This is a genomic window from Streptomyces sp. NPDC088785, from assembly GCF_044750685.1.
Lineage (GTDB): Bacteria > Actinomycetota > Actinomycetes > Streptomycetales > Streptomycetaceae > Streptomyces.
The window spans coordinates 679,650-736,086 of the sequence record NZ_JBIVKH010000002.1; the positions used below are offsets into that span (position 1 = coordinate 679,650).

The window sequence follows — 56,437 nt, forward strand, 5'->3', positions numbered from 1 at the left end:
CCGCCCACCTCGGAGAGCGAGGCCAGCGAGGAGACGTTCAGCTCCTCGGTGATCTGCCCGTGCAGCTCGGGGGAGAGCCGGTCGAACCCGGCGGCGGCCACCAGCGCGCGGGACAGCGGCTGGCGCGTCTTGACGCCCGACTCCGCGCGGGTGGCGCGGCCCAGCTCGACCAGCCGGCGCACCAGCGCCATCTGGCCGGACAGCTCCGGGTCGACGGCCGACAGGTCCGCCTCCGGCCACGACGACAGGTGGACGGACTCCGGGGCGCCCGGGGTGACCGGGACGACCAGGTCCTGCCAGACCCGCTCGGTGATGAACGGCGTCAGCGGCGCCATCAGCTGGGTGACCGTGACGATCACCTCGTGCAGGGTGCGCAGCGCGGCTTTGTCGCCCTGCCAGAAGCGGCGGCGCGAGCGGCGCACGTACCAGTTCGAGAGGTCGTCGACGAACGCCGACAGCACCTTGCCGGCGCGCTGGGTGTCGTACGCCTCCAGGGCCTGGGTGACCTCGTCGGTGAGCCGGTGCAGCTCGGACAGCAGCCAGCGGTCCAGGACGGTGCGGTCGGCCGGGGCCGGGTCCGCCTCGCTGGGCGCCCACTGCGACGTACGGGCGTACAGGGCCTGGAAGGCGACCGTGTTCCAGTACGTCAGGAGCGTCTTGCGGACGACCTCCTGGATCGTGCCGTGGCCGACGCGGCGGGCCGCCCACGGGGAGCCGCCGGCCGCCATGAACCAGCGCACCGCGTCCGCGCCGTGCCGGTCCATCAGCGGGATCGGGTCCAGCGTGTTCCCGAGGTGCTTGGACATCTTGCGGCCGTCCTCGGCGAGGATGTGGCCCAGGCAGACCACGTTCTCGTACGAGGACCGGTCGAAGACCAGGGTGCCGATCGCCATCAGCGTGTAGAACCAGCCGCGGGTCTGGTCGATGGCCTCGGAGATGAACTGCGCCGGGTAGCGGGACTCGAACAGTTCCTTGTTCCGGTACGGGTAGCCCCACTGCGCGAACGGCATCGAGCCCGAGTCGTACCAGGCGTCGATGACCTCCGGCACGCGCGTCGCCGTCGCCCCGCAGCCCTCGTGGGGGCAGGGGAAGGTGACGTCGTCGATGTACGGGCGGTGCGGGTCGAGCCCGGACTGGTCGGTGCCGGTCAGCTCGGACAGCTCCGCGCGCGAGCCGACGCAGGTGAGGTGGTCCTCCGTGCAGCGCCAGATCGGCAGCGGGGTGCCCCAGTAGCGGTTGCGGGAGAGCGCCCAGTCGATGTTGTTGGTCAGCCAGTCGCCGAAGCGGCCGTGCTTGACCGTCTCCGGGAACCAGTTGGTCTTCTCGTTCTCCTGGAGGAGGCGGTCCTTGACGGCCGTGGTGCGGATGTACCAGGAGGGCTGCGCGTAGTAGAGGAGTGCGGTGTGGCAGCGCCAGCAGTGCGGATAGCTGTGCTCGTAGGGCAGGTGCCGGAAGAGCAGACCGCGGTCCTTGAGGTCCTCGGTCAGCGCTTCGTCCGCCTTCTTGAAGAAGACGCCGCCGACGAGGTCCAGCTCGGGGGTGAAGGTGCCGTCGGGCAGCACCGGGTTCACGACCGGCAGGCCGTACGCGCGGCAGACCTTGAGGTCGTCCTCGCCGAAGGCGGGGGACTGGTGGACCAGACCCGTGCCGTCCTCGGTCGTCACGTACTCGGCGTTGACGACGTAGTGCGCCTCGGCCGGGAACTCGACCAGCTCGAACGGGCGCCGGTACGTCCAGCGCTCCATCTCGGCGCCGGTGAAGGACTCCCCGGTCGGCTCCCAGCCCTCGCCGAGCGCCTTCTCGACGAGCGGCTCGGCGACGACCAGCTTCTCGGCGCCGTCGCTCACCACGACGTAGCGGACCTCGGGGTGCGCGGCGACCGCCGTGTTCGACACCAGGGTCCACGGGGTCGTCGTCCAGATCAGCAGCGCGGCCTCGCCGGCCAGCGGGCCGGAGGTGAGGGGGAAGCGGACGTACACCGAGGGGTCGACGACCGTCTCGTAGCCCTGCGCCAGCTCGTGGTCCGACAGGCCGGTGCCGCAGCGCGGGCACCAGGGGGCGACACGGTGGTCCTGGACCAGCAGGCCCTTGCCGAAGATCTCCTTCAGCGACCACCACACCGACTCCACGTACGCGGGGTCCATCGTGCGGTACGCGTCGTCGAGGTCGACCCAGTAGCCCATGCGGGTCGTCAGGTCGGTGAAGGCGTCGGTGTGCCGGGTCACGGACTCGCGGCACCGGGCGTTGAACTCGGCGATGCCGTACGCCTCGATGTCCTTCTTGCCGGTGAAGCCCAGCTCCTTCTCGACGGCCAGCTCCACGGGCAGGCCGTGGCAGTCCCAGCCGGCCTTGCGCGCCACGTGGTAGCCGCGCATGGTGCGGAAGCGGGGGAAGACGTCCTTGAAGACGCGGGCCTCGATGTGGTGGGCACCCGGCATGCCGTTCGCCGTGGGCGGGCCCTCGTAGAACACCCATTCGGGGCGGCCCTCGGACTGCTCCAGGCTCTTGGCGAAGATCTTCTGCTCGTCCCAGAAGTCGAGCACGGCGTGCTCGAGGGCGGGCAGGTCGACCTGGGCGGGCACCTGGCGGTACTGCGTCATCAGTCTTCCTCCGGCGGATCTGCCTTCTTCCGTCGGAGGGACGAGAGCTTCCACGCCGTGTGCGGCGCGCTCCCGCGGTACCACCCTCCTTGGCTCCCCGACGCCCTGTCGCGCCTCGGTGAGCCCCCTCATTGGGGTCGCGATGCCGGGTCTACTCGCCGCGCCCCTGGGCGTGCGGCTTTCTTCCGGCGGCTCCGGGGTGATCTTCGCGTCGCGCTCGCCCCCGGGCTTCCACCGACCCCGGGTCGCTCCTGGCTGCGTACGCCGCTACTCGTCCCCATCCATGCTTCTCGCTCCGCCCAGTGTACGGCGCCCGGGACGCGGCGGCCGACCGGTTTTCGCGGGGTCGGCGGCCGGCCGCGATGCGTGCGCCCGGTGACCCGAATGGCGATACGCGCGTAAGCCGGTCCCGGCCGGCCGGGGGCGGGTGCGGCGCGGGCCGCGGGCGGGCGGATTACCAGGCGGGGAGCTGGGCACAACGCTTTCATGTTCGTCGCGCGGCGGTCCCCGGACCGGCGCGGAGGGGGTGGGTGGGAGCGGGTGTCCCGTTGCCGCGGGCCTGGAGTCGATTTATCGTCCCAGCACGATTCGCGTGCAAGATCACAATATGTGAAGGGGCCGCGGCCATGGTGGCGAAAAAGACCGCCGTTCAGCAGTCGACGTCCGACAGACCGACGGGCGCGGGTGCCTCCGGCGGAGCGGCCCGTGCCACTGCCTCCGGTGAGGCAGGGGACGACGTCGGGAAGGACGTGGGGGGCGGGCGGAGCGCGCCCGCGAAGGGGACGGTGGGCGCCACGAAGACGGGCGCCGCGAAGACGAGCACCAGTACGAAGCCGAGCACGACGAAGACGGGCGCCACGAAGGCCGGTACGCGGGCGGCCGAGACCGGCGCGGCCAGGAAGAGCGCGCCCAAGAAGAGCGCGAGGGCCGCCGCGCCGGCGAAGAAGGCCGCACCCGCGAAGAAGGCCGCGAAGCGCACCGCGGGCGCGGCGAAGGACGCGGACACGGGGTCCGGGCCCGCCGAGGGGGCCGCGGCCGCGCACCGTACGAGCAGCACGACCGGGACCGCCGACGGTCCCGCGGGCACGGAGGCGTCCGGGACCGCCGAGCGGGCCACCGGGCGCGGGAGCGCGGCGAAGAAGGCGGTCGCCCCGGCGGCCGAGGGCGCGGCGCAGGCCGCGAAGACGACGGGAGCCACGACGGTGGTTGCGAAGAAGACGCAGGGGACGGCCACGGCGGCGAAGAACCCCGAGGCGGTGCCCAAGGCGCGGGAGGCCGCCGCCGGGCCCGGCGGGCTGGCCGTCCGGCCCGGCGAGGAGCCGTGGACCCCGGGCGAGGTCGAGGAGGCGCGCGCCGAGCTCCAGAGCGAGGTGCTGCGGCTCGGCAGCGAGATCGCCGCCGCCGAGAAGGGCCTCGCCGGCCTGATGCGCGACTCCGGGGACGGCGCGGGCGACGACGACGCCGACACGGGCACGAAGAACATCACGCGTGAGCACGAGATGGCGCTGGCGGCCAACGCGCGCGAGATGCTGCTCCAGACCGAGCGGGCGCTGGAGCGGCTCGCCGCGGGCACCTACGGCCTCTGCGAGAACTGCGGGAACCCGATCGGCAAGGCGCGGATGCAGGCCTTCCCGCGGGCGACCCTGTGCGTGGAGTGCAAGCAGAAGCAGGAGCGGCGCTCCTGAGCGACCGCGTCGCCGGGCGCCGCGGCACACCGCCGCGGCGCCGCCGGGCCGCGGCCGTACCGACCTCGTGCGGCCGCACACGTGTGCCGTACCCTCGTCCCCAGTCAGGTACTAGGTTGAGGGACTCACGTGGCAGAAGCGGAGCGCGTCATCGGTACGCCGGATTCCTCTGAGACGGGGGCGGTGGAGCCCGAGCCGGTCGCCGCCGCCGAGCGGCCCAAGGGCAGGCGGCGGCTCGTCGTGCTGCTCGCCGTGGCCGCGCTCGCGTACGCCCTCGACCTCGTGAGCAAGCTCATCGTGGTCGCGAAGCTGGAGCACCGGGACTCGATCCGGGTCCTCGGCGACTGGCTGCAACTGGAAGTGATCCGCAACCCGGGCGCCGCCTGGGGCATGGGCGAGGCCTTCACGATCGTCTTCACCGTGATCGCGGCGGCCGTCATCGTCGTCATCGTGCGGCTCGCGAAGAAGCTCTACAGCACGCCCTGGGCGATCGCCCTCGGCCTGCTGCTCGGCGGGGCCCTCGGCAACCTCACGGACCGGATCTTCCGGGCGCCCGGGATCTTCGAGGGCGCCGTCGTCGACTTCATCGCGCCGAAGCACTACCCGGTGTTCAACCTGGCCGACTCGGCGATCGTGTGCGGCGGCATCCTGATCGTCCTGCTGTCCTTCCGCGGGATCGACCCGGACGGCACCGTCCACAAGGACTGAGCGGCCCCGCGGCCGGGGGCTGCGGTTCGGGCGGGCCGGTGCGCTCCTGCATACTCGACGGGTGAGCACGATTCCCGAGATCCGAACCCTGCCCGTGCCCGACGGCCTGGAGGGCGAGCGCGTCGACGCCGCCATCTCCCGCATGTTCGGCTTCTCCCGCACCAAGGCCGCCGAGCTCGCCGCCTCCGGGAAGGTGACGGTGGACGGCTCGGTCGTCGGCAAGTCCGAGCGGGTGCACGGCGGGGCCTGGCTGGAAGTGGAGATGCCGCAGGCTCCCGCTCCGGTGCAGATCGTCGCCGAGCCCGTCGAGGGCATGGAGATCGTGCACGACGACGACGACATCGTCGTCATCGTGAAGCCGGTCGGCGTCGCCGCCCACCCCAGCCCCGGCTGGACCGGCACCACCGTGATCGGCGGCCTGGCCGCCGCCGGATACCGGATCTCGACGTCGGGCGCCGCCGAGCGCCAGGGCATCGTGCACCGCCTCGACGTCGGCACCTCCGGCCTGATGGTCGTCGCCAAGTCGGAGCGGGCGTACACGTCGCTGAAGCGCCAGTTCAAGGAGCGCGTCCCGGACAAGCGCTACCACGCGCTGGTCCAGGGCCACCCGGACCCGATGAGCGGGACGATCGACGCCCCCATCGGCCGGCACCCGAACCACGACTACAAGTGGGCCGTGACCGCCGAGGGCAAGCCGTCCGTCACGCACTACGACCTCATCGAGGCCTTCCGCTCCGCCTCCCTGCTGGACATCAAGCTGGAGACGGGCCGCACCCACCAGATCCGCGTGCACATGTCCGCGCACCGGCACCCCTGCGTCGGCGACCTGACCTACGGCGCGGACCCCACGCTCGCCAAGCGGCTCGGCCTCACCCGGCAGTGGCTGCACGCCGTGCGCCTCGGCTTCGAGCACCCGTCCGACGGACAGTGGGTCGAATTCTCCAGCGAGTACCCCGACGACCTCCAGACCGCGCTGGACCGGGTCCGGGCGGAGAGCGCGTGAGCGCCGGATACGCGGTCCGGGTCGCCGAGGCCGACGCGGACCGTGCCGCCTGCTTCGCCGTCCGCCGGGACGTCTTCGTCGCCGAGCAGGGCGTGCCGCAGGAGCTGGAGTACGACGCGTACGACGCCGACGCGGTGCACGTGCTGGCCGTCCGCGAGGACGGGACCCCGCTCGGCACCGGCCGCCTGCTGACCGGCGCCGCCGCCGCGGTGAAGAACGGCGGGGCCGAGGACGTCGGCGCCCTCGGCCGGCTCGCCGTGGCCAAGGCGGCGCGCGGTCTCGGCGTGGGCGCGGCCCTGGTCGGCGCCATCGAGGACGCCGCCCGGGACCGCGGTCTCTCGGCGGTCGACCTGCACGCCCAGACCCACGCGCTGGGGTTCTACGAGCGGCTCGGGTACGAGGTGTACGGGCCGGAGTTCCCGGACGCCGGGATCCCGCACCGGGCGATGCGCAAGGCGATCCGCTGAGCGGGGCCTAGCCCGGGCCCGCGCCGCCCGAATCGGGGCGCTGCGCACCCCTGGCGAACCGATTTGCCCCGGATCGCGTGGCACCCTGGACGCGGACCACGCAAGATCGTCGAGCCAGGTCGGAGCCTCATCCGTGGATCAATTGGCCCTGCTGTTCGTGCTGCTGCTCGGGGCCGTCCTGAGCGTGCCGCTCGGCGACCGGCTCAAGCTGCCCGCGCCCATCCTGATGACCCTGCTCGGCATCGTCCTCGCCCTGATCCGGGCCGTCCCGAACGTCGACATCGACCCCGACCTGATCCTGCCGCTCGTGCTGCCGCCGCTGCTCTACGCGGCCGTGCACCGCACGTCCTGGCGGCAGTTCGCGGCCAACAAGCGGCCCATCTTCCTGCTCGCCGTCGCGCTCGTCTTCGTCACGACGGCCGCGGTCGCCTTCGTCGCGAACGCCGTCGTACCCGGGATCTCGCTCGCCGCCGCCGTCGCGCTCGGCGCGCTGGTGGCGCCGCCCGACCCGGTCGCCGCGACCGCCGTCGCCGGCCAGCTCGGGCTGCCCCGGCGGATGGTGTCGATCCTGGAGGGGGAGGGGCTCTTCAACGACGTGACGGCGATCGTGCTCTACCACGTGGCCATCGCCGCCGCCGTCAGCGGCACGTTCTCGCTGCCGCGCGCCGCCTTCGACCTGGTGCTGTCCGCCGTCGTCGCCATCGTCATCGGCTTCGCGCTCGGCTGGGCGGCCAACAAGCTCATGGCCTACCTCGGCGACGCCACCCTCCAGATCGGCCTGACCCTCCTCATCCCGTACGCCTCCTACGTCCTCGCCGAGGAGCTGAAGGGCTCGGGCGTGCTCGCCGTCCTGACCACGGCGATCTTCCTCGCCGAGCACGCCTTCGACGCCGACGACGTGCTCACCCGGCTCACCGGCCGCGCCTTCTGGGACGTCGTCGACACCCTCGTCACCGGCGTCGCCTTCGGGCTCATCGGCCTGGAGGTGCACAACGTCGTCAGGACCGCGCAGGGCCGCTGGGGCGAGATGCTGGGCTGGTCGGCGGCGGTCGTCGCCGTCGTCATCGTCGTACGGCTGCTGTGGCTCGCGCCGATGACCTGGGTGACCAAACGGATGCACGCGCGCCGCGACTACGACGAGGACATCCCCGTGACCTGGCGGGAGACCGTCGTCATGTGGTGGTCGGGGATGCGCGGGGTGGCGTCGGTGGCGCTGGCCCTCGCCATCCCGCTGACCATGGACGACGGATCGCCCTTCCCCGAGCGCGACGAGATCGTCTTCATCGCCTTCGGCGTCATCATGGCCACCCTCGTCCTCCAGGGGCTCAGCCTGCCCTGGCTGGTCAAGATGCTGAACGTGCGCGCCGACACCGAGGCCGAGCAGGAGTACGAGAAGGAGCTGGCCCTGCGCGCCGCGAAGGCCGCGAAGCGGCGCTACAAGGAGATCGAGGAGGTAGAGGAGCTGCCCGCCGAGGTGCAGGAGCAGATGCTGCGCCGGGCCTACGACATCGGGCTGCGCATCAACCCCGAGATGGGTGCCGAGGAGCGGCGCGAGACGCAGGCCAAGCGGTATACGAGGATCAAGCGGGTGCGGCGGATCCAGGCCGAGATGATGTCGGCGGCCCGGCACGAGGTGCTGTCGGCGCGCAGCGAGCCCGGCGCCAACCCGGAGGTCGTCGACCGGGTGCTGCGGCAGCTCGACGTGCGGAGTCTGCGCTAGGGCCCGTCCGGGGGCCCGTCCTCACCCGCGCCCGGTGCGCGGGGCCTTGCCGTTGCGGGCCAGGACGTGCCCCGAGAAAGCCTCCATGGCCTCGTCGGGGGCGAGCAGCGCCGTCGCCGTGTTGACCCGCGGCAGCGCGTACGGGTGCTTGTCGGTCAGCCAGCGCAGCAGCTGCTCGCGGACCGTGACCCGCACCGTCCAGATGTCGTCGGCGTCCTTGGCGGTGACCAGGGCGCGGACCTGCATCGTGGAGGGCGTGGTGTCGGTGACGGCCAGCCCCCAGTCGCGGCCGTCCCAGGCGGCGCACTCGCCGAGGATGTCGCGCAGCTTCTCGCGCATCTCGCGCATCGGCGCGCTGTGGTCGAGGTGGAAGAAGACCGTGCCGGTCATCTGCGCGCCCCCGCGCGACCAGTTCTCGAACGGCTTCGACGTGAAATACGACACGGGCATCGTGATCCGGCGCTCGTCCCAGGTGCGGACGGCGAGGAAGGTGAGGGTGATCTCCTCGACCGTGCCCCACTCGCCGTCGACCACGACCGTGTCCCCTATGCGCACCATGTCGCCGAAGGCGATCTGCAACCCGGCGAAGAGGTTGCCGAGGGTGGACTGGGCGGCCACACCGGCGACGATGCCGAGGATGCCGGCCGAGGCCAGCAGCGAGGCGCCCGCGGCGCGGAACGCGGGGAAGGTCAGCAGCATCGCCGCGATCGCCACGACGCCGACGATCGCCGTGACGACGCGCTGGATCAGGGCGACCTGGGTGCGCACCCGGCGGACCCGGGCGGGATCGCGGTGGGCGGCGGCGTAACGGGCGTAGGACGATTCGATGATCACCGCGGCGACCCGGATGATCAGCCAGGCGGTCGCGCCGATGAGCACCAGGTTGAGGGCCTGGCCGACCCCGGCCGAGTGTTCCTTGGCGAGTTTGGCCTGGTCGTACGAGCCGCGCAGCAGGGCCGCGCAGAGCACGAACTGCAAGGGCAGGCGGCAGCGCCGCAGCAGGCCCCACAGCGGGGTGTCGTGATGCCGCCGGTCGGCCCGGCGCAGCAGCCGGTCCACAGCCCACCCGACAAGGAGGGTGATGAGGACCGAGCCACCGATCACGATCAGTGGACGCAGTACGTTCTCCATCTCCATGCCTTGGACCGTAACCGAGATCCGCCACCACTAACCTGTGGCGCTCCTGGCACCATGGACGCATGGACATCATGCTCTTCCACTCGACGTTCGGTCCGCGGCCCGCCGTGCGGGCCGCGGCCGACCGGCTGCGCGCCGCCGGCCACGAGGTGTGGACCCCCGATCTGTTCGAGGGCCGCACCTTCGAGACCGTCGAAGAGGGCAGGGACTACAAGGACGGGATCGGCAAGGACGAACTGCTGAAGCGGGCCGTGCTCGCCGCCGCGCCCTACTCGGACCGCGGCCTGGTCTACGCGGGCTTCTCGCTGGGCGCCTCCGTCGCGCAGACGCTCGCCCTGGGCGACGAGAGGGCGCGCGGGCTGCTGCTCCTGCACGGCACCTCCGACATCGCCGAGAGCGCGTCCGTGGACGGGCTGCCGGTGCAGTTGCACGTCGCCGAGCCCGATCCCTTCGAGACGGACGACTGGCTGACCGCCTGGTACCTCCAGATGGGACGCACGGGCGCCGACGTCGAGGTCTACCGCTACGCCGGGGCCGGCCACCTCTACACCGACCCCGACCTGCCGGACTACGACGAGGAGGCCGCCGAGGCCACCTGGCGGGTGGCGCTCGGCTTCCTCGACTCCCTCTGACCGGGACCCACTCCGCCCGGCCGCCGCGGGTCACTTCACCGGGGCGTCCGCGCGCTCGACCTTCTGGGTCCCGGTGCGGGTGCGGTAGGAGCGGGCCCAGGCCGACGTGGCGTTCTGGTCGGTCCGGTCCGAGACCACGTGGTAGTCCATCTGCGCCCGCTCGGCGGTGACGTCCAGCACGCCGTAGCCGTGCGCGTCCATGTCCACCCACTTCACGTGCCGGTTGGCCGCCTTGACGGCGGTCTCGGCCACGGTGGAGACGGTGCCGGGAGCGACGTGCAGGGTGTCGTCGAGGTTGTCCGAGGTCACCGACGTGACCACGAACTCCGTCGCCGCGGACGGCGAGAGCGGATAGGTGCCCGCCGTCACCGGCACGTCGTTGGCCCACGCCATGTGGATGTCGCCGGTCAGGAAGACGGTGTCCTCGATGCCGCGCTCGCGCAGGTGGGAGATCAGCTCCTTGCGGTCGTGCGTGTAGCCGTCCCACTGGTCGACGTTGACGGCCAGGCCCTCCTCGGGCAGGCCGAGCAACTCGGCGAGCGGGCCGAGGAGATGGGCCGGGAGCGCGCCGAAGGCGACCGGCGAGATCATCACCGAGGTGCCGACCAGCTTCCACTGGGCGTCGGAGGCGGCGAGCCCGGACTTCAGCCAGTCGAGCTGGGCGCGGCCGGTGATCGTGCGGTCGGCGGCGTCCACCGCGCCGTCGCCGATGCCCGCCTGCCGGGAGCGGAACGAGCGCAGGTCCAGCAGGTGCAGATCGGCGAGGGCGCCGAACCGCAGCCGCCGGTAGACGGTGCCCGCGATCGACGGGCGCACCGGCATCCACTCGAAGTAGGCCTGCTTGGCGGCGTCCCGGCGGGCCGCCCAGGCGCCCTCGGTGTCGGGGGAGTGGTTCTCGGCGCCGCCCGACCAGGCGTCGTTGGCGAACTCGTGGTCGTCCCAGATGGCCACCAGCGGATGGGCCGCGTGCATCGCCCGGACGTCGTCGTCGGTCTTGTGGGCGCCGTGCCGGATCCGGTAGTCGGCGAGCGTGACGATCTCGTGGGCGGGCTGGTGCGGCCGCACGGTGTACGCCGCCGCCGGGTACTCGCCGGTCCGGTACTCGTACAGGTAGTCGCCGAGGTGGAGCACCGCGTCCAGGTCGGCGCGGGCGGCCAGGTGACGGTAGGCGGAGAACCAGCCGGCCTCCCAGTTGGCGCAGGAGACGACGCCGAAGCGCAGCTCCTCGCGCGCGTCGGCGGCGGGCGCGGTGCGGGTCCGCCCGACCGGTGAGTACGTGTCACCCACGAAGAAGCGGAACCAGTAGGCGCGCGCCGGGCGCAGGCCCCTGACATCCGCCTTCACGGTGTGGTCGGACGCGGCGCCGGCGGTCGTGGTACCGCGGCCCACCACCGTGCTGAACGCCCGGTCCTCGGCGATCTCCCAGCCCACCGCGGTGTCGGGCCCGCGGCCGGAGCCGGGCACCGCCTCGGCGGTCGGCGTCACCCGGGTCCACAGCAGGACCCCGTCGGGGAGCGGGTCGCCCGAGGCGACTCCGTGCAGGAAGGCGGGCCCCTCGGCGGCCCGGGCGGCGGGCACCGCGAGCAGCGGGGCGGCGAGGACGGCGCCGGCCGCCGCGGCCTTGACCACCGTACGGCGGCGCGGCGCTGAGGCTTCTGTCTGAGGTCGACTGGTCACGGAACAGCACACTACTGACCGGTACGCGCCAAGGGCGGGCGAACTCCCAAGAGTTCGCCCGCCCTTCAGCGGTGCGTAGGGCGGGACCGGTCGGTCAGCCCGCGAGCGCCTTGTCGATCGCCGTGTTGAACTCGGCCACCGTCATGGGCGCGTTCTGGCCGTCGGAGCCGACGAGCTTCTTGCCGTCCATGACCAGGGACGGGGTGCCGGAGACGTCGTCCTTGTTCGAGTCGAACGTCTTGGACATCTTCATGGCCCAGTTGTCGTACGTGCCGTTCCTGACGTCCTTCTGGAAGGCCTTGTCGCCCTTGAGGGCGTCCACCGAGTTCGCGACCTTGATCAGGTAGTCGTCGCTCTTGAACTCGTCCTTGGTCTCTTCCGGGTGGTACTTCTTCGAGTACAGGGCCGTCTTGTAGTCGAGGAAGGCGTCCTGGCTGACGTTCAGGGCGGCGCCGAGCGCGCTCAGTGCGTTCTTCGAGCCCTCGCCGTTGGAGCCGATCTTGCCGCTGCCGTCGCCGTCGATGAAGGTGGCGCCGATGTACTGGATCTTGAACTTGCCGTCCTCGACGTCCTTGTGGACGGTCGAGCCGACGGTCTGCTCGAAGGCCGCGCAGACCGGGCAGCGCGAGTCCTCGTAGAGCTTCAGGGTTTTCTTCGCGCTGTCCTTGCCGATCACCACGGTGGTGCCGTCGGTGCCGGTGGTGTGCGCGGGCGCCACGACGCCGGAGCTCTTCGCGTCGAGGGCCTTCTCCCAGTGGGAGGGCTTCATGGCCTGGACGGCGAAGTAGCCGACGCCGCCGGCTATCGCGAGGACACCCACGATCGAGCCGATGACGATGCCCTGCCGCTTCGCCTTCGCCTTCTTCGCCTGCTTCTCGCGCTCGACGCGCAGTCGCTCGCGGGCCGCCGTCTTCGCCTGCTGGGTGTTGCGCTTGCTCATGGTCCGTACTCCGTTGCCTGATGAAAGATGCGGGGGACTGTCGTGCCGGGGTCCGGGCTCTCGCGGGGGCGAGGGCTCAGCGGGCCGCGCACGGCGGTCCGCGCCGTCCCACGGAGTGCACCCAGAGCCGGGTGCGGGCGGCCGGCACGGCGGCGGCCGGGCGGGGTCCGGCGACCGGCGCCGGAGCCCGTCGGGCGGTGACCGCGGCCCAGGCGACAATCAGCGGGCGGAACGCGAACGCGGCCAGCGCGCGCAGCAGCTGGGCCAGCGCCTGCTCGCCGCGGCGCAGCCACAGGGCCGCGAGCAGCCCGACCGTGACGTGCGCCCCGAGCAGCAGCCAGGAGGCCGCCGGATCGGCGGCGTGCGCGAACAGGCCGGCCGTCCGGTCGGCGCCGCCGCCCGTCATCCGGGTCAGCGGCGTGCCCACGTTCCCCGCGCACAGCAGGTCGAAGCCGAACGAGCGCAGGGGACCGGCGACCGGGCCGCCCGCCGCGCCGTAACAGACGTGCTGGCCGGTGGTGAAGACGGTGTCCGCGGCCAGTTCCAGCGGCACCAGGAGCGCCGCGATCCGGCCGAAGCCGCGCTCCCGTCCGGCGAGCGCGTACGCGATCACGAAGACGGCGGCGGCGATCGCGCCGACCGTCGGCAGCGGCAGCGGGGCCCGGGACAGCAGGACGTGCGACGCGGCGGACAGCGTCACGGCCACGGCCGTGAAGAGCGCCGCGCGCACGGCTCTGAGCTGGGTCCCGGATATGTCGTCCATCGCCCAGGAGTGTGCCACGGCCGACGGTAAACGATGCCTAAAGGGTGGCTGTGTGTCAGAGGCCGGGGATCCGGCCGTTGCGGAACAGGTCCACGAAGATCTGGTGGTCCTTGCGCGCGCGGGCGCCGTAGACGTGCGCGAAGTCGACCAGGAGGTCCGCGAAACCGACCTCGTCGGCGGCGATCGCCGCGTCGATCGCGCGCTCCGTGGAGAACGGCACCAGCGACTCGCCGGACTGGTCGTCGGCCGCGCCGTGCATCGTCGCCGTGGCCCGGCCGAGGTCGCCGACGACCGCGTCGACCTCCTCCGGGTCGTCGATGTCCGACCAGTCCAGGTCCACCGCGTAGGGGGAGATCTCGGCGACCAGCTGACCCGCGCCGTTCAGCTCCGTCCAGCCCAGCCACGGGTCCGCGTGGGCCTGGAGCGCGCGCTGCGAGATGACCGTGCGGTGGCCCTCGTGCTGGAAGTAGTCGCGGATCGCCGGGTCGGTGATGTGGCGCGAGACGGCCGGCGTCTGGGCCTGTTTCACGTAGATCACCACATCGTTCTCCAGGGCGTCGCTGTTGCCCTCCAGAAGGATGTTGTACGACGGCAGGCCCGCCGAGCCGATGCCGATGCCGCGCCGGCCCACCACGTCCTTCACCCGGTACGAGTCGGGGCGGGTCAGCGACGACTCCGGCAGCGTCTCCAGATAGCCGTCGAAGCCGGCCAGCACCTTGTAGCGCGTCGCCGCGTCCAGCTCGATGGAGCCGCCGTCCGGGGCGAAGCGGCGCTCGAAGTCCCGGATCTCCGTCATGGAGTCGAGCAGCCCGAAGCGGGTGCGCGCGCGGGCGTGGCGCAGCGCGCCGAGCAGCGGGCCGTCCGCCGTGTCCAGGGTGAAGGGCGGCACCTCGTCGTTCTTCGCGCCGGTGGCCAGCGAGTGGACCCGCTCGCGGTAGGCCGCCGCGTACGTGCGCACCAGGGCCGTGATCTGCTCGTCGCTGAACGCCTTGGCGTACCCGATCAGGGCCACCGAGGCGGCGAAGCGCTTCAGGTCCCAGGTGAAGGGGCCCACGTACGCCTCGTCGAAGTCGTTCACATTGAAGACCAGCCGGCCGTTCGCGTCCATGTACGTGCCGAAGTTCTCCGCGTGCAGGTCGCCGTGGATCCACACCCGGCTGGTGCGGTCGTCCAGGTACGGTCCGCCGTGCTGCTCGCGCTCCAGGTCCTGGTAGAACAGGCAGGCCGTCCCGCGGTAGAACGCGAAGGCCGAGGCGGCCATCTTGCGGAACTTGACCCGGAAGGCCGCGGGGTCCGCGGCGAGCAGCTCGCCGAACGCGGTGTCGAAGACGGCGAGGATCTGCTCGCCGCGCTCTTCAGCGGTGGGCTGCTGGTCCGACATCGCGGGGTGCCTCCTGGTGCAGATGGTGCGTGAGCTGTGCGACACGCAGGGCAGGTGTTCCGACCTGTCCAACGCATGACCGTACTCCGGAGTGCCCGTCGGTTGTCAGCGGTCGGTCGTAGACTTCCAAGCTGTCCCCTCCCCATCGCCCCGTCGCCCCGTCGCCCCGTCGCCCCGTCGCCGCCCGTCGCCACCCGTTCGCCCATGGAGGCCCCCACCGTGTCGAAGCCGCCCTTCACGCACCTGCACGTCCACACCCAGTACTCCCTGCTGGACGGTGCCGCGCGGCTGAAGGACATGTTCAAGGCGTGCAACGAGATGGGCATGACCCACATCGCCATGTCCGACCACGGCAACCTGCACGGGGCGTACGACTTCTTCCACTCCGCGCAGAGCGCCGGGGTCACGCCGATCATCGGCATCGAGGCGTACGTCGCCCCGGAGTCGCGGCGCAACAAGCGGAAGATCAAGTGGGGCCAGCCGCACCAGAAGCGCGACGACATCTCCGGTTCGGGCGGTTACACGCACAAGACGATCTGGGCGGCGAACAAGACGGGCCTGCACAACCTGTTCAAGCTGTCCTCCGACGCGTACGCCGAGGGCTGGCTCCAGAAGTGGCCGCGCATGGACAAGGAGACGATCTCCCAGTGGAGCGAGGGCCTGATCGCCTCCACCGGCTGCCCCTCCGGTGAGCTCCAGACCCGGCTGCGCCTCGGCCAGTTCGACGAGGCCCTGAAGGCCGCCTCCGAGTATCAGGACATCTTCGGCAAGGACCGGTACTTCCTGGAGCTGATGGACCACGGCATCGAGATCGAGCGCCGGGTCCGCGACGGCCTGCTGGAGATCGGCAAGAAGCTCGGCATCCCGCCCCTGGTGACGAACGACTCGCACTACACGTACGCGCACGAGGCCACGGCCCACGACGCGCTGCTGTGCATCCAGACCGGCAAGAACCTCTCGGACCCGGACCGCTTCCGGTTCGACGGCACGGGCTACTACCTGAAGTCGACCGACGAGATGTACGCCGTCGACTCCTCGGACGCCTGGCAGGAGGGCTGCCGCAACACCCTCCTGGTGGCCGAGCAGATCGACACCACCGGCATGTTCGACAAGCGCGACCTCATGCCGAGGTTCGACATCCCGGAGGAGGGCTACACCAACACCACCTGGTTCAAGGAGGAAGTGCGGCGCGGCATGAACCGCCGCTACCCGGACGGTGTCCCCGACGACCGGCAGAAGCAGGCCGAGTATGAGATGGACATCATCATCCAGATGGGGTTCCCGGGGTACTTCCTCGTCGTCGCCGACTTCATCATGTGGGCCAAGAACAACGGCATCGCGGTGGGCCCCGGCCGCGGCTCCGCGGCCGGCTCGATCGTCGCCTACGCCATGGGCATCACCGACCTCGACCCGATCACGCACGGCCTGATCTTCGAGCGGTTCCTCAACCCCGAGCGCGTCTCCATGCCCGACGTCGACATCGACTTCGACGAGCGCAGGCGCGTCGAGGTGATCAGGTACGTGACCGAGAAGTACGGCGCCGACAAGGTCGCCATGATCGGCACCTACGGCAAGATCAAGGCCAAGAACGCGATCAAGGACTCCGCGCGCGTGCTCGGCTACCCGTACGCGATGGGCGACCGCCTCACCAAGGCCATGCCCGCCGACGTCCTCGGCAAGGGCATCGACCTCGACGGCATCACCAACCCCACGCACCCGCGCTACAGCGAGGCGGGCGAGATCCGCGGGATGTACGAGAACGAGCCGGACGTCAAGAAGGTCATCGACACCGCCAAGGGCGTCGAGGGCCTGGTCCGGCAGATGGGCGTGCACGCCGCCGGCGTCATCATGTCCAGCGAGCCGATCGTCGACCACGCCCCGCTGTGGACCCGGCACACCGACGGCGTGACCATCACGCAGTGGGACTACCCGCAGTGCGAGTCGCTCGGCCTGATCAAGATGGACTTCCTGGGCCTCAGGAACCTGACGATCATGGACGACGCCGTCAAGATGGTGCGGTCCAACAAGGGCATCGACCTGGAGATGCTGTCGCTGCCGCTGGACGACCCGAAGACCTTCGAACTGCTCTGCCGCGGTGACACGCTCGGCGTCTTCCAGTTCGACGGCGGCCCCATGCGCTCGCTGCTGCGCCAGATGCAGCCCGACAACTTCGAGGACATCTCCGCCGTCTCGGCCCTGTACCGGCCGGGCCCGATGGGCATGAACTCGCACACGAACTACGCCGAGCGCAAGAACGGCCGGCAGGACATCACGCCGATCCACCCGGAGCTCGAAGAGCCCCTGAAGGAGACGCTGGGCCTCACCTACGGCCTCATCGTGTACCAGGAGCAGGTGCAGAAGGCCGCCCAGATCGTCGCCGGGTACTCGCTCGGCGAGGCCGACATCCTGCGCCGCGTGATGGGCAAGAAGAAGCCCGAGGAACTGGCGAAGAACTTCACCATCTTCCAGGAGGGTGCCCGCAAGAACGGCTTCTCCGACGCCGCGATCCAGGCCCTGTGGGACGTCCTGGTGCCGTTCGCCGGGTACGCGTTCAACAAGGCGCACTCCTCCGCGTACGGCCTGGTCACCTACTGGACCGCGTACCTGAAGGCGAACTACCCGGCCGAGTACATGGCCGCGCTGCTCACCTCGGTGAAGGACGACAAGGACAAGTCGGCCGTCTACCTCAACGAGTGCCGGCGCATGAAGATCAAGGTGCTCCCGCCGGACGTCAACGAGTCGGTGCACAACTTCGCCGCCCAGGGCGACGACGTGATCCTCTTCGGCCTGGAGGCCGTCCGCAACGTCGGCACGAACGTGGTGGAGTCGATCATCCGCTCGCGCAAGGCGAAGGGGAAGTACAGCTCGTTCCCCGACTACCTCGACAAGGTCGAGGCCGCGGCGTGCAACAAGCGGACGACCGAGTCCCTCATCAAGGCGGGCGCCTTCGACCCGATGGGGCACACCCGCAAGGGCCTGACCGCGCAGTACGAGCCGATGATCGACAACGTGGTGGCGGTCAAGAGGAAAGAGGCGGAGGGGCAGTTCGACCTCTTCGGCGGCGGCGAGGACGAGAGCGACGCCCCGGGCTTCGGGCTCGACGTCGAGTTCTCCACCGACGAGTGGGACAAGACGTACCTGCTCGCCCAGGAGCGCGAGATGCTCGGCCTGTACGTCTCCGACCACCCGCTGTTCGGCCTGGAGCACGTGCTGTCCGACAAGGCGGACGCGGGCATCGGCCAGCTCACCGGCGGCGACTTCGGCGACGGCGCGGTCGTCACGGTCGGCGGCATCATCTCCGGCCTCCAGCGCAAGATGACCAAGCAGGGCAACGCCTGGGCGATCGCGACCGTCGAGGACCTCGCCGGTTCCATCGAATGCATGTTCTTCCCCGCGACGTACCAGCTGGTCTCCACCCAGCTCGTCGAGGACGCCGTGGTCTTCGTCAAGGGCCGGCTCGACAAGCGCGAGGACGTGCCGCGGCTGGTCGCCATGGAGATGCAGGTCCCCGACCTGTCGAACGCGGGGACGAACGCACCGGTGATCCTCACCATCCCCGCCCTGAAGGTCACCCCGCCGATGGTCAGCCGCCTCGGCGAGATCCTGTCCAACCACCGGGGCGACAGCGAGGTCCGGATCAAGCTCCAGGGCCCCCGCAAGACCACGGTCCTCCGGCTCGACCGGCACCGGGTCAAGCCGGACCCGGCGCTCTACGGCGACCTGAAGGTGCTGCTCGGCCCGTCCTGCCTGGCGGGCTGACCAGGACCGGACCGCCGGCGCGACACGGCGCGAGGGCCGCACCCGGACGTCCGGGTGCGGCCCTCGTCGTACCGCGGCGGCCGTGCCGCCCGCGTCAGTTGTGCCCGAAGCGGCGCTCGCGGTGCTTGCGGGCCACATCCCCCGGTGTGGCCTGGATGGCCGACTTCGCCTCGGCCTCCATGGCGGACGACCGGGCCTGCTGGTCCTGGGCCTCTGCCGACTTCTCCTGCTGATTACGGTTCTGCTTGCGGTTCTTGGCCATGGTGATTGCCTCCTGCGGGGGATCTCGGGGCCAGGGCCGGTTTCAGATTCACACGGGGGGAACAAGACCGCATTTCGGGCCATCACCGTAGGTAAGAGGCACTTCCGACGCTCCGGGACGTCCCCTTCCCCGCTTCCGCCACGCCGAAGATCGAGTTCGGGCCGTTAAGCCCCGCGCCGTCGGGCAGACTCGAAGGAAACCCGAAGCGAACGCACGGGCGTGTCGGCGAAAGAGGGTGGACCGCGTGGACCGTTGCATCGTCCTGGTGGACGCCGGGTATCTGCTGGGAGCTGCCGCGAGTCTCCTCGCGGGCGAGCCGTCCCGGTCCCGGATCCATGTCGACCACGCCGCCCTCATCCAGGGGCTGCGCGAGCGCGCCGAGGCGGAGACCGAGCGCCAGCTGCTGCGCATCTACTGGTTCGACGGCGCCCCCGACCGGGTCCCGCAGCCCGAGCACCGCAGGCTGCGCGTGATGCCCCGGGTGACCGTCCGGCTCGGCGCCCTGACCCGCAGCGACGGACGCTGGGCGCAGAAGGGCGTCGACGCCGCGATGCACGCCGAGCTGACCGAACTGGCGCGCAACCGGGCCTGCTCCGACGTCGTCCTCGTCACCGGCGACGGCGACCTGCTGCCGGGCATGATGGCCGCCAAGGAGCACGGCGTCGCCGTCCACCTGTGGGCCGTCCAGGCCGCCGACGGCGACTACAACCAGTCCGAGGACCTGGTCGCCGAGGCCGACGAGCGGCGGGTGCTCGACCGGACCTGGATCACCAAGGCCGTCCGCGCCAAGGAGCTCAGCGGCGCGTGCGCCCCGCCGCCCGCCCCGCGCCCCGAGATCGCCGCGATCCTCTCCGCGCCGCTGCCCGAGTCCGCGCCCGCCGCCCCCGGCCGGGACACCGACGCGCCGCCCGCCCCGCACCCCCCGGCCGAGCGCGCCGAGCGGCCCGGGAGCGACCACGAGGACCGCTCCGGCACCGGCCGGGGCGTCCCCACCCCCAAGGACCTGGCCGCCCTGCGCGCACCCGGCCCCCAGCCCTCGCAGCCCCCGCAGCCCCCGGCCAACGCGACACTGCGCTGGTCCTCCGACAAGGGCTGGGTCGAGCGACCCGGCGGGGGCGGCGAACCCCCCGAGTCCGCGTCGCTGCCCACCCTGGCCCAGCTCACCTCGGCCGAGCAGCGCTGGGCCGACCGCGAGGAGGACATCACCACCGTCGGCGGCGACCCGTACGAGGTGGGACAGGTGTTCGCCCGGCGCTGGATGGGCCGGCTCGGCGACCAGACGCAGCTCCAGAAGCTGTCGACCATGTATCCCCGGGTGCCGCACCGCATCGACGGGGAGCTGCTGCGGTACGCGGCCCGGTTCGGGCTGCTGGCCCACAAGGACGACCAGATCGACGAACACGACCGGTACGCGATCCGGGCCGGGTTCTGGCGGGAGGTCGACGTGCGGACCGGCGCGGAGCACGCCACCGCGGGGGACTGACCGCCGGGCGCGCCGTGCCGTCGCCGGTGCGGTCGCCGAGCCGCGTCCGCGGGCGCGTCGTGCCTGGTCGCGCCGCTCGCCGCGCCCTCGCGGGGCGCCATTTGTCCCACCCGGGCGCAAACCTGGGCCCTCGACCCCGTACTCTCGTTCCTCGTGAGTACGCGCACCGGTGAGCCCGCCCTGGAGCATGACAGGGGTGCCGTCGTGTGCTCGGTGCGGGGGCTGCGGAAGACCTATCCGCCCTCGCGCGGGCGGCGCGGCGTGCCCGCGACGCCGGAGGTGCGGGCCACCGACGAGGTCCGGCTCGACATCGCGCGCGGCGAGATCTTCGGCCTGCTCGGGCCGAACGGCGCCGGGAAATCCACCCTCGTCCGGCAGCTGACCGGACTCATGCGGCCCGACGCCGGGAGCGTGGAGATCCTCGGGCACGACATCGTGCGCCACCCGGAGCGGGCCTCGCGGATCCTCGCCTACCTGGGCCAGGAGTCGACCGCGCTCGACGAGCTGACCGTCTCCCTCGCCGCCGAGACCACCGGGCGGCTGCGCGGGCTCAGCCTCAAGGACGCCCGGGCCGCCCGGGACGACGTCCTCGACGAACTGGGCATCGGCGCGATCGCCGCCCGCCCGCTCAAGAAGCTGTCCGGCGGACAGCGCCGGCTCGCCTGCTTCGCCGCCGTCCTCGTCGGCGAGCGCCCGCTGCTCGTGCTCGACGAGCCGACCACCGGCATGGACCCCGTGGCCCGGCGGGCCGTCTGGGCGGCCGTGGACCGCCGGCGTGCCGAGCGCGGCACCACCGTGCTGCTCGTCACCCACAACGTCATCGAGGCCGAGACCGTCCTCGACCGGGTCGCCGTGATGGACCAGGGCCGCGTCATCGCCTGCGACACCCCGGCCGGGCTCAAGGAGCGCGTCGCGGGCGAGGTGCGGGTCGAACTCGTGTGGCGCCAGGAGGCGCCCGTCGAGCTGCCCGAGGTCGCGCGGCTGCGCGAGCACGCCGTCGAGTCCGGGCGGCGCTGGTCGCTGCGGCTCGCGCCCGACGAGGCCCGCCGCGCCGTCGCCGCCGTCACCGGCGGCCCGGCCTTCGACCATCTCGACGACTTCACGCTCGCCACCCCGAGCCTGGAGGACGTGTACTTGGCGCTCGGCGGCAGCCGCAGCGGTGTGAAGGGCCTGGTGAAGGCGTGAGTGTCGTATCAGCCGACGCGGTGCGGGCCGTGGGGCCGGCCGTGACCGCGGGCCCCGGCCGCGGCGAGGAGGGGCTCGCGCCGCGGGCCCGCTTCCTGCCGTCGCTCGCCGCCGTCTACCGCGCCCAGCTCTCCCGGGCCCGGGTGGCCCGGATCCCGCTGCTCTTCGTGGCGACCTTCCAGTCCATCGGCATCATGATCCTGATGCGCGGCGTCGTCGACCAGGGCGGCCGCGAGGCGCAGGCCGTCGTCGCCGGGTCCGCGGTGCTGGTCGTGGCGTTCGTCGCGCTGAACCTGCTGGCCCAGTACTTCGGACAGCTGCGCGCGGCCGGCGGGCTCGACCACTACGCGACGCTGCCCGTGCCGCCCGCCTCCGTGGTCCTCGGCGCGGCGGGCGCGTACGCGTCGTTCACCGTGCCCGGCACCGTGGTCACCGCGGTCGTCGGCTGCGCGATGTTCGACCTGCCGCTCGCCCACCTGTGGGTGCTCGCCGCCGTGATCCCGCTCGCCGGGGCCGCCCTCGCCGGGCTCGGCGCCGCGCTCGGCCTGCTCGCGCCCCGGCCGGAACTGGCCACCCTGCTCGGCCAGTTGGGCATGTCCGCGGCGCTGCTGCTCGGCGTGCTGCCCGCCGCCCGGATGCCCGAAGCGGTGCGCTACGCCCGCGATCTGCTGCCCTCGACGTACGGTGTCGAGGCCTTCGCCCGCACCTTCGGCGAGCACCCGGACTGGCCGGCCGTCCTGCTGGATCTGGGTGTCTGCGCCGCCGTCGGCGTCGCCTCGCTGGCCGTGGCGACCTGGGCGTACCGTCGGGCGGCCGTCCGGTGACGCGCCCGGTGGACACGCCTGGCACGATGGCAGGGTGACCGCACCGCTGACACCGCCACCGCATCAACCCCCGGAGAACAACGGGCACGGGAACCCGTGGCAGGCCCCGGACCCGATGGCCGGCCACGTGCCGCCGCCCGCGCCCTACCCGGGACGCGAGGAGGGGCCCGGCCTGAAGGCCGAGCTGCGCGAGGCCGCCGCCGTCTTCGTGGGTGTCGCCCTGTTCGGGCTCCTGCTCGGTGCGCTCTGGCTGTGGCTCGCGCCGCGCGTCCCGCTCGTCTCCGACAGCACGGCCGTCTACCTCAAGGACAGCGAGGGGGAGCAGGCCATCGGGATCGACGGCACGTTCGCGCTGCTCGGCCTCGCGTTCGGCGCCGTGACCGCGCTCCTCGTCTTCCTGTGGCGGCGCCGCGGCGGTATCGGGATCGTCGTGGCGCTCGCGCTGGGCGCCCTGCTCGGCGGGGTCGTCGCCTGGCGGTTCGGGATCTGGCTCGGGCCGACGCGGGACGTCGCCGCCCACGCCAAGGAGCTCGGCAAGGGGGTCGTGTTCGACGCGCCCCTCGAACTGAAGGCCAAGGGCGCGCTGCTGGCGTGGCCGCTGGCCGCGATGGTCGTCCACCTCGCGCTCACCGGCCTGTTCGGCCCCCGGGACCCCGACCCGTACGCGGAGTACTACACGGCCCCGAGCCCCCACGCGCCGCAGGGCCCCCAGGAGCCTCAGACCCCCCAGGCGCCGCAGGGGCAGGACCCGGCCCGGTAGAGCGGGCCGGGGGTCGTCCGGGAGCGTGCCGGACCGGGGAGGGCCGCGTCGACGGCGCCCCCTCCCCGGCCGTGCCGGCGCCGGGCGTCAGGCGGGCCTGCGCCCGTGATTGGCCCTGCGCTTCTTGATCCGCCACTTGCGCTTGCGCGTCCTCTTCGACATGTCCTTGGTGCTTAGCCGAAGCCGGGCGGTCCGTCGAGGGGTCAGGCACGCCCGACCGGTGCCAGCACCGCGTCGGTGAGCGCCGCGAGATCCGCGGCCGCCAGCTCGACCTCCAGGCCGCGACGGCCCGCCGAGACACAGATGGTCGCGTGCCGCGCCGCCGACGCGTCGATGACCGTCGGCAGCTTCTTGCGCTGCCCGAGCGGCGAGATGCCGCCGCGGACGTACCCGGTGGTGCGCTCGGCGAGGGCCGGGTCCGCCATCGCGGCGCGCTTGCCGCCGACCGCCGCCGCGAGCGCCTTCAGGTCGAGCTGGCCCGCCACCGGGACGACGGCGACCGTGAGCCGCCCGTCGACGTCCGCGACGAGCGTCTTGAAGACCCGGTCGGGGGAGACGCCCATCGCCTCGGCCGCCTCCTCGCCGTAACTGGCGTGGGCCGGGTCGTGCTCGTAGGAGTGGACCGTGAAGGCGGTGCCCGCGGCCGTCAGCGCGACCGTCGCCGGGGTGCCGCCGGACTGCTGCTGCTTCTTGGGCTTCTTCGCCAACGTGCCGTGTCCTTCAGGTCAGTTGAGGCTGGTGGCCTGCCGGGTGAGGTCCGTCGCGGGCAGCGACGGCAGATGCCGGATGATCGCCGTCTCGGTGCGCAGCAGCCGCAGCTCCTCGCGCAGCCGGGACGCCACGTCACCGGCCTCCAGGAGCCGCTGCCGCGTCGGTACGTCCAGCACCGCCGCCGCGGCGACCAGGTACGACACCACCGACGGCTCGTCCGGCAGCTCGGCGCCCGTCGTCAGGGACCGCTCGCGGGCGCCCGCGAGCCGCTTCTGGTACGAGCGGAACGCGCGCAGCACCCCCTCGGCCAGCGCCCCCGCCTCGTCGCCGTCGTCGTCGGGCAGCACCTTCACCTCGGCGGTGAGGTACGGGCCGGAGGCGTCCACCGACAGCAGTTCGACGCGCTGGGTGCCGGTCGCGAGGACCTCGAAGCTGCCGTCGGCGCGCTCGCGGATCGTCGCCGCGTCCGCGATGCAGCCCACGGTGTGGAAGGAGGCGATCGGGTCGTCGCCGAAGCCCGCGGCCGGGCCGGCGCCCGCCTCCTTCGTGGTGAGGTCGTCCGGCATGCCGGCGGCGCTCGGCGCGACCTCGTGGCCGTCGCGGATCGCCACGACCACGAAGTTGCGCGGTTCGTCGGAGACGGCCGGGTCGGCCTCGGGGTCGTCGGGGTCGGCGGGCCCGGAAGGAGAATCCTTCAGCAGGTCGCGCATCAGGGCGCGGTAACGCTCCTCGAAGATGTTCAACGGGAGGACGAGCCCGGGGAACAGCACCGAGTTGAGCGGGAAGAGCGGAAGCCGGACGGTGGTCACGACGGTCAAGAGTAATGGTCGGCGGAGGTCCGCGGTCCGCGGAGCAGCGGGAGCGCCGCGGCGACCTCCAGCCGGACGCCGTCGCGCAGGTGCAGGAACTCGCCCAGCGGGTCGTCGGAGAGCCGGTCCCAGGGGAACGACGTCGCGTACGGGCCGATGAGCCGCAACTGGTCCAGGGCGTCGGGCCAGCGCTCCAGGCGGATCAGGACGCAGGCCAGCAGATTGCGCACCTCGGCGGGCCAGGGGTCCGCGGCGTCGTAGGTGGCCGACAGGCCGACGGCGAGATCGGCCGCCGCGTCCAGGCGGGCGCGCGGGATGCCGCGCGGGGTCCGGTCGGTGAGGTAGGCGAGGGCGGCGCGGGCCGGGAGGGCCTGGAGCAGGGAGCCGGGCAGCGCGTCCTCGGCGGCGCGCTCGGCGAAGTCGAAGCACTCGGCGTGCGAGCCGTACCAGGCGGCGGACAGGTACTGGAGCGCCGAGACGTGGCAGCCGTAGTGGTGCGTGGCGCGGCGCACCGCCTGGGCCCACAGCTCCTCGAAGACGGTGTGCGGGGCGTTGGTGCCGCGGGCGTGGTCCAGGGCGAGGCGCCAGGGGACCGGGTCGCGGCGGTCGGCGTCGGCCGCGGCCAGGATCAGCGGGGTGACGTCGCGCAGCAGTTCGGCGCGGGCGGGGGAGTCGAAGGCGCGGCCGGCCGCGACCTCCGCCTTCACCAGGAGCAGGTCGGGGTCGTGCGGGTCCGCCGACTGCCAGGCCGCGAACCATTCGGGGCGGGCGGCGGCGAAGGCGGCGAGGCGCTGGACGTACCGGTCGCGGTTCTCCCACTCGGCGGCCTCGCGCGTGTGGGCGAGGAGGGCGGCGGCCGGGCCGTGCTCGGCGTGGCCCGCCGCGGCCAGGGCGGTGGCCAGGCGGTCGTCGGGGGCGTCCAGGAGGACGTCGTCGTCCGGGGGGAGGCCCTCGGCCAGGGGGCCGGTGTGACGGATCATGCGGGCCGTGCGGACGAGGGCGCGGAACAGGGGCACGTCCGGGTCCTCCTTCGCGGGGCGGGTGGTGGTCGCCCTGGGATGACGGGCTCCGGGGGGTGTTGGTTGCTTGTGGACCGGTAACGGTTCGGGGCGGCGCGAGGGTGCTCTGAACGGGTGTACGGGCGCGGGGGCCACCGGGGTGTCGTACGGGCCGCCGGGCCGGTGGTGCGGTCGCGGCGGGGTTCAGTTTCTGCGGAGGAGGCGGGTGGCGCCCGCCGCCACCGTCGTGGCCAGGACCCAGCCGAGCATGATCAGCATCGCCGCCAGCCACTGCCAGCCGCCCCGGAGCTGCCAGCTGCCCGCCTGGCCGAGGTCGATCACCGGGAGCAGCAGGTCGAGCGCGAAGAGGGCCGGATCCCAGTGCGGGCCCTCCCCCTTGTGCAGGGGCGGATGGTCGGCGTGGCTGAAGGCGACCGCGCTGACCGCCCACAGCACGGCCATCCAGACGGCGGCCCGGCCCGGCCGGTATCCGTAGGCCACCGTCCAGTCCTGTATGTAGCCCCACACCTTGGCGGCCACCGGCAGCGTCTCCCGGCGGCGCCGCTGCTTGGCCAGCAGCACCTCGCGGGCGTCGGCGTCCTCCCCGCTGTTGCGCAGGATGGCGGCCAGCTGCTCGTACGGCTCGGGCCGGTACTCGGGGGTGGCGTCGGAGAGCCAGCACAGCCGGCGGTGGAGCGGGAAGGCGCCGATCGGGATCAGGTTCTCGTACGTGAGCCCGCTGACCCGGAACTGCCCCGCCACCGGCCAGCTCGTCGACTTGTCGACCAGATTGACGACCTTCGCGCCGCTCAGCACGACGAGACCGCGCTCCGGCCGCTCCCCGGTGAAGCGCAGCTCGGGCGTCTGGACCCGGCGCAGCGACACCTCCTGGTCGTGCTGGAGCGTGAAGCGGGCCGCCTCCAGGTCGACGGCGTCGCCGAAGCGCCCGTCGTCGAGCCGGACCCCGCCCACGCACTCGAACCGCTGCACCCGCGTCCCCCGCGCCGGGGTGCCGCCGGACTGGAGCGGATTGCCCAGCCCGGCCGGGGTCAGGTACAGGGTGCGCTCGACCGTCAGCTGCGGGGCGTTCAGCGCGCGCCGCCCGTGCGTGTTGCTCAGCCGGCTGCCGCGCAGCGACAGCGAGACGCCCACGGTCGCGCCGCGCAGGGACAGCTCGCCGTGCGTCTCCAGCAGCTCCGCCTGGAGGTCCTGCCCGACCGACATCCCGTCGGCGGCGATGGACTTGCCGGTCCGGTCGCGGAAGACCACCGCCTGGTTCAGCAGCAGGTCCGTGCCGATGTGGGCGTCGGTGAGCCGGACGCCGGTGTGGAACCGGGAGCGCGGCAGGTGCAGATCGCCCTCGGTGCGCACCCGGGCCGCCTCCAGGCGCGGCACCGAGCAGTTCACCAGCCGGAGCGTCGTGAAGTGCGCCTCCGGGAGCCGCACCTCCTTCTCGAAGCGGCAGTCCTTCAGCTCCACGTACGGCACGACCGTGCCGCCCGCGAGATCGAGCGCGTCCGTGATCTGCACGCCCTGGAGCTTCAGCGACGACACCCGGCCGTCCAGGGCGGGCGGCCCGTCCAGCAGCAGCCACGCCACGATCCGCGCGCGCACGCTGCGCCCGGGGCCCCAGGGGTGCCCGCCGTGCGGATCGTCCACGTCCCCGCGCCCGGCGCGCAGGTCGTAGACGCTGCCGTTGCGGAACGCCTGCCACATGCCGACCTCCGCCGCGGTCAGCCCGTCCGGCACATCGCCCTGGCCGCCGGCCGTCGTCCCGTCGAGCACGACCGTCCCGCCTCCCCGTGGGCCCTCACGCTCCGTCGCGGCGCGCCGTCCCGTGCGCTCCGCGCGCCCCGCGGGCATCTGCTACCCGCGGGTTGACTACGACCGGTCATGCCCGCTGGGTGACCGCTTGAACGCCGGAGGTGAAGGTCATCCTCCGGTGCCGGAACATCGGCCGAAACCGGACGTGTATCAGTCACTGATACGGGCCGCCGACGGCGTGGGCGCGTCTGAGAGAATTGATCCGTGATCTCTCGAATCGATCTGCGCGGCGCCGCCCTCCCCGAGGGCCAGGCCCTGCGCTCGCTGCTGCCCCGAGCCGACTTCGACGTCTCGGCCGCCCTGGAGAAGGTGCGTCCGATCTGCGAGGACGTGCATCATCGCGGCGACGCGGCGCTGATCGAGTACGGGGAGAAGTTCGACGGAGTGACGCTGGAGTCGGTGCGGGTGCCGGCCGAGGCCCTGGCCACGGCGCTCGCCGAGCTCGACCCGGCCGTCCGCGCGGCCCTGGAGGAGTCCATCCGCCGGGCCCGCATCGTCCACCGCGAGCAGCGCCGTACCGGCCACACCACGCAGGTCGTGCCCGGCGGCTCGGTCACCGAGAAGTGGGTGCCGGTCGAGCGCGTCGGCCTGTACGCGCCCGGCGGCCGGTCCGTCTACCCGTCGTCCGTGATCATGAACGCGGTGCCGGCGCAGGAGGCCGGGGTCGCGTCGATCGCGCTCGCCTCCCCGCCGCAGAAGGAGTTCGGCGGCCTGCCGCACCCGACGATCCTGGCGGCCTGCGCGCTGCTCGGCGTCGACGAGGTGTACGCGGCGGGCGGTGCCACGGCCGTCGCGATGTTCGCCTACGGCACCGAGTCCTGCCCGCCCGCGACCATGGTGACCGGCCCGGGCAACATCTGGGTCGCCGCCGCCAAGCGCTACTTCACCGGCCGCATCGGCATCGACGCCGAGGCCGGACCGACCGAGATCGCCGTCCTCGCCGACGCCACGGCCGACCCGGCGCACGTCGCCTCCGACCTGATCAGCCAGGCCGAGCACGACCCGCTGGCCGCCGCCGTGCTCGTCACGGACAGCGAGGAGCTGGCCGCCGCCGTCGAGCGCGAGCTGGCGCCGCAGGTCGCCGCGACCAAGCACGTCGAGGACCGCATCCTGCCCGCCCTCAAGGGCGAGCAGTCCGCCATCGTCCTCGTCGACTCGCTCGACGACGGCCTCGCGGTCGTCGACGCGTACGGCGCCGAGCACCTGGAGATCCAGACGGCGGACGCCGCCGCCCGCGCCCAGCGCGTGAAGAACGCGGGCGCGGTCTTCGTCGGCCCGTGGGCGCCGGTCTCCCTCGGCGACTACGCGGCGGGCTCGAACCACGTGCTGCCGACGGGCGGCTGCGCCTGCCACTCCTCCGGCCTGTCCGTCCAGTCCTTCCTGCGCGGCATCCACATCGTCGACTACACGAAGGACGCCCTCGCCGACGTCGCCCACACCGTGGTGACGCTGGCCGAGGCCGAGGACCTGCCCGCGCACGGCGCCGCCGTCAAGGCCCGCTTCGGGTGGAAGGTGCCGACGGCCAAGTGACGCACATCGACGACCTCCCCGTCCGCGACGAACTGCGCGGCAAGTCCCCCTACGGCGCGCCCCAGCTCGACGTCGCCGTCCGGCTGAACACGAACGAGAACCCGTACCCGCTGCCCGAGCCGCTCGTCGCGCGGATCGCCGAGCGGGTCGCGGACGCGGCGCGCGGCCTCAACCGCTACCCGGACCGGGACGCGGTCGAGCTGCGCACCGAGCTCGCCCGGTACCTCACGCGCACCACCGGCCACCCGGTCACCTTCGAGCAGGTGTGGGCGGCCAACGGCTCGAACGAGGTGCTCCAGCAGCTCCTCCAGGCGTTCGGCGGCCCCGGCCGCACCGCGCTCGGCTTCGAGCCCTCGTACTCGATGCACCCGCTGCTGGCCCGCGGCACCAACACCGGCTGGGTCAGCGCCCCGCGCAAGGACGACTTCTCGCTCGACGTGCCCGGCGCCGTCGAGGCGATCCGCGTCCACCGCCCCAGCGTCATCTTCATCACCAGCCCCAACAACCCCACCGGCAACGCCGTGGCCCGCGAGGACGTCCTCGCGCTGTACGAGGCCGCCGGGCGGGACGCCATGGTGATCGTCGACGAGGCGTACACCGAGTTCAGCCACGGCTCCTCGCTGCTCGACCTGATCGAGGGCCGCCCGAACCTCGTCGTCTCGCGCACCATGTCGAAGGCGTTCGGCGCCGCGGGCCTGCGCCTGGGCTACCTCGCCGCCGACCCGGCCGTGGTCGACGCGGTCCAGCTGGTCCGCCTGCCCTACCACCTGTCGGCCGTGAACCAGGCGACGGCCCTCGCCGCCCTGGAGTACACCGACACCCTGCTCCAGTACGTCGAGCAGCTGAAGGCCGAACGCGACCGCGTGGTCGCGGAGCTGACGGGACTCGGCTTCGACGTCACCGTCGCCGACGCCAACTTCGTCCAGTTCGGCGTCTTCGAGGACCCGCACGCCGTCTGGCGAGCCATCCTCGACCGCGGCGTCCTGATCCGTGACAACGGAGTACCGGGACGGCTGCGCATGTCGGTCGGCACCCCCGAAGAGAACGACGCGTTCCTGGACGCGGCCCGTGAAGTCAAGAAGGCCCCAATGAACAGGCAGGAGCGTCGCGCATGAGCCGCGTAGGGCGCGTAGAGCGCAGCACCAAGGAGACGTCCGTCCTCGTCGAGATCGACCTCGACGGCAGCGGCAAGGTCGACGTGTCGACCGGGGTCGGCTTCTACGACCACATGCTCGACCAGCTCGGCCGCCACGGCCTCTTCGACCTCACGGTCAAGACCGAGGGCGACCTGCACATCGACTCGCACCACACCATCGAGGACACCGCCCTCGCCCTCGGCGCCGCCTTCAAGCAGGCCCTCGGCGACAAGGTCGGCATCTACCGCTTCGGCAACTGCACCGTCCCGCTGGACGAGTCGCTCGCCCAGGTCACCGTCGACCTCTCCGGCCGCCCCTACCTCGTGCACACCGAGCCCGAGAAGATGGCGCCGATGATCGGCGAGTACGACACGACGATGACCCGGCACATCCTGGAGTCGTTCGTCGCGCAGGCGCAGATCGCCCTGCACGTCCACGTGCCGTACGGGCGCAACGCGCACCACATCGTGGAGTGCCAGTTCAAGGCCCTCGCCCGGGCGCTGCGCTACGCCTCCGAGCGTGACCCCCGCGCGGCCGGCATCCTTCCGTCCACGAAGGGTGCCCTCTAGCCATGAACGGCCTCGCGACCGTCCTCATCCTCGTCGGCCTCTTCCTGATCGGCGGCGTCATCTCGTTCGCCAAGCAGGGCATGGGCAAGAGCCTCATCACGCTGCTGTCCCTCAGCGCCGCCCTGTGCCTGGTCGCGGGCGTGCTGCGGCTCGACTACTGGAACTGACGGCCATGACAGACAAGAAAGTGGTCGTCTTCGACTACGGCTTCGGGAACGTGCGCTCCGCCGAGCGCGCCCTGGCCCGCGCGGGCGCCGACGTCGAGATCACCCGCGACTTCGACACCGCGATGAACGCCGAGGGGCTGCTCGTCCCCGGCGTGGGCGCCTTCGCCGCCTGCATGGCCGGCCTGAAGGAGGCGCGCGGCGACTGGATCGTCGGGCGCCGGCTGTCCGGCGGGCGGCCCGTCATGGGCATCTGCGTCGGCATGCAGATCCTGTTCGCCCGCGGCATCGAGCACGGCGTCGAGACCGAGGGCCTCGACGAGTGGCCCGGCGTCGTCGAACCGCTCAAGGCCGACGTCGTCCCGCACATGGGCTGGAACACCGTCGACGCCCCCGGGGACAGCGAGCTGTTCGCGGGCGTCGGCGACGACGAGCGCTTCTACTTCGTGCACTCCTACGCCGTCCAGCAGTGGGAGCTGGAGGTGCGCAACCCCCATATCCGTGCCCCCAGGGTGACCTGGTCGGCCCACGGCGGGCCCTTCGTGGCCGCCGTCGAGAACGGCGCGCTGTGGGCGACGCAGTTCCACCCCGAGAAGTCCGGCGACGCCGGAGCCCAGCTGCTGAAGAACTGGATCGGAAACCTCTAAGCCATGGCCTCTTCCCTGCACCCCGTGCTCGAACTCCTCCCCGCGGTCGACGTCCGTGACGGCCAGGCGGTCCGCCTCGTCCATGGTGAATCCGGCTCCGAGACCTCCTACGGCTCCCCGCTGGAGGCCGCCCTCGCCTGGCAGTCCTCCGGCGCCGAGTGGCTGCACCTGGTCGACCTCGACGCCGCGTTCGGCACGGGCGACAACCGCGCCCTGATCCGCGAGGTCACCGCGGCCATGGACATCAAGGTGGAGCTGTCCGGCGGCATCCGCGACGACGACACGCTGGCCGCCGCCCTCGCCACCGGCTGCACCCGCGTCAACCTCGGCACCGCCGCCCTGGAGACCCCCGAGTGGGTCGCCAAGGTCATCGCCGAGCACGGCGACCGGATCGCGGTCGGTCTCGACGTGCGCGGCACCACGCTGCGCGGCCGCGGCTGGACCCGGGACGGCGGCGACCTCTACGAGACGCTGGCACGCCTCGACTCCGAGGGCTGCGCGCGCTACGTCGTCACCGACATCGCCAAGGACGGCACGCTCCAGGGCCCGAACCTGGAGCTGCTGAAGAACGTGTGCGCGGTCACGGACCGCCCCGTCGTCGCGTCCGGCGGGGTGTCGTCCCTGGACGACCTGCGCGCCATCGCCGAGCTGGTGCCGCTCGGCGTCGAGGGATCCATCGTCGGCAAGGCGCTGTACGCCGAGGCGTTCACGCTGGAAGAAGCACTGGAGGCGGTCTCCGCATGAGCGACGTCATCCGCCGCACCCAGTCCGGGGCCCCCTGGGAGGAGGCGTTCGGGTACGCCCGTACCGTCGAACTGCCCAACGGGCTCGTCCTGGTCGCCGGCTGCACCTCCGTCGTCAACGGCGTCATCGCCGAGGGCGGCCCGTACGAGCAGACGAAGAACGCCTTCAACGTGGCGATCGAGGCGCTGGCCGAGCTGGGACTCGGCCGCGACGACATCGTGCGCACCCGCATGTACCTGACGCACGCGCGGGACGTGGACGAGGTCGGCCGGGCCCACAAGGAGCTGTTCGACACCGTCCGCCCCGTCGCGTCGATGCTGATCATCGCCGGCTTCGTCGACCCGTCGCTGGTCGTGGAGGTCGAGGTCGAGGCGTTCCGCCCGCAGCCGGGAGCCGCGCGGTGAGCCTCGCGGTACGTGTCATCCCCTGCCTCGACGTGGACGACGGCCGGGTCGTCAAGGGCGTCAACTTCCAGAACCTGCGCGACGCGGGCGACCCCGTCGAGATGGCGAAGGTCTACGACGCCGAGGGCGCCGACGAGCTGACGTTCCTGGACATCACCGCCTCCTCCGGCAACCGCGGGACCACCTACGACGTGGTGCGCCGCACCGCCGAGCAGGTGTTCATCCCGCTCACCGTGGGCGGCGGCGTGCGCACCGCCGAGGACGTCGACAAGCTGCTGCGCGCCGGAGCCGACAAGGTGGGCGTCAACACGGCCGCCATCGCCCGGCCGGAGCTGATCCGCGAGATCGCCGAGCGGTTCGGGCGGCAGGTCCTGGTCCTCTCCGTGGACGCGCGGCGCACCGCGTCCGGGTCCTTCGAGGTGACGACGCACGGCGGGCGCCGGTCCGCCGGGATCGACGCCGTCGAGTGGGCGCACCGGGCCGCCGAGCTGGGGGCCGGGGAGATCCTGCTCAACTCGATGGACGCCGACGGCACCAAGGACGGCTACGACCTGGAGATGATCGCGGCCGTCCGGGCCCACGTGAGCGTGCCGGTGATCGCGTCCGGCGGCGCCGGACGCGTCGAGCACTTCGCGCCGGCCGTCGGGGCGGGCGCCGACGCCGTCCTCGCGGCGTCCGTCTTCCACTTCGGGGACCTGCGCATCGGCGAGGTCAAGTCCGGTCTGCGGGAGGCCGGCCACCCCGTCCGCTGACCCGCTCCGGCCGCTTTCGGCCACGGCACGGCGCATCCGGCGCAACCCGCTCACCCGGGAGCCGGAACCGGCGATTTCGCCGATGCGGGGAAGCGGGCGTTCCGGGGACCTTGGGTGCTGTCCATGACAGTGGCGGCGCCTCGGGACGACGGCGCCGCCTCCCCGAGAGGAACACGTCGTGCACAAGCTCCGAAACCGCGTCATCCGCACGGGCCTGGCCGCACTGCTCGCGCTCGGCGGCCTCGCCACCACCCAGGCGGTGACCGCGCAGGCCGCCGCGAACCCGTACGAGCGCGGGCCCGCCCCCACCGTGTCCAGCATCGAGGCCGCCCGCGGCTCGTACGCGGTCTCCCAGACCTCCGTCTCCGCCCTGAGCGTCAGCGGCTTCGGCGGCGGCACCATCTACTACCCGACGTCGACGGCCGACGGCACCTTCGGGGCCGTCGCCATCTCGCCCGGCTACACCGCCTACCAGTCGTCGATCGCCTGGCTCGGCCCGCGCCTGGCCTCGCAGGGCTTCGTCGTGTTCACCATCGACACCAACACCACGCTCGACCAGCCCGACAGCCGCGGCCGCCAGCTCCTCGCCGCGCTCGACTACCTGACCGGGTCCAGCGCGGTCCGCGGCCGCATCGACACCACCCGGCTCGGCGTCATGGGCCACTCCATGGGCGGCGGCGGCACCCTGGAGGCCGCCAAGAGCAGGCCCTCGCTCCAGGCCGCGATCCCGCTGACCGGCTGGAACCTCGACAAGACCTGGCCCGAGGTCAAGACCCCCACCCTCGTGGTGGGCGCCGACGGCGACACCATCGCGCCGGTGGCCACGCACTCCGAGCCGTTCTACACCAGCCTGCCCGGCTCGCTCGACAAGGCGTACCTGGAGCTGCGGGGCGCCACCCACTTCACCCCGAACTCCTCCAACACCACGATCGCCAAATACTCCATCTCGTGGCTGAAGCGCTTCATCGACAACGACACCCGGTACGAGCAGTTCCTGTGCCCGCTGCCGAGCGCGAGCCTCGCGATCGCGGAATACCGGGGCACCTGCCCGCACACGTCCTGACGTTCCGCGCGGGTTGTGCGGGGACACAGTGTCCCTCCGTGCCGGCTGGGCCCAGGTCCAGCCGGCACCACCCGCGGCACGGTCACCGCCTAGCGTGGTCCGGATGACCGGCATGACCGTGCTGCTGCTGACCGCCGCCGCCTGCGAGGCCGACCCCGAGGGGCCCGGCGCCGACGCGGGCCTCGTGCTGCGGGCCGCGGCGGCGGCCGGGCTCGGCGCGCCGTCCCTGGACGCCGCCGGGCGCGCGGGCCTGACCCGCGACACCGACGGACGACTGCGGCTGCCCGACCCGCGCGCCCGGTACACGGCGCAGCCGCCCGCCCGGCGCAGGGCGGCGCACCGGCTGCTGGCCGAGGCCGCCGCGGGGGAGCGGCACCGGCTCGCGGCCCTGCTGCACCGGGCGCTCGCGGCGCCGTACCCGGACGACGGGCTCGGCGCCGCGCTCGCCGCCGCGGCGGACGAGCCGGGCCCGCCCGCGGGGGAGCGGGCCACGGCACTCGCCCTCGCCGCCGGGCTCGCCCGGGACCCGGCGGAGCGGGCCGCCCGGCTGGTCGCGGCGGCCGACCGCTACCGGCGCGCGGGCCGCCCCGCGCGGGCCCGCGCGCTGCTCGACCGGGCCGCCGGATCGGCCGTCCCCGGCCCGGTGCGCGGCCGGGCCGCGCTGGTCCACGGGCTGCTCGCGCTGCGCGACGGACCCGTGGCCGACGCTCGCGCGTCGCTGCTGCTGGCCGCGGGGCAGAGCGCCCCGGGACCGGCCGTCGCCGCCCGGCTCGCGGCGGCGGAGGCGGCCTGGGCGCTCGGCGACGCCGACGGCTACCGGGAGATCGTCGGCGTCCAGGGCGTCCCGCAGGCGGCCGGCGCCGTCCTCGACTACCGGCTCGGCATGTCCGCCTCGCTCGGCGAGCGGTTCCTGGCCGGCCGGGCCGCCCTGGCCCGCGTCGTCGACCAGGCGGCGCGCGCCGAGGAGGGCGAGCCGGAGGCGCTGCTGCGGGCCGGCGCCGCCGCCCTCGTCGCCGGACAGGTCGAGGCCGCCTGCCGGATCGGCGGCAGGGCCCTCGCCGCGGCCCGCGCCCGGGACGCGGTGCCCGAGGTGCCCCGGGCCCTGGAACTCCTCGCGTACGGCGAACTGCGCTCGGGGCGGCACGCCCGCGCCCGCGCCCACGCCGAGGAGGGGCTGCGCACCGCCCGCGCCGGCGGCCAGCGCAACCTCGTGGCGGGCCAGCACGCCGTCCTCGCCCTGGTCGCCTCCCTGGACTGCGCCGCCGCCACCGTCGCCCAGCACGCCGCGGCCGCCCAGCACATCGCCGACCGGCACGGCCTCGTGCAGACGGCGACGCTCGCCCAATGGGCCCTGTCCCGCGCCGATCTGGCCCGCGGCCGGGCCGCGCAGGCGGCGGCCCGGCTCGGCCCGCTGACCGGGCCGGGGCCCCGGAGCGGCCACTTCGCGGTGCGGATGCTCGCCGTGCCCTGCTTCGTGGAGGCGGCGACCGCGGCCGGCGGGCCCGCCGGGGCGCGGGCGGCCGTCGCGGAGTTCGCCGGGTGGACCGAGCGCGGCCACGACCCGCAGGCCCCGGCCCAGCTCGCCCGCTGCCGGGCGCTCCTCGACCCCTGCGACGACGCGTTCGCCGAGGCGCTGGCCCGCCACGACCGGATGGGCGGCGGCGACTTCGAACGGGCCCGCACCGCCGCCCTGTACGGCAAGTGGCTGCGCCGCACCCGGCGCCCGGCCCGCGCCCGGGTGCTGCTGCGCGACGCCCTGGTCGCCTTCGAGCGGTGCGGCGCGGCGGTCTGGGCCGCACAGACGGCGGCCGAACTGCGGGCCACCGGCGAGGCGCCCGGGTACGACCGGCCCCGCTCCGCGCTGGCCGGGCTGACCCCGCAGCAACTGCGCATCGCGCACTGCGTCGCCGAGGGCGACACCAACCGGGAGGTCGCCCGCCGGCTCTCGGTGAGCCCGCGCACCGTCGACCACCACCTGCGCAACGTCTTCGCCCGGCTCGGCGTGCGCTCCCGCGTCGAGCTGGCCCGGCTCGTGCACCGCGCGGAACGGCCCGCCGCCGCCTCCTGACCGGCCCCCGCCGCCGGGCGTCCCGCCCCGGGCGCCACATCCCCGTACCGCATCGTTTCCTCCCGGGGGCTGGAGACCGACTGGACGGTATGCCATTCTGCGGGCCCGGGGCGGAGCGGCCGCGCCCCGGCGCGAGCCGAACCGTGGAGGACCGATGCCCGCGCACCTCGTACGCCCCAAGCCCGTCACCACGCCCGCCGCGGTGGGAGTGCTGCGTCGCGCGGCGCTCCCGCTGCTGGACCGGCTCCCCGCGCTCACCGACCGGCTGGTGGCGGAGATGGGGGAGCGGGAGCCGGCCTACCGCGTCGCGCTCGAGACCGATCCCGGCCAGGTGCGCCGGGAGGTGCAGCGCTCGCTGCGGCACAGCGTCGGCTCGCTCCTCGACCCCGTCCGCTCGCGCGCCGCCGCCCGGGCCTGCTCCGCCCGGATCGGCGCCGAACGGGCCGCGGACGGCCTGCCGTTGGACGCCGTGCTGCACGCCTTCCGGCTCGGCGGCGCCCTGATCTGGCAGGCCCTCGTCGACGAGGTCTCCGCGCAGCGGCCCGAGGACGCCCACCTGCTGGTCCATCTCGCCGCCGACGTACGGAACTTCGTCGACGACCACTGCACCTGTGTGGCCGACGCCTACCGGCAGGCCGAGCGCGAGCTGGCCTGGCGCCGCGACAACCGGCGCCGCCTGGTGGCCGCCGCGCTCCTCGACGGCGCCACCCGGATCGCCGATCTGCCGCTGGCCGCCGCCGAGTTGGGCCTGGCCGAGCGGGGGCGGTACGCGGTCGTGCTCGTCGCGGGCGGGCCGGGCGCGCCGCCCGTGCCCGGTGAGCCGCGGGCCGTGTGGCACCCGGGCCCCGACGGGCGGCGCGGCATCGTCCCCCTCGCGGAGCCGACCAGCGCCCCCCTCGCCGCCGCCTGCCGGGCGCTGACCGACCGCACGCCGGGGCTGCGGATCGGGGTCAGCCCCGCCGTCGACGGGCTCGCCGCGGTGGGCGCCGCCCGGCGCCTGGCCGAGACCGCCCTGCGCATCTGCCCCCGCACCGGCGGCACCGTGCTCCTCGACGACGAACTGCCCGCCGCCCTCGTCGCCGCCGCCCCCGGCCTCGGCCGCCTCCTCGCGGACCGGGTGCTCGGCCCGCTGCTCGCCCTGCCGCCCGCCGACCGCGACCTGCTGCTCGACACCCTGACCGTCTGGCTGGACTGCGACGGGTCCGCGCAGCGGGCCGCGAACCGCCTGTACTGCCACCGCAACACGGTGCTCAACCGGCTGCGCCGCTGCGAGCAGCTGACCGGGCGCGGCCTGGCCCGCCCGGCCGACCTCGTGGAGCTCGGACTGGCCCTGAGCGCGTACCGGCTGCGCCGGGACTGAACGACACGGAAGACCTACTGCGCAATTCCCGTTGCGCAATTTCTGTTGTGCAATTTCTGTTGTGCAATTTTTCTTTCGTATCTAGGGTCGCCGTATGACCGAGTCACGCCGCATCGCGGACCTCGCCACCCTCAAGGCCTTCGGACACCCGCTGCGCATGCGGCTCTACGGCGCCCTGCGGATGCGCGGGACCGCCACCGCCTCGCAGCTCGCCGACGGCCTCGACGACGGCACGGCCGTCTCCCTGGTCAGCTACCACCTGCGCAAGCTCGCCGAGCACGGGCTCATCGAGGAGGCCGAGCGCGGCGCGGGCGGCGACGCGCGGGAGCGCTGGTGGCAGGCGGCGCAGGAGGCGCTGCGCATCGACAGCAAGGACTTCCGGGACACCCCCGAGGGCGCCGCCGCCCACACCGCCGTGTCCCGCGTCCTGTACGACCAGCGCCGCGACCACTACCTGCGCTTCCTCGACCAGCGCGCGGGCTGGAGCGCCGAGTGGCAGGACGCGCACGACAGCTCCGACTTCCTGGCCCGGCTGACCCCCGGCGAACTCAGGGAGCTCACCGCCGAGCTGCACGCCGTCGTCGCCCGCTACGAGAAGCACGGCCGGACCGCGGACCCCGAGGGCCGCGAGACCGTCTCCGTCCACCTGTACGCCTTCCCGACGAGGGGCTGACCGCGATGGTCCTCGACCCGCTCACCGCCCGGCGCCGCTACAGCGCGGTGTCGTTCGTGTTCTGGCTGCCCATCGGCCTCTGCGTCCCCGTCCAGGTGCTGCTGCTGACCGAGCGCGGTGTGTCCCTGTCCGCCCTCGCGGCCCTCTTCGCCGTGCACTCCCTGACGGCCGCCGCCCTCGAACTGCCCACCGGGGGACTCTCCGACGTCCTCGGCCGCCGCGCCGTCCTCGCCGCGTCCGGCGTGCTCACCGCCGCCGCCCTCGCCCTGACCGCGCTCGGCACCACCGTCTGGCCGCTCGCCCTGGCCATGGTGCTCAAGGGCGCCGCCCGCGCCCTCAACAGCGGACCCGCCGAAGCCTGGTACGTCGACACCGTGCACGCCGCCGAGGGCCCCGACGCCGCACTGCGCCCCGGCCTCGCCCGCGGCGGCGCCGCCGCGGCCGCCGCCCTCGCCCTCGGCACCCTGGCCGGCGGCCTCGGCCCCTGGCTGCTCGACCGCGACGGCCGCCTCGAAGCGGCCACCGGCCTGCCCGCGCTCGCCGTGCCCCTGCTGATCGGCGCCCTCATCAGCGCCTTCTACGTCGGCTACGTCCTGCTCGCCCTGCCCGAGCCGCCGCGCCCGCCCGCCACCCTGCGCGGCGTCCTCGCCGGCATACCCGGCGCCGTCGCCTCCGGCGTCCGGCACGCGGCGCGGGACGCCCTGGTGCGCCGCGTCGTGCTGACCACCGCCGCCGTCGGCAGCGCGCTCGGCGTCGTCGAACTGCTCACCCCCGGCCGCGCCGCCGCCCTCACCGGCAGCGCCGGCGGCGGCGCCGTGCTCTACGCGGTGCTCGCCTGCGCCGGATTCTGCGGCACCGCGCTCGGCAACCGCCTCGCCCCGACGGCCGCCCGCCTCACCGGCAGCGGCGAACGGGCCGTCCTCGCCGGGGAGTTCACCGCCGTCCTCGGCGTCGCGCTGCTCTGCGTCACCGCCGCCACCGACCTCCTGGCGCCCGCCGCGCTCGGCTACCTGCTGGTCTACGTGGGCATCGGCGCGGCGAGCCCCAGCGCCAACGAGTTCCTGCACCGCCGCACCGACAGCGCGGGACGCGCCACGGCCCTTTCGGTGCAGTCGCTCGCCCTGCAACTCGCCGGAGCCTGCGCGGGCGTGGTCGCCAGCGCCCTGCCCGCCGGGGCGGCGGCCTGGCTGCCCGGACTGCTCGGCCTGACGGCGGGCGCCCTCCTGTGGACCCGCCGGGCCCCGGCCGCCCGGGAGCCCGGAGCCGGGCCCCGGCCCGCTACAGCCCCAGCGCCTTCGTCTCGGTGAGCCGCTCCACCGCCGCCTTGTCCCCCTCCAGCTGCACGTCCGCCGCCTCCTGCCGGCCGAACGCGAACATCAGCAGCTCGGCCGGCTCACCGGTGACCGTGACCACCGGAGTGCCCTTGTGGGCCACCGCCGTCTGCCCGTCGGGCCGGCGCAGCACGAGCCCGACCGGCGCCTTGCGGCCCATCATCCGGGCCATCCGCTCCAGCCGGGACCACAGCGCCTCCGCGAAGACCGGGTCCAGGTCCCGCGGCGACCAGTCGGGCTGCGCCCGGCGCACGTCCTCGGAGTGCACATAGAACTCCACCGCGTTCGACGCCTCGTCCACCTGCTTCAGGGAGAACGGCGAGAAACGCGGCGGACCGGTCCTGATCAGCTGGATCAGCTCTTCGTAGGGCTTCCCGGCGAACTCCGCCTGGACCCGGTCCAGGCGCGCCGCGAGTTGTTTGACGAGGATCCCGCCCGCCGCGTCGGGGCGCCGCTCGCGCACCACGACGTGCGCCGCGAGATCACGGGCGGTCCAGCCCTCGCACAGGGTGGGCGCCTCAGGGCCTGCCGCCTCCAGCAGGTCCGCGAGTAGAAGCCGTTCACGCTTGGCATGGGTCGACATGGCCGCCAGCCTACGACCGCCCACCCCGTCCGGACAGTGGACGCCGACAGAAGCCGCACAAGTGGCGCGGCACAATGGCACGTATGACCCGCCAGCCACAGCCGAGCCCCCTCGACCCGGCCATCGCCGCCCGCCTCAAGCGCAGCGCCGACGGCCTGGTCCCCGCCATCGCCCAGCAGTACGACACCGGCGAGGTGCTGATGCTCGGCTGGATGGACGACGAGGCGCTGCACCGCACCCTCACCACCGGCCGCTGCACGTACTGGTCGCGCAGCCGCCAGGAGTACTGGGTCAAGGGCGACACCTCCGGCCACGTCCAGCGCGTGAAGTCCGTCGCCCTCGACTGCGACGCCGACACCGTGCTCGTCAAGGTCGACCAGACCGGCGCCGCCTGCCACACCGGGACCCGTACCTGCTTCGACACCGACGTCCTCCCCGTCACCCAGTAAGGTCGGCGGCCATGGATCTCGAGACCTTCCGCAGCCTGGCGGCCGACCGCCGAGTGATCCCCGTCAGCCGCAAGCTCCTCGCGGACGGCGACACCCCGGTCGGCCTGTACCGCAAGCTCGCCGCCGAACGCCCCGGCACCTTCCTCCTGGAGTCCGCGGAGAACGGCCGGTCGTGGTCCCGGTACTCGTTCGTCGGCGTCCGCTCCGCCGGCACCCTCACCGAGCGCGACGGACAGGCCCACTGGCTGGGCACCCCGCCCGTCGGCGTCCCCGTCGACGGCGACCCGCTCGCCGCCCTGCGCGCCACCGTCGAGACCCTGCACACCCCGCGCTACGACGGCCTGCCCCCGTTCACCGGCGGCATGGTCGGCTACCTCGGCTACGACATCGTGCGGCGCCTGGAGAAGCTCGGCGGCGGCGAGCGCGACGACCTGCGGCTGCCCGAGCTGACCATGCTGCTCACCAGCGACCTCGCCGTCCTCGACCACTGGGACGGCTCCGTCCTGCTCATCGCCAACGCGATCAACCACAACGACCTCGACACCGGCGTCGACGAGGCGTACGCCGACGCCGTCGCCCGCCTCGACGCCATGGAGGCCGACCTCGGCAAGCCCGCCGACACCGCCCCGGCCGCCCTGCCGCCGTCCGAGCTGCCGGAGTTCACCGCCCTGTGGGGCGGCACGCAGTACCAGGAAGCCGTCGAGGACATCAAGGAGCGCATCCGCGCGGGCGAGGCCTTCCAGGTCGTCCCCTCCCAGCGCTTCGAGACGCCGTGCCGCGCCAGCGCGCTGGACGTGTACCGGGTGCTGCGGGCGACCAACCCGTCCCCGTACATGTACCTGTTCCGGTTCCCCTGCGGGGACGGCGAGGCGTTCGACGTCGTCGGCTCCTCGCCCGAGGCCCTGGTCAAGGTCGAGGACGGCCGCGCCATGGTCCACCCCATCGCCGGCACCCGCCCGCGCGGCGCGACCCCGCAGGCCGACCAGGCCTACGCCGACGAGCTCATCGCCGACCCCAAGGAGCGCGCCGAGCACCTGATGCTCGTCGACCTCGGCCGCAACGACCTGGGCCGGGTCTGCGAACCCGGCTCCGTCGAGGTCGTCGACTTCATGTCCATCGAGCGGTACTCGCACGTCATGCACATCGTGTCCACGGTGACCGGCACCGTCGCCCCGGGCCGGACCGCCTTCGACGTGCTCACCGCCTGCTTCCCGGCCGGCACCCTCTCCGGCGCCCCCAAGCCCCGCGCGATGCAGATCATCGACGAGCTGGAGCCCTCCCGGCGCGGCCTGTACGGCGGCTGCGTCGGCTACCTGGACTTCGCCGGGGACTCCGACACCGCCATCGCCATCCGCACCGCGCTGCTGCGCGACGGCACCGCCTACGTGCAGGCGGGCGCCGGCGTCGTCGCCGACTCCGACCCCGTCGCCGAGGACACCGAGTGCCGCAACAAGGCCGCCGCCGTCCTGCGCGCGGTCCACACGGCCAACCGCCTCGGTGCGCACACAGTGTGACGTGACGCACGCCTCCCGCCGGGAACCCCCCTCCTCCTGTACAGAGGGGCGATAGTGGAGTACGTGACTGCCGTACCGCACCCCCGTACCGAAGCCGCCGAGTCCGGCCCCGCCGCCAAGCGCGGCCGGCGCAGCCTCGCCGTCGCGCTGCTCTTCGGGGCCCTCGGCGCCGCGGTCGCGCTGCTCGCCTCCCGCCAGGAATGGTGCTCGGGCGTCGCGGCCGTCGCCGGCGGCGACCTGAAGCTCTCCGCGAAGGGCAGCGACGTCACCGGCGTCCCGGCCGCCCTGGCCGTCGTGGGCCTCGCCGCCCTCGTCGCCGTGTTCGCCGTGCGCCGCGCGGGCCGCTTCCTGGTCGCGTCGCTGCTCGCCCTGTCCGGGGCCGGCGCCGTCGCCGCCGCCGTGCTCGGCGCCGACGACAGCTCCGCCCTCGACGACAAGGCGGCCCAGGCCTCCGGCGACGCCGCGACCACCATCGACGCGCTCACCCACACCGCCTGGCCCTACGTCGCGGCGGGCGGCGGCGCCCTCATCCTGATCGCCGGGATCCTCGCCGTGGTCTACGGCGCGGCCTGGCCCTCGATGGGCGGCCGCTACGAGCGTTCGGGCGCCCCCCGGCCCCGCGCGCAGAAGGCCCTCGACCCGGACCGCCCCGAGGACCTGTGGAAGGCCCTGGACCGCGGCGAGGACCCGACGGGCGCCTGACGCCCGTCCACCAACCCCCCGTGCCGGGGCGGCGCGACGGTACGGGACAATGAGCGCAAGCAGCCTGAGCAACGCGCTGGTCAGCTGAGAGAATTACGCAACGAGGAGCAAGCCATGGCGGACAGCAGCCACGGACACACCCCGGCCGCCTGGACCGGTGTCATCATCGCCTTCATCGGTTTCATCGTCGCGGGCGCCTTCATGGTGATCGGCAGCGTCATCGGCTTCTGGGTCGGCATGGCCCTGCTGGTCCTGGCCGCCGTCGCGGGCGGCGCGATGCACCTCGCCGGGCTCGGCAAGCCGCGCCGCGCCGAGCTGAAGATGAGCCCGTCCGGCGCGGAGGCCTGAGCCCCGCACCCCGCGAAGAGGCGGCCGGCGACCTCGGTCGCCGGCCGCCTCTTCGTGTCGCCGACGGGCGGAGGGCATGCCTCCGGGGCAGAATTCACGCGTGACCGTCGACACGACCGACACCGCGCCCGCGACCGCCCACGACCGGCCCGGCCCGCTGCGCCGCACCGCGGTACCGCTGGGCCTGCTCGGCGGCGTCGCGGCGGCCTTCGCCTACGTCGGCACCGTCGACCCCAACCAGCCGGGCCACTACCCGGCCTGCCCGCTCCTCCAGGTCTTCGGGATCTACTGCCCCGGGTGCGGCGGGCTGCGCAGCGCCCACGCCTTCGTGCACGGCGACCTCACGGCGGCACTCGGCGCCAACGCCCTCGCGGTCGCCGGCTACGTCCTGTTCGCCGTGGGCTGGACCGTGTGGACCGTGCGGGCCGCCCGGGGCCTGCGGGGCGCGCCCCGCGGCCTGCGGCCCGGCCGGGCGCACCTGTGGGCGCTCGGCGCGGTGGTGCTCGTCTTCACGGTTGTCCGGAACCTGCCCCTCGGTGGCTTCCTGCATCCTTGATCATCGGTATCTGTCCAGGTAGTGGGACCATCGTCAACCGGATGCGGAGCCTCGGCCCGGCTCCGGATACCATTTCAGTGACCAACAGACTGCCCAGTGAACTGTCAGAAGGGAGTCCGCTCGCGTGAGTGTGCTCGACGAGATCATCGACGGAGTCCGTGCCGACCTCGCGGAAAGGCAGGCGCGCGTCAGCCTCGACGAGCTCAAGGAGCGCGTGGCGACGGCTCCGGCGGCCAAGGACGGGGTCGCGGCCCTGCGCGGCGACGGCGTCAAGGTCATCTGTGAGGTCAAGCGGTCCAGCCCCTCCAAGGGCGCCCTCGCCGCGATCGCCGACCCGGCCGGCCTCGCCGCCGACTACGAGGCGGGCGGCGCGGCCGTCATCTCCGTCCTGACCGAGCAGCGCCGCTTCGGCGGCTCGCTGGCCGACCTGGAGGCGGTCCGCGCCAAGGTCGACATCCCGGTCCTGCGCAAGGACTTCATCGTCACGTCGTACCAGCTGTGGGAGGCCCGGGCGTACGGCGCCGACCTCGCCCTGCTGATCGTGGCCGCCCTGGAGCAGCCCGCGCTGGAGTCCCTCATCGAGCGCGCCGGGTCCATCGGCCTAACCGCGCTCGTCGAGGCGCACGACGAGGACGAGGTGGAGCGGGCGGTGGACGCCGGGGCCAAGGTCATCGGCATCAACACCCGCAACCTGAAGGACCTCACCGTCGACCGCGGCACCTTCGAGCGCGTCGCGCCGGACATCCCGGACCACATCGTCAAGGTCGCCGAGTCCGGGGTGCGCGGCCCCCACGACCTCATCGCGTACGCCAACGCGGGCGCGGACGCGGTCCTGGTCGGCGAGTCCCTCGTCACCGGCCGCGACCCGCGGGCCGCCGTCGCCGACCTGGTCGCCGCGGGCGCCCACCCGGCCCTGCGGCACGGGCGGTAGGATCCCCCCATGTCCATCGCCGCCCGCCTCGCTCCCGGCTGCCGCCCCCGCGGCTGCCGGGCTCCCGCGCGGCGGGTGCGCGGACGGCGCGTGCGCTACCACATCGGTGCGGAGCCGGGCCAGATCAACGGCATGCGATGGCGAGCGCCCCACTAGGGGCGCGGGGAACGGCACGAGCGGACACGAACAGCCCGCGGTCGACGTGACACCCATGCCCCCACGGCGTTGAGTCATCACCCGAACCCACCGTGAGGTAGACGCATGCCCAGCGAGTTCTTCATTCCCGACCCGGACGGCCAGATCCCCAGCGCGGAGGGGTACTTCGGCGCGTTCGGCGGCAAGTACATCCCGGAGGCGCTGGTCGCCGCCGTCGACGAGGTCGCCGTCGAGTACGACAAGGCCAAGAACGACCCCGAGTTCGCCCGCGAGCTCGACGACCTGCTCGTGCACTACACGGGCCGTCCCAGCGCCCTGACCGAGGTGCCCCGCTTCGCCGAACACGCGGGCGGCGCCCGGGTGTTCCTCAAGCGCGAGGACCTCAACCACACCGGCTCGCACAAGATCAACAACGTGCTCGGCCAGGCCCTGCTCACCAAGCGCATGGGCAAGACCCGCGTGATCGCCGAGACCGGCGCCGGCCAGCACGGCGTCGCCACGGCCACCGCCTGCGCGCTCCTCGGCCTCGACTGCAAGATCTACATGGGCGAGGTCGACACCCGGCGCCAGGCCCTGAACGTGGCCCGGATGCGGATGCTGGGCGCCGAGGTCGAGGCCGTCACCTCCGGCAGCCGCACCCTCAAGGACGCCATCAACGAGGCGTTCCGCGACTGGGTCGCCAACGTCGACGAGACGCACTACCTCTTCGGCACCGTCGCCGGGCCGCACCCCTTCCCGGCGATGGTCCGCGACTTCCACCGCGTCATCGGCGTCGAGGCCCGCCGGCAGATCCTGGAGCGCGCGGGCCGGCTGCCCGACGCCGCGATCGCCTGCGTCGGCGGCGGCTCCAACGCCATCGGCCTGTTCCACGCCTTCATCCCGGACGCCGGGGTCCGCCTCATCGGCTGCGAGCCCGCGGGCCACGGCGTCGAGACCGGCGAGCACGCGGCGACCCTGACCGCGGGCGGCCCCGGCATCCTGCACGGGTCGCGCAGCTACGTCCTCCAGGACGACGAGGGCCAGATCACCGAGCCGTACTCGATCTCGGCGGGCCTGGACTACCCGGGCATCGGCCCCGAGCACGCCTACCTGAAGGACTCCGGCCGCGGCGAGTACCGCGCGGTCACCGACGACCAGGCGATGCAGGCGCTGCGGCTGCTGTCGCGCACCGAGGGCATCATCCCGGCCATCGAGTCGGCGCACGCCCTCGCCGGCGCCCTCGACGTCGGCCGGGAGCTCGGCGAGGACGGCCTCCTCGTCATTAACCTGTCCGGGCGCGGCGACAAGGACATGGACACCGCCGCCCGCTACTTCGGCCTGTACGACAGCGCCGCCGAGGGGGAGTCCAAGTGAGCGGGAACCTTCAGCTGCTGTCCGACACCCTCGCCGGTGCCCGGGCCGAGGGCCGCGCCGCCCTCATCGCCTACCTCCCGGCCGGCTTCCCGTCGGTCGACGGCGGCATCGAAGCGGTCAAGGCCGCTTTCGACGGCGGCGCCGACGTGGTCGAGGTGGGCCTGCCGCACTCCGACCCGGTGCTCGACGGCCCGGTCATCCAGACCGCCGACGACATCGCGCTGCGCGGCGGCCTGAAGATCAAGGACGTCATGCGCACCGTGCGCGAGGCGTTCGAGGCCACCGGCAAGCCGGTGCTCGTCATGACGTACTGGAACCCCATCTACATCTACGGCGTCGAGCGGTTCACCGCCGAGCTGGCCGAGGCCGGCGGCGCGGGCTGCATCCTGCCCGACCTGCCGGTGCAGGAGTCCGCCGAATGGCGGCAGCACGCCGAGAAGCAGGGTCTCGGCACCGTCTTCGTCGTGGCGCCCAGCAGCCAGGACGAGCGGCTGGCCACCATCACGGCGGCCGGTTCCGGCTTCGTCTACGCGGCCTCCCTGATGGGGGTCACCGGCACCCGCGAGTCGGTCGGCAACCAGGCCAAGGACCTCGTCGAGCGCACCCGCTCCACCACCGAACTGCCGGTCTGCGTCGGCCTCGGCGTCTCCGACGCGGTGCAGGCCCGCGAGGTCGCCGGGTTCGCGGACGGGGTCATCGTCGGCTCGGCGTTCGTGAAGCGGATGCTGGACGCCCCCGACGAGAAGGCCGGCCTGGAGGGCGTCCGCGCCCTGGCCGCCGAGCTCGCCGACGGCGTCCGAGGCGCCCGGTAACACGGAGTCACGTACCCCTTACGGGTGGAATACGGCACGGGGAGGCACGTTGGTGCCTCCCCGTCTCGTTGGCGCGGGTGTGAGTGAGAAGAACCGAGAGGGAAAGCGCGCCGCCCGCGAGCGACTGGCCGCGGAGCGAGAGAAGCAGAAGACCGCGGAGAAGCGGCGCCGGACGTTGATCGTGGGCGCGACCGTCGTCTGCGTCCTGGGCCTGGCCGCCGTGATCGGCGTGGTCGCCGCCAATTCGGGGGGCGACGACGACGGCGGGGACACCGCGTCGGGCCCGGTGAGCGCGCCGCAGGGGGCGGCCGGCACGGACCGGCTGGCGATCCCCGTCGGCAAGGAAGCCGCCAAATCCACCCTCACCATCTGGGAGGACTTCCGCTGCCCGGCCTGCAAGTCCTTCGAGGACACGTACCGCACGACCCTCCACGAGCTGACCGACGCCGGGAAGCTGAAGGTCGAGTACCACCTGGTCACCCTCATCGACTCGAACATGGGCGGCAGCGGCTCCCTGCGCGCGGGCAACGCGGCGGGCTGCGCCCAGGACGCCGGACGGTTCCGCGACTACCACGACGTGCTGTACGAGAACCAGCCGGAGGAGACCGACGACGCGTTCTCCAAGAACGGCAGGCTGATCGAGCTCGCGGGCAAGGTCGACGGCCTGACCTCGGACACCTTCACGTCGTGTGTGAACGACGGCAGGCACGACAGCTGGATCCAGAAGTCCTACAAGAAGTTCCAGGACGACAAGCTCTCGGGCACCCCGACGGTGATCCTGAACGGCAAGACCCTGGACCTGAACACGCTGAGTCCGGACAAGCTGAAGCAGCAGGTCGAAGCCGCCGACCAGTAGTCCGTTATGGAGCCGTAGCCGGGCTGCCGGACGCGGTCACGGCCCGGCACGGTAGCGTCGAGCCTGCCATGGAACTTGCCTTCATCCCCAGTCCGTCGCGCGGGGTCGTCCACCTCGGACCGATCCCGCTCCGCGGCTACGCGTTCTGCATCATCATCGGTGTCTTCCTGGCCGTCTGGCTCGGGAACAGGCGCTGGATCGCCCGCGGCGGGCGGGCCGGCACGGTCGCCGACATCGCGGTCTGGGCGGTGCCGTTCGGTCTGGTCGGCGGGCGCCTCTACCACGTGATCACGGACTACGAGCTGTACTTCAGCGACGGCCGTGACTGGGTGGACGCCTTCAAGATCTGGCAGGGCGGCCTCGGGATCTGGGGCGCCATCGCGCTCGGCGCGGTCGGCGCCTGGATCGGCTGCCGCCGCCGCGGCATCCCGCTCCCGGCGTGGGCCGACGCCCTCGCCCCCGGCATCGCGCTGGCCCAGGCGGCGGGGCGCTGGGGCAACTGGTTCAACCAGGAGCTGTACGGCAAGCCGACCGACCTGCCGTGGGCGCTGAAGATCACCTCGGACACCGACGGCCGGGTCCCGGGCACGTACCACCCGACGTTCCTGTACGAGTCGTTGTGGTGCATCGGCGTCGCGCTGCTCGTCATCTGGGCCGACCGCCGGTTCCGGCTCGGGCACGGGCGGGCGTTCGCGCTGTACGTCGCGTCGTACTGCGTGGGGCGGTTCTGGATCGAGTGGATGCGCGTGGACGACGCGCACCACATTCTGGGGCTGCGGCTCAACGACTGGACCGCAATGATCATCTTCCTGCTCGCCGTGGCGTACATGGTGGTGTCGGCGAAGAAGCGGCCCGGGCGGGAAGAGGTCGTCGAGCCGGGTGCGCAGGACGCGGCCCTGGACCAGGACACGGCGGACCACCAGGACAAGGTGGACCTGGACAAGAGCGACCTGGACAAGGACGACCCGAACAAGGACGACCTCGACAAGGGTGACCTCGGCAAGGGCGACCCCGAGCCGGAGCCCGGCTCCGCATCCGGCTCCGACACCGGCCCGGTGGCCGGGGCCGAGGCCGACGCCGAGGTCAAGAAGAGCTGACCCCCCGGCCGGCGGAGGCGCGTCAGCGGTTCGCGAGGTCGAGGACGCGGTGGGCGCCCGCCACCACGGCGGCGTCCACGAAACGCCCGTCGGCCAGCGCCAGCGCCCCCGCGTCGGCGCTCGCCGCGTCGACGATGTCACGGGCCGCCGCCACCTCGGCCTCCGTCGGGCGGAACGCCTCCTCGATGACGGGGAGCTGGCGCGGGTGGATCGCGGTGCGGCCCAGGAAGCCGAGCGCACGGCCCTCGGCGCAGGAGCGGGCCAGGCCCGCCGTGTCGCGGATGTCCGGATAGACGGACTGCGGCGGCGGCGGGAGCTGGGCCGCGCGGGCGGCGACCACCGCCCGGCCCCGCACCCAGGACAGCCCGGCCGCGTCCGTGACGCCCAGGTCCGCGCGGAGATCGGCCTCGCCGAGCGCGATGCCCCGCACGGCCGGATGGGCGGCGATGCCGAAGGCGTGCTCGATGCCGAGGGCCGACTCCAGCAGCGCGTACAGCGGCGGCACCCCCGTCTCCCCGGAGTCCGCCCAGGCGGCGACGCGGGCCAGGTCCGCCGGTCCGGTCACCTTCGGCAGGCGCAGCGCGTCCAGGCCGGGCAGCCCGCCCAGCCGGCGCACCTCCCGCTCGGCGAGCGGCCCGTCCAGCGCGTTGACGCGGACGTGCACCGGCACCCGGTGCCGGCCGGCGAGGAGTTCGGCCGTCGCGTCGAGCGCGTACGCCTTGCGGTCGGGGGCGACCGCGTCCTCCAGGTCGACCAGGACCACGTCGGCGCCGGAGTCCAGCGCCTTGGCGACCACCTCGGGCCGGTCCCCGGGCACGTACAGCCAGGTGACGTACATCGTGCTCATACCGCACCAGCCTCCCGCAGGGCCGCGACTTCCGCCTCCGACAGGCCGAGGCCGGACAGGATCTCCTCGGTGTCCGCGCCGTGGCCGCGGCCCGTCCAGCGGATCCCGCCGGGGGTCTCGGAGAGGCGGAAGAGGACGTTCTGCATCTTCACCGTGCCGAGGTCCGGGTCGGGCAGCTCGGTGATCGACTCCAGCGCCCGGTACTGCTCGTCCTGGAGCACGTCGCGGATGTCGTGGATCGGCGCGATCGCCGCCTGCGCCCGCTCGAACGCCGTCACGACCTCGTCGCGGGTGTGGGCGGCGATCCAGCCGCCGACCGCCTCGTCCAGCTCGTCGGCGTGCGCGGCCCGGCCCGCGCCGGTCGCGAACCAGTCCTCGTCGAGGAACTCGGGGCGGCCCACCAGGCGCAGCACCCGCTCCGCGATCGACTGGGCGGAGGTGGAGACCGCGACCCAGGAGCCGTCGCTGGTGCGGTACGTGTTGCGGGGGGCGTTGTTCGTGGAGCGGTTCCCGGTGCGCGGCTGGACGTAACCGAGCTGGTCGTACCAGGTGGCCTGCGGGCCGAGGATGGCCAGCATCGGCTCGATGATCGCCATGTCGACGACCTGGCCGCGGCCCGTGGCGTCCCGGCCGCGCAGCGCCGCCATCACCGCGTACGAGGTGGCGAGCGCGGCGATGGAGTCGGCGAGGCCGAACGGCGGCAGCGTCGGGGGCCCGTCCGGCTCCCCGGTGATCGCCGCGAAGCCGGACATGGCCTCGGCCAGCGTGCCGAATCCGGGGCGGTGCGCGTACGGACCGAACTGGCCGAAGCCGGTGACGCGGGCCAGCACCAGGCGGGGGTTGGCGGCGCTCAGCTCCGCCCAGCCCAGCCGCCACTTCTCCAGGGTGCCGGGCCGGAAGTTCTCGATGATCACGTCGGCCTCGGCGGCCAGCCTGAGCAGCACCTCGCGGCCGCCGGGGGAGGACAGGTCGAGGGTGAGGTTCCGCTTGTTCCGGCCGAGCGTCTTCCACCACAGGCCGACGCCGTCCTTGGACGGGCCGTGGCCGCGCGAGGGATCCGGCTTGCGCGGGTGCTCGATCTTGACGACCTCGGCGCCGAAGTCGCCGAGCATCGTCGCGCAGAGCGGTCCGGCGAAGAGGGTGGCCAGGTCCAGGACCTTCAGGCCGGTCAGCGGGCCGTCGCCGGTGGGTCGGTGCGGGGTCGTCATGCGCGGGCCTCCAGAGTGAGCCGGGCCAGTTCGTCGAAGCCGATGCCGTCGAAACCGGCGACCGTGGTGGCGAGCCGGTTCTTCAGCGGCGCCGTCCACGACGCGGGCAGCGCGTCCGGGTCGCCCGCGAGCAGGCCCGCGATGGAGCCGGCCGTGGCGCCGTTGGAATCGGTGTCCCAGCCGCCGGACACCACGCGGCAGATGGAGCCCGCGAAGTCGCCGTCGGCGTGGGTGAGGGCCGCGGCCAGCAGCGCCGCGTTGGGCAGGACGTGCACCCAGTGGTGGTCGCCGTAGCGCCGGTGCAGGGCGTCCACGACCCGCTCGAACGCCTCGGGCGTGCCGGTGGGTTCGGCGGCGGCCGTGTCGATGCCGAACCGGATCGCCTGCGCGTAGCGGGAGCGGGGCGGGACGTGGGCGAGCGCCGCGGCCAGCGTCGCGTGGACGGTGGTGGGGGCCGGGCCCGCCGCGTGGGCGATCGCCGCCGCCACGAACATCTCGCCGTAGACGCCGTTGGCGGTGTGCGTCAACGACGCGTCCCGGTGCGCCAGTTCGGCGGCGCCGGCCGGATCGCCGGGCCGGGTCCAGCCGAAGACGTCGGCGCGGATCTGGGCGCCGATCCACTCGCGGAACGGATTGCGGTACGTCGCCGTGAGCGGCGGCTCCAGCCCGGCGAGGAGGTTGCGGTAGGCGACGCGCTCGGCGGTGAAGGTGCGCCCGGCCGGGAGTTCGTCCAGCCACAGCTTCGCCACGTCCTCGGTGGTGAAGCCGTGGCCGTGCCGCTGGAGCAGGAGCAGCCCGAGCAGCGGGTAGTTGAGGTCGTCGTCCTCCGGCATCCCGTCGATGTTCTCGGCGAGGGAGGTGGGCCGCGAGCGGCGGTTCCAGGGGTGTTCCCGCGCGATCCGCGGGTCCAGGCCCCGCTCGGTGAACCAGGTGGTCAGGGGCCAGTTGCCGGTGGACCGGGCGATCGCCCGGATGCCGGTCAGGGTCAGCTTCTCGACCGGCTTGCCCAGCAGGCAGCCGACCGCCCGGCCGAGCCACGCGGCGTGCAGCCGGCGCAGCTCGGTGCCGGGGTCGCCCGGGCGGGCGGGCGGCGGCGCGGGTGCCGAGGGGTTCCGGTACGTCGCCGGTTCGGTCGCCGCGAGCGGGGCCGGTGCGGCCGCCAGCTCGTCCAGCAGCTCCTCCGCCAGGGTCCGCAGTCCGGGTGGGGCCGGGTCGGCGGACGCGCCCGCCCGGTCCGGCGCGAGATGGCCGCCCGCCGCCACCCAGCGCCGCTCGGCGCCGGTGGCGTCACGGCCGTCCTGGGCCGCCTGGCGCAGCTCGTGGCCGATCAGGTCCTCGGGCTGCACCCAGGTCAGTCGCAGCATCACCGGCTCGCGATCGCCGCGAACGCGGCCTCGTGGGCGCGGCGGCGCTCCAGGTCGCGGGCGTGCACCTCGCGGGTGACCCGCGCGAGGGACGCGGCCGGGGCGTGCAGGTCCAGCCTGCTGGCCCGCGCGATCTCCGTGCTCCACTCCTTGGGGACGGCCTGCTCCCCGTACAGCGCACCGACGATCGCGCCGCTCATCGTCGCGATCGAGTCGCAGTCGCGGCCGTAGTTGACCGAGCCGAGGACGGTCTGCCGGAAGTCGCCGCGGCCGACGAGCAGCATGCCCAGCGCCACCGGCAGCTCCTCGATGGCGTGCAGCCGGGAGGGGCGGCGGGCGCCGAGCGACGGCTTGCGGTACTCGGGGCCGACCGTGTCGAAGGGGGCCACCGCCTCCCGCAGCGGGGCGAGCGCCGCCTCGAAGTCGTCGTACCGGGCGGCCACTTCGCAGACCGCCTCGATCGCGGACCGGGTGCCGTCCTTGGCCAGCCGCAGCGTCTCCTCGACGACCGACTCGGGCGTCGCGCCCGGCCGGAACGCGGCGGCCACCGCCGCCGCGAAGACACCCGCCGCCTCCCGGCCGTAACTGCTCTGGTGGGCGCCCGCCACGTCCAGCGCCTCCTGGTACGCGGCCTGCGGGTCACCGGCGTTGACCGCGCCGACCGGTGCCATGTACATCGCCGCGCCGCAGTTCACGATGTTGCCGACGCCCGCCTCGCGCGGGTCCACGTGCCCGTAGTGGATGCGGGCGACGATCCACTTCTCGGCGAGGAAGATGCGCTGCAACGGCAGCGCCTCCGCCTCCAGCTCCGGGATCCAGCGGGGCGTGCCGATCAGGTCGGGCACCAGGTGGTCGGCGACGGCGTACGCGTCGAGGTGGTCGCGGACCTTCTCGTACACGCGGATCAGCGCGTGCGTCATCAGGGTGTCGTCGGTGACGTGCCCGTCGCCCTTGTGGTACGGGGCGATGGGCCGGGCCGTCTTCCAGTCGTCCTTGTAGAACGGCTCGACGATGCCGCGCACGCGGCCGTTGTGCCGCTCGGCGATGGCCTCGGGGGTCCATCCCTCGACGGGGCCGCCGAGCGCGTCGCCCACGGCCGCGCCGACCAGGGCGCCGGTGGTGCGGTCTTCCAGGGACGGGAGGGAGGGGACGTTGCTCATGCCGGGGTTCCTTCCGCGGTGCGGGAGAGGGAGTGGGGCGAGGTGTCGGCCAGGCGGGCCGCCAGGTCCGTGAGGTCGGTGCCGGCCAGGGTCGGCAGGGCGCAGCCGGCGAGGATCCGGCAGGCGTCGCGCCAGCTGTCCGGGAGGGCGTCGGCGCCGCCGACCGCGCCGGTGAGGGCGCCGGCCAGCGCGGGGGCGCTGTCCGCGACGCGCGAGAGGCAGGCCGCCGTGGGCACCGCCTCCGACACCGCGCCGGCGGCGGCCGTCGCCACGGCCAGGGCGACCGGGACGGTCTCCGCGGCCGCGATGCCGTAGCTGTAGACGTGGTCGACGATCTCGTGTTCCAGGACCGGGACCAGGGCGAACGCGTTGCCGGGCAGGCCCGGGCGGGCCGCCGCCGCGGCGCGGCCCAGCTGGACCGCGCGGTGGGCGTTGCGGTGGATCTCGGTGCCCTCGGGGAGCTGGGCCAGCGCCGCGTCGACGCAGGCGTCCACGAGCGCGCCGCCGAACGCCGCGGACACGGCCGCCGCCATCGCGCGGGCGCCGTGCACGCCGTCGCCGTCCTGGGTGTAGCGGGCGTCGAACTCGGCGAGGTCCGCGGCCCGTTCGGGTTCGCCCGGGTGGACCACGGCGAGGACGGCGGCGCGTACGCAGGCCGCGTCGTCGAAGTAGTGCGGGTTGTCGTGCCCGGTGGCGGGCGGGCGCAGGCCCGCGGCGAGGTTGCCGAGGCCCGCCCGCACCGAGATGCGGGCGCGCAGCGGGATCTGCGCCGACTCGATCTCGTCGGCGCGGGCCGCCGCCGCCGCGATCTCGTCCGCGAGGGTGTTCCAGGCCAGGGAGAGCGCGGAGCGGACGCGGTGGTCGGGGGGCAGGTCGCCGAGGCCGTCGGCGTGCGCGGCGAGGATCGCCTGGGCCGTGAACGCCGCCCACTCCGCGTCGTCGGAGGGGCCGAGGCGCAGGGGTTCGGGGGGCTGGTTCAGGGCGATCGGGACGGGGAGCGTGGTCGTCGCGTTCTGCTCCGCGAAGGTGTCCAGTTCTCGGGTGAGGCGGCGGGTCCAGTCGGGGAGGCGGGCGGCGCGGTGCCGTCCTGACGGCCAGCCCGCCGCGTCGCCTGCTGCGATGCCGAGGAGGAGTCCCTCGATGCGGTCGCGGGTCATGGGGTGGCCTTTCCGGTTCGGCGCTGGGTGTGGGGGGCCGTGTTGGTGGAGGGTCGGTCGGCTGCGGGTCGGTGGCCGCTTCTCGCGCAGTTCCTCGCGCCCCTGGGGGGTTGGTCGGGTGCGGGGCGGTGGGGGTTTCTCGCGCAGTTCCTCGCGCCCCTAGGGGGTTGGTCGGGTGCGGGGCGGTGGGGGTTTCTCGCGCAGTTCCTCGCGCCCCTGGGAGGTCGGTCGGCTGCGGGGCGGTGGGGGCTGGTCGCGCAGTTCCCCGCGCCCCTGACGGCTGCGCTTCGCGCGCCTCCCTCGGGGTGGGCGCCCGATGAGATGGCGCACGCAGTGCGCATCTCAGGGGCGCGGGGAACTGCGCGATCAGCCACGACGGTGGCGCACGTGGGGAGGTGCTCAGGGGCGCGGGGAACTGCGCGATCAGCCACGGCGGTGGCGCGCGTGGGGAGGTGGTCGGGGGCGCGGGGGACTGCGCGAGCGTCAGTCACGGCGGTGGGGTGGGGCATCAGGCCACCGCCCCGGCGCTGTCCGGCGGCGGGGGCGTCAGGCTGTCGGCGACGTCCAGGACGTGGCGGCCCGCCATGGAGGGCAGGCAACTGCCGCGGACGGGACCGATCGCGGAGGCCCAGGCGGCCGGGAGCGAGCCCTCGCCGCGCAGCGCCCCGGCCAGCGCTCCGGCCACCGCCGCCGTGGTGTCGGCGTCCCGCCCCATGTTGACCGCCGTGAGCACCGACTCGCGGAAGTCACCCCGGGCCACCGCGAACGCCCCGAACGCCAGCCCGACGGCCTCGGGCGCCAGGTCGGTCCACGGGTAGCCGCCGATGACGACGGCCTTGCGCACCGCCCGCTCCATGGAGAGCTGGGTGCCCTCGGGATCGCGCCGCGCCCGCCGGGCCGCCGACACCGCGCGGTGCAGGGAGCGCGCGGTCCAGGAGTCGTCGGGGACCACCGAGAGGGCCGCCTGCACGACGGCCTCCGGGCTGTGGCTGACCATGGCGGCCGCCACCCCGGCGGCCACGGCCCGGCCGCCGTGGATGCCCTCGCCGTCGTGCGACACCGTGCCGTCGATCGCCACGAGCCGGGCCGCTTCGGCGGGGCGCCCGGCCGCGTACACCCCGAAGGGCGCCGCGCGCATGGCGAGGCCGTCGCTCCAGGCGTGCCGGTGCTGGGCGGAGATGGGTGCGGCGAGCCCCCGGCGCAGGTTCTCCAGGGTGCCGCGCTCGCTGAAGCCCGCGCCCCGGAACGGCCCCTCGTCCAGGTCCGCGATCCAGGTGTGCCAGGCCCGCTCCACGTGCTCGACCGTCAGCCCGGAGCCGTGCTCGGTGAGCAGCAGCCCGGAGAAGATCGCGTACTCGGTGTCGTCCGTGCCGGCCGGGTTGTCCGACACGAACCCCTCGATGCGGCCCCAGCGTTCGCGGATCTGGGACGGCTTCATGTTCTCCGCGGGGGCGCCCAGCGCGTCCCCGACGGCGAGTCCGAGGAGCGCGCCGCGGGCGCGGTCGCGCAGCGAGATCGGGGCCGGGAGTGGGGGCTGCGGGACCGTGCGCAGCCGGCGTGCCGACGGGTCCGGGT

The 56,437-nt window shown here is 73.6% G+C and carries 53 protein-coding genes (2 of these 53 only partly in view); 35 read left to right on the forward strand and 18 right to left on the reverse strand.

The annotated features are described in order from the left end of the window. On the reverse strand, window positions 1-2,600 hold the 5' portion of the coding sequence (gene ileS, locus ACIP5K_RS08730) for an isoleucine--tRNA ligase (protein WP_401406875.1). It extends 538 nt beyond the left edge of the window; only the first 2,600 of its 3,138 coding nucleotides appear in the window; its start codon is at window positions 2,598-2,600; its stop codon lies off the left edge, out of view. A gap of 626 nt (window positions 2,601-3,226) precedes the next feature. Between ileS and ACIP5K_RS08735 the strand changes: the two genes are divergently transcribed. The 5 genes from ACIP5K_RS08735 (at window position 3,227) to ACIP5K_RS08755 (ending at window position 8,183) form a co-directional block, all read left to right on the forward strand. Beyond that, window positions 3,227-4,285: a TraR/DksA family transcriptional regulator gene (locus ACIP5K_RS08735; RefSeq protein ID WP_401406877.1), complete on the forward strand. Its 1,059-nt coding sequence runs from the start codon at window positions 3,227-3,229 to the stop codon at window positions 4,283-4,285. Window positions 4,286-4,414: 129 nt separating this feature from the next. After that, a complete protein-coding gene (gene lspA, locus ACIP5K_RS08740) occupies window positions 4,415-4,993 on the forward strand; it encodes a signal peptidase II (protein ID WP_401406879.1) in 579 nt (192 codons plus the stop codon). A gap of 61 nt (window positions 4,994-5,054) precedes the next feature. Next, window positions 5,055-5,996, forward strand: a complete 942-nt coding sequence (locus ACIP5K_RS08745) for an RluA family pseudouridine synthase (protein WP_401406881.1) — start codon at window positions 5,055-5,057, stop codon at window positions 5,994-5,996. Continuing rightward, entirely contained in the window at window positions 5,993-6,463 is a 471-nt protein-coding gene (locus tag ACIP5K_RS08750) for a GNAT family N-acetyltransferase (protein ID WP_401406883.1), read from the forward strand. The genes ACIP5K_RS08745 and ACIP5K_RS08750 overlap by 4 nt, the downstream gene beginning before the upstream one ends. 133 nt (window positions 6,464-6,596) lie before the next feature. Then, window positions 6,597-8,183 (forward strand): Na+/H+ antiporter, encoded by a 1,587-nt coding sequence (locus ACIP5K_RS08755; protein ID WP_401406885.1) that lies wholly within the window; start codon window positions 6,597-6,599, stop codon window positions 8,181-8,183. Window positions 8,184-8,204: 21 nt separating this feature from the next. Here ACIP5K_RS08755 and ACIP5K_RS08760 read toward each other — a convergent pair whose 3' ends face one another. Next, window positions 8,205-9,314: a mechanosensitive ion channel family protein gene (locus ACIP5K_RS08760; protein WP_401407554.1), complete on the reverse strand. Its 1,110-nt coding sequence runs from the start codon at window positions 9,312-9,314 to the stop codon at window positions 8,205-8,207. 68 nt (window positions 9,315-9,382) lie between these two features. Here ACIP5K_RS08760 and ACIP5K_RS08765 point away from each other — a divergent pair, with 68 nt between their 5' ends. Further along, a complete protein-coding gene (locus tag ACIP5K_RS08765) occupies window positions 9,383-9,952 on the forward strand; it encodes a dienelactone hydrolase family protein (protein ID WP_401406887.1) in 570 nt (189 codons plus the stop codon). Window positions 9,953-9,982: 30 nt separating this feature from the next. Here the strand turns inward: ACIP5K_RS08765 and ACIP5K_RS08770 are convergent, their stop codons facing one another. The 4 genes from ACIP5K_RS08770 to ACIP5K_RS08785 form a co-directional block, all read right to left on the reverse strand. Continuing rightward, window positions 9,983-11,629, reverse strand: coding sequence for an alkaline phosphatase D family protein (locus ACIP5K_RS08770; RefSeq protein ID WP_401406889.1), 1,647 nt, complete (start codon window positions 11,627-11,629; stop codon window positions 9,983-9,985). Between the two features lie 94 nt (window positions 11,630-11,723). Continuing rightward, entirely contained in the window at window positions 11,724-12,569 is an 846-nt protein-coding gene (locus tag ACIP5K_RS08775) for a thioredoxin domain-containing protein (RefSeq protein ID WP_401406891.1), read from the reverse strand. 76 nt (window positions 12,570-12,645) lie between these two features. Continuing rightward, a complete protein-coding gene (locus tag ACIP5K_RS08780) occupies window positions 12,646-13,332 on the reverse strand; it encodes a hypothetical protein (protein WP_401406893.1) in 687 nt (228 codons plus the stop codon). Window positions 13,333-13,387: 55 nt separating this feature from the next. Next, entirely contained in the window at window positions 13,388-14,713 is a 1,326-nt protein-coding gene (locus ACIP5K_RS08785) for a DUF2252 domain-containing protein (RefSeq protein ID WP_401406895.1), read from the reverse strand. Window positions 14,714-14,932: 219 nt separating this feature from the next. Here ACIP5K_RS08785 and dnaE point away from each other — a divergent pair, with 219 nt between their 5' ends. Continuing rightward, entirely contained in the window at window positions 14,933-18,472 is a 3,540-nt protein-coding gene (dnaE, locus tag ACIP5K_RS08790) for a DNA polymerase III subunit alpha (RefSeq protein ID WP_401406897.1), read from the forward strand. Window positions 18,473-18,566: 94 nt separating this feature from the next. Here the strand turns inward: dnaE and ACIP5K_RS08795 are convergent, their stop codons facing one another. Continuing rightward, complete coding sequence (locus tag ACIP5K_RS08795) at window positions 18,567-18,734, reverse strand: hypothetical protein (protein ID WP_401406899.1); 168 nt, start codon at window positions 18,732-18,734, stop codon at window positions 18,567-18,569. Window positions 18,735-18,978: 244 nt separating this feature from the next. Here ACIP5K_RS08795 and ACIP5K_RS08800 point away from each other — a divergent pair, with 244 nt between their 5' ends. From ACIP5K_RS08800 to ACIP5K_RS08815, 4 genes are all read left to right on the forward strand, one after another. Beyond that, window positions 18,979-20,217, forward strand: a complete 1,239-nt coding sequence (locus ACIP5K_RS08800) for an NYN domain-containing protein (protein ID WP_401406901.1) — start codon at window positions 18,979-18,981, stop codon at window positions 20,215-20,217. 153 nt (window positions 20,218-20,370) lie between these two features. Continuing rightward, a complete protein-coding gene (locus tag ACIP5K_RS08805; RefSeq protein ID WP_401406903.1) occupies window positions 20,371-21,402 on the forward strand; it encodes an ABC transporter ATP-binding protein in 1,032 nt (343 codons plus the stop codon). After that, window positions 21,399-22,226, forward strand: a complete 828-nt coding sequence (locus tag ACIP5K_RS08810) for an ABC transporter permease (protein ID WP_401406905.1) — start codon at window positions 21,399-21,401, stop codon at window positions 22,224-22,226. The genes ACIP5K_RS08805 and ACIP5K_RS08810 overlap by 4 nt, the downstream gene beginning before the upstream one ends. Window positions 22,227-22,260: 34 nt before the next feature. Continuing rightward, window positions 22,261-22,986: a DUF2567 domain-containing protein gene (locus ACIP5K_RS08815; RefSeq protein WP_401406907.1), complete on the forward strand. Its 726-nt coding sequence runs from the start codon at window positions 22,261-22,263 to the stop codon at window positions 22,984-22,986. A 203-nt stretch (window positions 22,987-23,189) separates the two neighbouring features. Here the strand turns inward: ACIP5K_RS08815 and ybaK are convergent, their stop codons facing one another. The 4 genes from ybaK to ACIP5K_RS08835 form a co-directional block, all read right to left on the reverse strand. Then, a complete protein-coding gene (ybaK, locus tag ACIP5K_RS08820) occupies window positions 23,190-23,693 on the reverse strand; it encodes a Cys-tRNA(Pro) deacylase (protein ID WP_401406909.1) in 504 nt (167 codons plus the stop codon). An 18-nt stretch (window positions 23,694-23,711) separates the two neighbouring features. Next, window positions 23,712-24,506 (reverse strand): LON peptidase substrate-binding domain-containing protein, encoded by a 795-nt coding sequence (locus tag ACIP5K_RS08825; RefSeq protein ID WP_401406911.1) that lies wholly within the window; start codon window positions 24,504-24,506, stop codon window positions 23,712-23,714. 5 nt (window positions 24,507-24,511) lie between these two features. Next, a complete protein-coding gene (locus tag ACIP5K_RS08830) occupies window positions 24,512-25,486 on the reverse strand; it encodes a hypothetical protein (RefSeq protein WP_401407556.1) in 975 nt (324 codons plus the stop codon). 222 nt (window positions 25,487-25,708) lie between these two features. Beyond that, entirely contained in the window at window positions 25,709-27,220 is a 1,512-nt protein-coding gene (locus ACIP5K_RS08835; RefSeq protein ID WP_401407558.1) for an oxidoreductase, read from the reverse strand. Between the two features lie 312 nt (window positions 27,221-27,532). On the opposite strand from ACIP5K_RS08835, the gene hisD reads away from it, so the two are divergent. The 13 genes from hisD (at window position 27,533) to ACIP5K_RS08900 (ending at window position 39,745) form a co-directional block, all read left to right on the forward strand. Further along, window positions 27,533-28,858, forward strand: coding sequence for a histidinol dehydrogenase (gene hisD, locus ACIP5K_RS08840; protein ID WP_401406913.1), 1,326 nt, complete (start codon window positions 27,533-27,535; stop codon window positions 28,856-28,858). Beyond that, window positions 28,855-29,973: a histidinol-phosphate transaminase gene (locus ACIP5K_RS08845; protein WP_401406915.1), complete on the forward strand. Its 1,119-nt coding sequence runs from the start codon at window positions 28,855-28,857 to the stop codon at window positions 29,971-29,973. Before hisD ends, ACIP5K_RS08845 begins: the two co-directional genes overlap by 4 nt. Continuing rightward, window positions 29,970-30,563 carry an imidazoleglycerol-phosphate dehydratase HisB gene (gene hisB / locus ACIP5K_RS08850; RefSeq protein ID WP_111661758.1) on the forward strand — a complete coding sequence of 198 codons (594 nt, stop codon included), beginning with the start codon at window positions 29,970-29,972 and terminating at the stop codon, window positions 30,561-30,563. Before ACIP5K_RS08845 ends, hisB begins: the two co-directional genes overlap by 4 nt. 2 nt (window positions 30,564-30,565) lie before the next feature. After that, window positions 30,566-30,730 carry a hypothetical protein gene (locus tag ACIP5K_RS08855; RefSeq protein WP_401406918.1) on the forward strand — a complete coding sequence of 55 codons (165 nt, stop codon included), beginning with the start codon at window positions 30,566-30,568 and terminating at the stop codon, window positions 30,728-30,730. Window positions 30,731-30,735: 5 nt separating this feature from the next. Beyond that, window positions 30,736-31,374 (forward strand): imidazole glycerol phosphate synthase subunit HisH, encoded by a 639-nt coding sequence (gene hisH / locus ACIP5K_RS08860; RefSeq protein WP_401406920.1) that lies wholly within the window; start codon window positions 30,736-30,738, stop codon window positions 31,372-31,374. 3 nt (window positions 31,375-31,377) lie between these two features. Next, window positions 31,378-32,118 carry a bifunctional 1-(5-phosphoribosyl)-5-((5-phosphoribosylamino)methylideneamino)imidazole-4-carboxamide isomerase/phosphoribosylanthranilate isomerase PriA gene (gene priA, locus ACIP5K_RS08865; RefSeq protein ID WP_401406922.1) on the forward strand — a complete coding sequence of 247 codons (741 nt, stop codon included), beginning with the start codon at window positions 31,378-31,380 and terminating at the stop codon, window positions 32,116-32,118. After that, window positions 32,115-32,522 carry a RidA family protein gene (locus ACIP5K_RS08870; RefSeq protein ID WP_401406924.1) on the forward strand — a complete coding sequence of 136 codons (408 nt, stop codon included), beginning with the start codon at window positions 32,115-32,117 and terminating at the stop codon, window positions 32,520-32,522. Before priA ends, ACIP5K_RS08870 begins: the two co-directional genes overlap by 4 nt. After that, window positions 32,519-33,274, forward strand: a complete 756-nt coding sequence (hisF, locus tag ACIP5K_RS08875) for an imidazole glycerol phosphate synthase subunit HisF (protein ID WP_401406926.1) — start codon at window positions 32,519-32,521, stop codon at window positions 33,272-33,274. Before ACIP5K_RS08870 ends, hisF begins: the two co-directional genes overlap by 4 nt. A gap of 178 nt (window positions 33,275-33,452) precedes the next feature. Further along, window positions 33,453-34,337 carry an alpha/beta hydrolase family protein gene (locus ACIP5K_RS08880; protein ID WP_401406928.1) on the forward strand — a complete coding sequence of 295 codons (885 nt, stop codon included), beginning with the start codon at window positions 33,453-33,455 and terminating at the stop codon, window positions 34,335-34,337. Between the two features lie 103 nt (window positions 34,338-34,440). Then, window positions 34,441-36,405, forward strand: a complete 1,965-nt coding sequence (locus tag ACIP5K_RS08885) for a LuxR C-terminal-related transcriptional regulator (RefSeq protein WP_401406930.1) — start codon at window positions 34,441-34,443, stop codon at window positions 36,403-36,405. 154 nt (window positions 36,406-36,559) lie between these two features. Further along, window positions 36,560-37,765 carry a PucR family transcriptional regulator gene (locus tag ACIP5K_RS08890; RefSeq protein WP_401406932.1) on the forward strand — a complete coding sequence of 402 codons (1,206 nt, stop codon included), beginning with the start codon at window positions 36,560-36,562 and terminating at the stop codon, window positions 37,763-37,765. Window positions 37,766-37,859: 94 nt separating this feature from the next. Further along, entirely contained in the window at window positions 37,860-38,438 is a 579-nt protein-coding gene (locus tag ACIP5K_RS08895; protein ID WP_401406934.1) for an ArsR/SmtB family transcription factor, read from the forward strand. 5 nt (window positions 38,439-38,443) lie between these two features. Further along, window positions 38,444-39,745: an MFS transporter gene (locus ACIP5K_RS08900; protein ID WP_401406936.1), complete on the forward strand. Its 1,302-nt coding sequence runs from the start codon at window positions 38,444-38,446 to the stop codon at window positions 39,743-39,745. Here the strand turns inward: ACIP5K_RS08900 and ACIP5K_RS08905 are convergent. After that, entirely contained in the window at window positions 39,717-40,352 is a 636-nt protein-coding gene (locus tag ACIP5K_RS08905; RefSeq protein WP_401406938.1) for a TIGR03085 family metal-binding protein, read from the reverse strand. The two genes, ACIP5K_RS08900 and ACIP5K_RS08905, sit on opposite strands and share 29 nt — an antisense overlap. An 83-nt stretch (window positions 40,353-40,435) precedes the next feature. Here ACIP5K_RS08905 and hisI point away from each other — a divergent pair, with 83 nt between their 5' ends. The 11 genes from hisI to lgt all read left to right on the forward strand — a co-directional run bounded on the left by hisI (window position 40,436) and on the right by lgt (window position 49,126). Beyond that, window positions 40,436-40,801, forward strand: coding sequence for a phosphoribosyl-AMP cyclohydrolase (gene hisI / locus ACIP5K_RS08910; RefSeq protein WP_401406940.1), 366 nt, complete (start codon window positions 40,436-40,438; stop codon window positions 40,799-40,801). 11 nt (window positions 40,802-40,812) lie between these two features. After that, on the forward strand, window positions 40,813-42,315 hold the full coding sequence (locus ACIP5K_RS08915) for an anthranilate synthase component I (protein WP_401406942.1): 1,503 nt from the start codon (window positions 40,813-40,815) through the stop codon (window positions 42,313-42,315). 54 nt (window positions 42,316-42,369) lie between these two features. Beyond that, window positions 42,370-43,017, forward strand: a complete 648-nt coding sequence (locus ACIP5K_RS08920; protein ID WP_401406944.1) for a TIGR02234 family membrane protein — start codon at window positions 42,370-42,372, stop codon at window positions 43,015-43,017. Window positions 43,018-43,131: 114 nt separating this feature from the next. Continuing rightward, window positions 43,132-43,365, forward strand: a complete 234-nt coding sequence (locus ACIP5K_RS08925) for an HGxxPAAW family protein (RefSeq protein ID WP_401406946.1) — start codon at window positions 43,132-43,134, stop codon at window positions 43,363-43,365. A 100-nt stretch (window positions 43,366-43,465) separates the two neighbouring features. Continuing rightward, window positions 43,466-43,921, forward strand: a complete 456-nt coding sequence (locus tag ACIP5K_RS08930) for a DUF2752 domain-containing protein (protein WP_401406948.1) — start codon at window positions 43,466-43,468, stop codon at window positions 43,919-43,921. Window positions 43,922-44,045: 124 nt separating this feature from the next. Next, the gene (gene trpC, locus ACIP5K_RS08935; RefSeq protein ID WP_401406950.1) at window positions 44,046-44,852 is read left to right on the forward strand and encodes an indole-3-glycerol phosphate synthase TrpC; all 807 of its coding nucleotides are present in this window, start codon (window positions 44,046-44,048) and stop codon (window positions 44,850-44,852) included. A gap of 9 nt (window positions 44,853-44,861) precedes the next feature. Continuing rightward, window positions 44,862-45,008 (forward strand): tryptophan biosynthesis modulator TrpM, encoded by a 147-nt coding sequence (trpM, locus tag ACIP5K_RS08940; RefSeq protein ID WP_401406952.1) that lies wholly within the window; start codon window positions 44,862-44,864, stop codon window positions 45,006-45,008. Window positions 45,009-45,113: 105 nt separating this feature from the next. After that, window positions 45,114-46,361 (forward strand): tryptophan synthase subunit beta, encoded by a 1,248-nt coding sequence (gene trpB / locus ACIP5K_RS08945; RefSeq protein WP_401406954.1) that lies wholly within the window; start codon window positions 45,114-45,116, stop codon window positions 46,359-46,361. Further along, the gene (gene trpA, locus ACIP5K_RS08950) at window positions 46,358-47,173 is read left to right on the forward strand and encodes a tryptophan synthase subunit alpha (protein WP_401406956.1); all 816 of its coding nucleotides are present in this window, start codon (window positions 46,358-46,360) and stop codon (window positions 47,171-47,173) included. The genes trpB and trpA overlap by 4 nt, the downstream gene beginning before the upstream one ends. Window positions 47,174-47,252: 79 nt before the next feature. Beyond that, on the forward strand, window positions 47,253-48,029 hold the full coding sequence (locus tag ACIP5K_RS08955) for a DsbA family protein (protein WP_401406958.1): 777 nt from the start codon (window positions 47,253-47,255) through the stop codon (window positions 48,027-48,029). A gap of 68 nt (window positions 48,030-48,097) precedes the next feature. Continuing rightward, the gene (lgt, locus tag ACIP5K_RS08960; protein ID WP_401406960.1) at window positions 48,098-49,126 is read left to right on the forward strand and encodes a prolipoprotein diacylglyceryl transferase; all 1,029 of its coding nucleotides are present in this window, start codon (window positions 48,098-48,100) and stop codon (window positions 49,124-49,126) included. A gap of 22 nt (window positions 49,127-49,148) precedes the next feature. Here the strand turns inward: lgt and ACIP5K_RS08965 are convergent, their stop codons facing one another. From ACIP5K_RS08965 to ACIP5K_RS08990, 6 genes are all read right to left on the reverse strand, one after another. Further along, on the reverse strand, window positions 49,149-49,973 hold the full coding sequence (locus tag ACIP5K_RS08965) for an HpcH/HpaI aldolase/citrate lyase family protein (RefSeq protein ID WP_401406962.1): 825 nt from the start codon (window positions 49,971-49,973) through the stop codon (window positions 49,149-49,151). Next, entirely contained in the window at window positions 49,970-51,181 is a 1,212-nt protein-coding gene (locus tag ACIP5K_RS08970; protein WP_401406964.1) for a CaiB/BaiF CoA transferase family protein, read from the reverse strand. Before ACIP5K_RS08970 ends, ACIP5K_RS08965 begins: the two co-directional genes overlap by 4 nt. Further along, entirely contained in the window at window positions 51,178-52,545 is a 1,368-nt protein-coding gene (locus ACIP5K_RS08975) for an ADP-ribosylglycohydrolase family protein (RefSeq protein ID WP_401406966.1), read from the reverse strand. Before ACIP5K_RS08975 ends, ACIP5K_RS08970 begins: the two co-directional genes overlap by 4 nt. Continuing rightward, complete coding sequence (locus ACIP5K_RS08980; protein ID WP_401406968.1) at window positions 52,545-53,705, reverse strand: ADP-ribosylglycohydrolase family protein; 1,161 nt, start codon at window positions 53,703-53,705, stop codon at window positions 52,545-52,547. Before ACIP5K_RS08980 ends, ACIP5K_RS08975 begins: the two co-directional genes overlap by 1 nt. Beyond that, a complete protein-coding gene (locus ACIP5K_RS08985) occupies window positions 53,702-54,862 on the reverse strand; it encodes an ADP-ribosylglycohydrolase family protein (RefSeq protein ID WP_401406970.1) in 1,161 nt (386 codons plus the stop codon). The genes ACIP5K_RS08980 and ACIP5K_RS08985 overlap by 4 nt, the downstream gene beginning before the upstream one ends. A gap of 508 nt (window positions 54,863-55,370) precedes the next feature. Continuing rightward, window positions 55,371-56,437, reverse strand: partial view of an ADP-ribosylglycohydrolase family protein gene (locus ACIP5K_RS08990; protein WP_401406972.1) — the 3' portion only. 16 nt of this gene lie beyond the right edge of the window; the window shows 1,067 of its 1,083 coding nt (coding positions 17-1,083); the start codon falls outside the window, past its right edge; its stop codon occupies window positions 55,371-55,373.

Coding starts and splice junctions, on each gene's coding strand:
- ACIP5K_RS08885 (WP_401406930.1), top strand. CDS start 34,441: ATGACCGGCATGACCGTGCTGCTGCTGACCGCCGCCGCCTGCGAGGCC.
- ACIP5K_RS08970 (WP_401406964.1), bottom strand. CDS start 51,181: ATGACGACCCCGCACCGACCCACCGGCGACGGCCCGCTGACCGGCCTG.
- lgt (WP_401406960.1), top strand. CDS start 48,098: ATGGAACTTGCCTTCATCCCCAGTCCGTCGCGCGGGGTCGTCCACCTC.
- ACIP5K_RS08925 (WP_401406946.1), top strand. CDS start 43,132: ATGGCGGACAGCAGCCACGGACACACCCCGGCCGCCTGGACCGGTGTC.
- ACIP5K_RS08830 (WP_401407556.1), bottom strand. CDS start 25,486: ATGATCCGTCACACCGGCCCCCTGGCCGAGGGCCTCCCCCCGGACGAC.
- hisI (WP_401406940.1), top strand. CDS start 40,436: ATGACCCGCCAGCCACAGCCGAGCCCCCTCGACCCGGCCATCGCCGCC.
- ACIP5K_RS08870 (WP_401406924.1), top strand. CDS start 32,115: ATGAGCGACGTCATCCGCCGCACCCAGTCCGGGGCCCCCTGGGAGGAG.
- ACIP5K_RS08780 (WP_401406893.1), bottom strand. CDS start 13,332: ATGGACGACATATCCGGGACCCAGCTCAGAGCCGTGCGCGCGGCGCTC.
- trpB (WP_401406954.1), top strand. CDS start 45,114: ATGCCCAGCGAGTTCTTCATTCCCGACCCGGACGGCCAGATCCCCAGC.
- ACIP5K_RS08785 (WP_401406895.1), bottom strand. CDS start 14,713: ATGTCGGACCAGCAGCCCACCGCTGAAGAGCGCGGCGAGCAGATCCTC.
- ACIP5K_RS08835 (WP_401407558.1), bottom strand. CDS start 27,220: ATGTGGCAGGCGTTCCGCAACGGCAGCGTCTACGACCTGCGCGCCGGG.
- ACIP5K_RS08980 (WP_401406968.1), bottom strand. CDS start 53,705: ATGAGCAACGTCCCCTCCCTCCCGTCCCTGGAAGACCGCACCACCGGC.
- ACIP5K_RS08765 (WP_401406887.1), top strand. CDS start 9,383: ATGGACATCATGCTCTTCCACTCGACGTTCGGTCCGCGGCCCGCCGTG.
- ACIP5K_RS08985 (WP_401406970.1), bottom strand. CDS start 54,862: ATGACCCGCGACCGCATCGAGGGACTCCTCCTCGGCATCGCAGCAGGC.
- hisH (WP_401406920.1), top strand. CDS start 30,736: ATGACAGACAAGAAAGTGGTCGTCTTCGACTACGGCTTCGGGAACGTG.
- ACIP5K_RS08760 (WP_401407554.1), bottom strand. CDS start 9,314: ATGGAGAACGTACTGCGTCCACTGATCGTGATCGGTGGCTCGGTCCTC.
- ACIP5K_RS08855 (WP_401406918.1), top strand. CDS start 30,566: ATGAACGGCCTCGCGACCGTCCTCATCCTCGTCGGCCTCTTCCTGATC.
- ACIP5K_RS08895 (WP_401406934.1), top strand. CDS start 37,860: ATGACCGAGTCACGCCGCATCGCGGACCTCGCCACCCTCAAGGCCTTC.
- ACIP5K_RS08905 (WP_401406938.1), bottom strand. CDS start 40,352: ATGTCGACCCATGCCAAGCGTGAACGGCTTCTACTCGCGGACCTGCTG.
- ACIP5K_RS08975 (WP_401406966.1), bottom strand. CDS start 52,545: ATGCTGCGACTGACCTGGGTGCAGCCCGAGGACCTGATCGGCCACGAG.
- hisB (WP_111661758.1), top strand. CDS start 29,970: ATGAGCCGCGTAGGGCGCGTAGAGCGCAGCACCAAGGAGACGTCCGTC.
- ACIP5K_RS08775 (WP_401406891.1), bottom strand. CDS start 12,569: ATGAGCAAGCGCAACACCCAGCAGGCGAAGACGGCGGCCCGCGAGCGA.
- ACIP5K_RS08915 (WP_401406942.1), top strand. CDS start 40,813: ATGGATCTCGAGACCTTCCGCAGCCTGGCGGCCGACCGCCGAGTGATC.
- priA (WP_401406922.1), top strand. CDS start 31,378: ATGGCCTCTTCCCTGCACCCCGTGCTCGAACTCCTCCCCGCGGTCGAC.
- ACIP5K_RS08795 (WP_401406899.1), bottom strand. CDS start 18,734: ATGGCCAAGAACCGCAAGCAGAACCGTAATCAGCAGGAGAAGTCGGCA.
- ACIP5K_RS08900 (WP_401406936.1), top strand. CDS start 38,444: ATGGTCCTCGACCCGCTCACCGCCCGGCGCCGCTACAGCGCGGTGTCG.
- ACIP5K_RS08965 (WP_401406962.1), bottom strand. CDS start 49,973: ATGAGCACGATGTACGTCACCTGGCTGTACGTGCCCGGGGACCGGCCC.
- trpM (WP_401406952.1), top strand. CDS start 44,862: ATGTCCATCGCCGCCCGCCTCGCTCCCGGCTGCCGCCCCCGCGGCTGC.
- ACIP5K_RS08890 (WP_401406932.1), top strand. CDS start 36,560: ATGCCCGCGCACCTCGTACGCCCCAAGCCCGTCACCACGCCCGCCGCG.
- ACIP5K_RS08735 (WP_401406877.1), top strand. CDS start 3,227: ATGGTGGCGAAAAAGACCGCCGTTCAGCAGTCGACGTCCGACAGACCG.